At 44.0% G+C, this 57,671-nt stretch carries 51 protein-coding genes and 1 tRNA gene (1 of these 52 cut by a window edge); 30 read left to right on the top strand and 22 right to left on the bottom strand.

The features are described from left to right. The first annotated feature begins 43 nt into the window (after positions 1-43). Positions 44-715, top strand: a complete 672-nt coding sequence (locus tag CUR83_RS03275) for a hypothetical protein (RefSeq protein ID WP_284719070.1) — start codon at positions 44-46, stop codon at positions 713-715. A 35-nt stretch (positions 716-750) separates the two neighbouring features. Here CUR83_RS03275 and glnD read toward each other — a convergent pair whose 3' ends face one another. Together glnD and map are read right to left on the bottom strand one after the other, a co-directional pair. Beyond that, complete coding sequence (gene glnD / locus CUR83_RS03280) at positions 751-3,507, bottom strand: [protein-PII] uridylyltransferase (protein ID WP_284719071.1); 2,757 nt, start codon at positions 3,505-3,507, stop codon at positions 751-753. Positions 3,508-3,870: 363 nt separating this feature from the next. Beyond that, entirely contained in the window at positions 3,871-4,662 is a 792-nt protein-coding gene (gene map / locus CUR83_RS03285; protein ID WP_379542917.1) for a type I methionyl aminopeptidase, read from the bottom strand. 299 nt (positions 4,663-4,961) lie between these two features. Between map and CUR83_RS03290 the strand changes: the two genes are divergently transcribed. The 8 genes from CUR83_RS03290 to CUR83_RS03325 all read left to right on the top strand — a co-directional run bounded on the left by CUR83_RS03290 (position 4,962) and on the right by CUR83_RS03325 (position 13,419). Next, positions 4,962-6,038 carry a lipase family alpha/beta hydrolase gene (locus CUR83_RS03290; RefSeq protein WP_284719072.1) on the top strand — a complete coding sequence of 359 codons (1,077 nt, stop codon included), beginning with the start codon at positions 4,962-4,964 and terminating at the stop codon, positions 6,036-6,038. A gap of 27 nt (positions 6,039-6,065) precedes the next feature. After that, on the top strand, positions 6,066-7,169 hold the full coding sequence (locus CUR83_RS03295) for a lipase secretion chaperone (protein ID WP_284719073.1): 1,104 nt from the start codon (positions 6,066-6,068) through the stop codon (positions 7,167-7,169). Positions 7,170-7,342: 173 nt separating this feature from the next. After that, positions 7,343-7,474: a hypothetical protein gene (locus CUR83_RS03300; RefSeq protein WP_257785223.1), complete on the top strand. Its 132-nt coding sequence runs from the start codon at positions 7,343-7,345 to the stop codon at positions 7,472-7,474. A 451-nt stretch (positions 7,475-7,925) separates the two neighbouring features. Continuing rightward, the gene (locus CUR83_RS03305; protein ID WP_284719074.1) at positions 7,926-8,414 is read left to right on the top strand and encodes an META domain-containing protein; all 489 of its coding nucleotides are present in this window, start codon (positions 7,926-7,928) and stop codon (positions 8,412-8,414) included. A gap of 158 nt (positions 8,415-8,572) precedes the next feature. After that, positions 8,573-9,592 carry a PD40 domain-containing protein gene (locus tag CUR83_RS03310; RefSeq protein ID WP_071002242.1) on the top strand — a complete coding sequence of 340 codons (1,020 nt, stop codon included), beginning with the start codon at positions 8,573-8,575 and terminating at the stop codon, positions 9,590-9,592. A gap of 137 nt (positions 9,593-9,729) precedes the next feature. Next, a complete protein-coding gene (locus CUR83_RS03315; RefSeq protein ID WP_277077488.1) occupies positions 9,730-9,972 on the top strand; it encodes a hypothetical protein in 243 nt (80 codons plus the stop codon). A gap of 300 nt (positions 9,973-10,272) precedes the next feature. Continuing rightward, entirely contained in the window at positions 10,273-10,413 is a 141-nt protein-coding gene (locus CUR83_RS03320) for a DUF2256 domain-containing protein (RefSeq protein ID WP_284719075.1), read from the top strand. 339 nt (positions 10,414-10,752) lie between these two features. Beyond that, positions 10,753-13,419, top strand: coding sequence for a TrlF family AAA-like ATPase (locus CUR83_RS03325; protein WP_284719076.1), 2,667 nt, complete (start codon positions 10,753-10,755; stop codon positions 13,417-13,419). Positions 13,420-13,699: 280 nt separating this feature from the next. Here the strand turns inward: CUR83_RS03325 and metH are convergent, their stop codons facing one another. Then, positions 13,700-17,503 carry a methionine synthase gene (metH, locus tag CUR83_RS03330; RefSeq protein WP_284719077.1) on the bottom strand — a complete coding sequence of 1,268 codons (3,804 nt, stop codon included), beginning with the start codon at positions 17,501-17,503 and terminating at the stop codon, positions 13,700-13,702. 570 nt (positions 17,504-18,073) lie between these two features. Between metH and CUR83_RS03335 the strand changes: the two genes are divergently transcribed. Then, positions 18,074-18,628, top strand: a complete 555-nt coding sequence (locus CUR83_RS03335) for a fasciclin domain-containing protein (protein ID WP_284719078.1) — start codon at positions 18,074-18,076, stop codon at positions 18,626-18,628. A gap of 430 nt (positions 18,629-19,058) precedes the next feature. Next, positions 19,059-19,679, top strand: coding sequence for a fasciclin domain-containing protein (locus CUR83_RS03340; protein WP_284719079.1), 621 nt, complete (start codon positions 19,059-19,061; stop codon positions 19,677-19,679). A gap of 244 nt (positions 19,680-19,923) precedes the next feature. On the opposite strand, the gene CUR83_RS03345 is transcribed toward CUR83_RS03340, so the two are convergent. Beyond that, entirely contained in the window at positions 19,924-21,462 is a 1,539-nt protein-coding gene (locus CUR83_RS03345) for an alanine/glycine:cation symporter family protein (RefSeq protein WP_071002236.1), read from the bottom strand. 1,017 nt (positions 21,463-22,479) lie between these two features. On the opposite strand from CUR83_RS03345, the gene CUR83_RS03350 reads away from it, so the two are divergent. The 4 genes from CUR83_RS03350 to CUR83_RS03365 all read left to right on the top strand — a co-directional run bounded on the left by CUR83_RS03350 (position 22,480) and on the right by CUR83_RS03365 (position 26,240). Next, positions 22,480-23,106: a LemA family protein gene (locus CUR83_RS03350; protein WP_284719080.1), complete on the top strand. Its 627-nt coding sequence runs from the start codon at positions 22,480-22,482 to the stop codon at positions 23,104-23,106. Between the two features lie 117 nt (positions 23,107-23,223). Then, positions 23,224-24,411: a TPM domain-containing protein gene (locus tag CUR83_RS03355; RefSeq protein WP_071002234.1), complete on the top strand. Its 1,188-nt coding sequence runs from the start codon at positions 23,224-23,226 to the stop codon at positions 24,409-24,411. Between the two features lie 138 nt (positions 24,412-24,549). Continuing rightward, positions 24,550-25,074 (top strand): TPM domain-containing protein, encoded by a 525-nt coding sequence (locus tag CUR83_RS03360; RefSeq protein WP_212563850.1) that lies wholly within the window; start codon positions 24,550-24,552, stop codon positions 25,072-25,074. 167 nt (positions 25,075-25,241) lie between these two features. After that, positions 25,242-26,240 carry an adenosine deaminase gene (locus CUR83_RS03365; protein ID WP_212563849.1) on the top strand — a complete coding sequence of 333 codons (999 nt, stop codon included), beginning with the start codon at positions 25,242-25,244 and terminating at the stop codon, positions 26,238-26,240. A gap of 136 nt (positions 26,241-26,376) precedes the next feature. Here the strand turns inward: CUR83_RS03365 and CUR83_RS03370 are convergent, their stop codons facing one another. After that, complete coding sequence (locus CUR83_RS03370; RefSeq protein ID WP_284719081.1) at positions 26,377-27,177, bottom strand: NAD-dependent deacylase; 801 nt, start codon at positions 27,175-27,177, stop codon at positions 26,377-26,379. Between the two features lie 35 nt (positions 27,178-27,212). Between CUR83_RS03370 and CUR83_RS03375 the strand changes: the two genes are divergently transcribed. Then, positions 27,213-27,575 (top strand): hypothetical protein, encoded by a 363-nt coding sequence (locus CUR83_RS03375; protein ID WP_284719082.1) that lies wholly within the window; start codon positions 27,213-27,215, stop codon positions 27,573-27,575. A 269-nt stretch (positions 27,576-27,844) separates the two neighbouring features. On the opposite strand, the gene CUR83_RS03380 is transcribed toward CUR83_RS03375, so the two are convergent. Beyond that, positions 27,845-27,921: transfer RNA gene (locus tag CUR83_RS03380), tRNA-Arg, on the bottom strand. 352 nt (positions 27,922-28,273) lie between these two features. Here CUR83_RS03380 and CUR83_RS03385 point away from each other — a divergent pair. The 4 genes from CUR83_RS03385 to queF all read left to right on the top strand — a co-directional run bounded on the left by CUR83_RS03385 (position 28,274) and on the right by queF (position 31,949). Next, complete coding sequence (locus tag CUR83_RS03385; RefSeq protein WP_186475051.1) at positions 28,274-28,930, top strand: c-type cytochrome; 657 nt, start codon at positions 28,274-28,276, stop codon at positions 28,928-28,930. A gap of 299 nt (positions 28,931-29,229) precedes the next feature. Then, positions 29,230-30,192 carry an ABC transporter ATP-binding protein gene (locus tag CUR83_RS03390; RefSeq protein WP_071002228.1) on the top strand — a complete coding sequence of 321 codons (963 nt, stop codon included), beginning with the start codon at positions 29,230-29,232 and terminating at the stop codon, positions 30,190-30,192. 29 nt (positions 30,193-30,221) lie between these two features. Continuing rightward, on the top strand, positions 30,222-30,995 hold the full coding sequence (locus CUR83_RS03395; protein WP_071003675.1) for an ABC transporter permease: 774 nt from the start codon (positions 30,222-30,224) through the stop codon (positions 30,993-30,995). 84 nt (positions 30,996-31,079) lie between these two features. After that, positions 31,080-31,949 carry an NADPH-dependent 7-cyano-7-deazaguanine reductase QueF gene (gene queF / locus CUR83_RS03400; RefSeq protein WP_071002227.1) on the top strand — a complete coding sequence of 290 codons (870 nt, stop codon included), beginning with the start codon at positions 31,080-31,082 and terminating at the stop codon, positions 31,947-31,949. A gap of 117 nt (positions 31,950-32,066) precedes the next feature. Here queF and CUR83_RS03405 read toward each other — a convergent pair whose 3' ends face one another. Next, positions 32,067-33,785, bottom strand: a complete 1,719-nt coding sequence (locus CUR83_RS03405; protein WP_186475049.1) for a proline--tRNA ligase — start codon at positions 33,783-33,785, stop codon at positions 32,067-32,069. Positions 33,786-34,500: 715 nt separating this feature from the next. Between CUR83_RS03405 and CUR83_RS03410 the strand changes: the two genes are divergently transcribed. Then, positions 34,501-35,244 carry a DUF4230 domain-containing protein gene (locus CUR83_RS03410; protein WP_083328867.1) on the top strand — a complete coding sequence of 248 codons (744 nt, stop codon included), beginning with the start codon at positions 34,501-34,503 and terminating at the stop codon, positions 35,242-35,244. 1 nt (position 35,245) lies between these two features. Here the strand turns inward: CUR83_RS03410 and CUR83_RS03415 are convergent, their stop codons facing one another. After that, the gene (locus tag CUR83_RS03415) at positions 35,246-36,865 is read right to left on the bottom strand and encodes a cryptochrome/photolyase family protein (RefSeq protein WP_284719083.1); all 1,620 of its coding nucleotides are present in this window, start codon (positions 36,863-36,865) and stop codon (positions 35,246-35,248) included. Between the two features lie 201 nt (positions 36,866-37,066). Here CUR83_RS03415 and CUR83_RS03420 point away from each other — a divergent pair, with 201 nt between their 5' ends. The 8 genes from CUR83_RS03420 to CUR83_RS03455 all read left to right on the top strand — a co-directional run bounded on the left by CUR83_RS03420 (position 37,067) and on the right by CUR83_RS03455 (position 46,146). Beyond that, positions 37,067-37,738, top strand: a complete 672-nt coding sequence (locus CUR83_RS03420) for a phosphoribosylanthranilate isomerase (RefSeq protein ID WP_284719084.1) — start codon at positions 37,067-37,069, stop codon at positions 37,736-37,738. A 135-nt stretch (positions 37,739-37,873) separates the two neighbouring features. Beyond that, entirely contained in the window at positions 37,874-39,148 is a 1,275-nt protein-coding gene (trpB, locus tag CUR83_RS03425; RefSeq protein ID WP_240365956.1) for a tryptophan synthase subunit beta, read from the top strand. A 164-nt stretch (positions 39,149-39,312) separates the two neighbouring features. Next, positions 39,313-40,074 carry a hypothetical protein gene (locus CUR83_RS03430; protein ID WP_284719085.1) on the top strand — a complete coding sequence of 254 codons (762 nt, stop codon included), beginning with the start codon at positions 39,313-39,315 and terminating at the stop codon, positions 40,072-40,074. Positions 40,075-40,127: 53 nt separating this feature from the next. Beyond that, the gene (gene trpA, locus CUR83_RS03435) at positions 40,128-40,952 is read left to right on the top strand and encodes a tryptophan synthase subunit alpha (RefSeq protein WP_284719086.1); all 825 of its coding nucleotides are present in this window, start codon (positions 40,128-40,130) and stop codon (positions 40,950-40,952) included. A gap of 484 nt (positions 40,953-41,436) precedes the next feature. Beyond that, a complete protein-coding gene (accD, locus tag CUR83_RS03440) occupies positions 41,437-42,381 on the top strand; it encodes an acetyl-CoA carboxylase, carboxyltransferase subunit beta (protein WP_284719805.1) in 945 nt (314 codons plus the stop codon). Between the two features lie 186 nt (positions 42,382-42,567). Next, complete coding sequence (locus CUR83_RS03445; protein ID WP_284719087.1) at positions 42,568-43,926, top strand: bifunctional folylpolyglutamate synthase/dihydrofolate synthase; 1,359 nt, start codon at positions 42,568-42,570, stop codon at positions 43,924-43,926. A gap of 248 nt (positions 43,927-44,174) precedes the next feature. Beyond that, the gene (locus CUR83_RS03450) at positions 44,175-45,317 is read left to right on the top strand and encodes a LysM peptidoglycan-binding domain-containing protein (protein ID WP_284719088.1); all 1,143 of its coding nucleotides are present in this window, start codon (positions 44,175-44,177) and stop codon (positions 45,315-45,317) included. Between the two features lie 298 nt (positions 45,318-45,615). Then, complete coding sequence (locus CUR83_RS03455) at positions 45,616-46,146, top strand: DUF2726 domain-containing protein (protein ID WP_093069541.1); 531 nt, start codon at positions 45,616-45,618, stop codon at positions 46,144-46,146. Between the two features lie 62 nt (positions 46,147-46,208). Here CUR83_RS03455 and CUR83_RS03460 read toward each other — a convergent pair whose 3' ends face one another. After that, a complete protein-coding gene (locus CUR83_RS03460) occupies positions 46,209-47,174 on the bottom strand; it encodes a DUF1853 family protein (RefSeq protein WP_284719089.1) in 966 nt (321 codons plus the stop codon). Between the two features lie 485 nt (positions 47,175-47,659). On the opposite strand from CUR83_RS03460, the gene CUR83_RS03465 reads away from it, so the two are divergent. Beyond that, positions 47,660-48,316, top strand: a complete 657-nt coding sequence (locus tag CUR83_RS03465; RefSeq protein WP_284719090.1) for an IS1595 family transposase — start codon at positions 47,660-47,662, stop codon at positions 48,314-48,316. A gap of 321 nt (positions 48,317-48,637) precedes the next feature. Here CUR83_RS03465 and CUR83_RS03470 read toward each other — a convergent pair whose 3' ends face one another. From CUR83_RS03470 to CUR83_RS03530, 13 genes are all read right to left on the bottom strand, one after another. Beyond that, positions 48,638-49,090, bottom strand: a complete 453-nt coding sequence (locus CUR83_RS03470; RefSeq protein WP_284719091.1) for a hypothetical protein — start codon at positions 49,088-49,090, stop codon at positions 48,638-48,640. Between the two features lie 127 nt (positions 49,091-49,217). After that, positions 49,218-49,529 (bottom strand): addiction module antidote protein, encoded by a 312-nt coding sequence (locus tag CUR83_RS03475; protein WP_284719092.1) that lies wholly within the window; start codon positions 49,527-49,529, stop codon positions 49,218-49,220. Beyond that, on the bottom strand, positions 49,516-49,848 hold the full coding sequence (locus tag CUR83_RS03480) for a type II toxin-antitoxin system RelE/ParE family toxin (protein WP_284719093.1): 333 nt from the start codon (positions 49,846-49,848) through the stop codon (positions 49,516-49,518). The genes CUR83_RS03475 and CUR83_RS03480 overlap by 14 nt, the downstream gene beginning before the upstream one ends. Positions 49,849-50,098: 250 nt before the next feature. Further along, on the bottom strand, positions 50,099-52,639 hold the full coding sequence (locus CUR83_RS03485; RefSeq protein WP_284719094.1) for a DUF927 domain-containing protein: 2,541 nt from the start codon (positions 52,637-52,639) through the stop codon (positions 50,099-50,101). 78 nt (positions 52,640-52,717) lie between these two features. Then, positions 52,718-53,350, bottom strand: coding sequence for a hypothetical protein (locus tag CUR83_RS03490; protein ID WP_284719095.1), 633 nt, complete (start codon positions 53,348-53,350; stop codon positions 52,718-52,720). Beyond that, a complete protein-coding gene (locus CUR83_RS03495; protein WP_284719096.1) occupies positions 53,343-53,873 on the bottom strand; it encodes a hypothetical protein in 531 nt (176 codons plus the stop codon). Before CUR83_RS03495 ends, CUR83_RS03490 begins: the two co-directional genes overlap by 8 nt. Beyond that, the gene (locus CUR83_RS03500; protein WP_284719097.1) at positions 53,863-54,153 is read right to left on the bottom strand and encodes a hypothetical protein; all 291 of its coding nucleotides are present in this window, start codon (positions 54,151-54,153) and stop codon (positions 53,863-53,865) included. Before CUR83_RS03500 ends, CUR83_RS03495 begins: the two co-directional genes overlap by 11 nt. Beyond that, on the bottom strand, positions 54,154-54,435 hold the full coding sequence (locus CUR83_RS03505) for a helix-turn-helix domain-containing protein (RefSeq protein ID WP_284719098.1): 282 nt from the start codon (positions 54,433-54,435) through the stop codon (positions 54,154-54,156). 2 nt (positions 54,436-54,437) lie between these two features. Continuing rightward, positions 54,438-54,734 carry a helix-turn-helix transcriptional regulator gene (locus CUR83_RS03510; RefSeq protein ID WP_284719099.1) on the bottom strand — a complete coding sequence of 99 codons (297 nt, stop codon included), beginning with the start codon at positions 54,732-54,734 and terminating at the stop codon, positions 54,438-54,440. A gap of 153 nt (positions 54,735-54,887) precedes the next feature. Next, on the bottom strand, positions 54,888-55,688 hold the full coding sequence (locus tag CUR83_RS03515) for a hypothetical protein (protein ID WP_284719100.1): 801 nt from the start codon (positions 55,686-55,688) through the stop codon (positions 54,888-54,890). A 109-nt stretch (positions 55,689-55,797) separates the two neighbouring features. Then, positions 55,798-56,145: a type II toxin-antitoxin system HicB family antitoxin gene (locus tag CUR83_RS03520; RefSeq protein ID WP_071003129.1), complete on the bottom strand. Its 348-nt coding sequence runs from the start codon at positions 56,143-56,145 to the stop codon at positions 55,798-55,800. A 2-nt stretch (positions 56,146-56,147) separates the two neighbouring features. Beyond that, the gene (locus tag CUR83_RS03525) at positions 56,148-56,447 is read right to left on the bottom strand and encodes a type II toxin-antitoxin system HicA family toxin (protein WP_071003130.1); all 300 of its coding nucleotides are present in this window, start codon (positions 56,445-56,447) and stop codon (positions 56,148-56,150) included. Positions 56,448-56,506: 59 nt separating this feature from the next. Continuing rightward, a protein-coding gene (locus CUR83_RS03530; protein ID WP_252962844.1) for a tyrosine-type recombinase/integrase crosses the window boundary here: on the bottom strand, positions 56,507-57,671 show its 3' portion. It continues 74 nt past the right edge of the window; only the last 1,165 of its 1,239 coding nucleotides appear in the window; its start codon lies off the right edge, out of view — the gene reads right to left on this strand; it ends in the stop codon at positions 56,507-56,509.

Consider the following 57,671-nt stretch of genomic DNA (forward strand, 5'->3'; position numbering starts at 1 on the left):
GACTGTCGGTGCCAGAGACAGATCATTTTAAGGACAGTTTGATATGCCTAGTGCACTAAATCATAATAACTTCATCGCTAAAAATATCAATAATGACATTCCTGATGCAGGTGTGCATCCTATTAACGTATATGCGCTGCTAAGAGAACGTGAAGCGTGCTGGTGGCAGGCGAGGCGGCAATTGATTGAGCATCAAGAGAAGAAAATCTTTTGGTATGGCGAAAATAGTTTAATCATGTGGTTATTATGGCAGTTGGTTGGTTACGTGGTTGTCGCCATGGCGCTGATGCTGCTAAATAATATGTTGAATCTATCGTTATCTTTGTGGCAATACATTGCTTTATTTATCTTACAGACTATATTTTTTGTTGGTATTCTTGCAGCGAAAGGCCGTCTGGCGAATAAGTTGCAGGATGAGATAGACAATGATGAACTGATGCGTGAAGAGACGTTCAATGAAATGATTATTTTGGCAGAGGATAGTCTGTATCCTGACGTGCATGCCAAGTCGCCTATTTCTTTGAGGCAGCTGGGTGACTATCTTAATGGCGAGTTTCATTTATCAAGCTTGCATTGCTTATTACAAAAAGAAATCAAGGCTGGACGATTAATCATGGAGCAGCAGCTACTTGAAGTAGGTGTTTTGCCACCAGAGCTTGCTGATGTAGAGCTGATAGAACATGCGGACAATATAATATACAAGAGCACGCTGTAAAGCGCGCCCTTGTCATCAAAGATGTTGTCATTCAATTAATAGCTATAAACCACGTTGTTTTCTCTTTTGGTCGCTAGGCTGGCGAGCAGTGCTGATTTTAACGCATCAAGTCGTTCAGCAGATAAGGGCTTATCATTTTGGTCACTGATATAAAACATATCTTCTGCGCGCTCGCCTAAGGTCGTAATACGAGCCGCATGAACCTCAATTTGCTCCTGCAAAAATATCTGTCCAACCCGGGCCAATAGTCCTGGCTGATCCAGTGTCTCTAAGCTCATGATATGCTGGTCAGATGCCTCATTAAACTCAAAGTTAATCACCGTAGCCACTTCAAAATGCCTGAGCTGACGTGGCATACGTTTGTTGGTGAGCTTTAGTACTGTTGGATCTTTAAAGGCATTAATCAGGCGCTGTTTGAGCTCTTGCTGACTGTCTTCATCGACCAACAGCGTACCACTAGGATCTAGCAGCACATAAGAATCCAGAGCAAAGTCGCGAGTCGCCGTAATGATCCGCGCATCTAATACGTCAAGATTCATCTGATCGAACACCGCCATCGTAACGGCAAACAGATTCATCTGATCTTGGGTATAGACAAAAACCTGTACCGCATCCAGTGCCAGTTCACGATGCTCACGCAAAACCACCAGTGGTGGACTATCCGCATTAGAAGCAAGCCCAATCGGTGGATGGTTTAAGATGGCTTCGGTGTGCCACAAGATGTCTTCTGCAATCTCTCGCAAAAAGTACTCATCGCCCAAATCGTCCCATAGTCGCAATACTTCATCGCGATTCATGTGCTGATTATTGACATTGTCTAGCATCGCGAGCGCCTGCGCACGAGTGGCGCTGATCATATCTTGGCGATTGGTCGGCGCATCAATATCGGCGCGCAAAATGCGCCGTGTCTGCGAGTAGAGTTGTTTCATCAGCGTTGCCCGCCAGCTGTTCCAAAGCTGCGGGTTGGTTGCATTCATATCAGCAACGGTGAGTACGTACAAGTGATTCAAATGCGTCACATTACCGATAAGGTCTGCAAAGACAGTCACCACCTCAGGGTCTGAGATGTCTTTTTTCTGTGCGGTAATCGACATTAATAGATGGTAGCGAGTCAGCCAGCCAACCAAATTGGCGTCGGCTAAGCTCATGCCATGTGACAGACAAAACTCAATGGACTCTGTCTGACCAAGCTCACTATGGTCGCCGCCACGACCTTTGGCGATATCATGGAACATCGCGGCCAGTACCAAAATCTCTTTGCGCTCGATGCGCTGAAAAATAGTGCTGACCAGTGGAAACTCTTCAGAAAACATAGGATCGGTAAAGCGGTGCAAAATTCGAATCAAAAATAACGTATGCGCGTCCACCGTATAGCGATGGAACAAATCATATTGCATCAGACCCGTGACTTGCGCAAAAGCAGGAATATAGTTGCCCAATACCCCATAGCGATTCATGGTGCGCAAACGATGGAACAGATAGTTTTGCTCTTTTAGATTAGATAAAAATAAAGCTTTGTGAACAGGGTTGTCTCTATAGGTCTGGTCAATGCCGCGTGCCGCAATTTTGAGTGCACGCAAGGTATGGGTGCGAACCTTGTCGATACCGTGCTGACCCATTAATAAGAACATCTCTAAAATAGATTCAGGATGCTGAGCAAAAACCCGATGGTGCGCTATAGCAATATGATCACCAACACGGTTGAATCTTGCATTGATCGGCTGCTTTTTGGGGCGCTCATCATCAGGCAGGCTGGGCTCTATGATGGTCTCATAATAGTGGTTGGTCAGCATCTCAGACAGCGTTGATATTTGCATGGCACAGCGGTAGTAATCACGCATAAAGCGTTCAACAGCCGCATTGGGCTGGTCATCTGGCTGGGTCTCGTAACCCATTAATTGAGCAATCTCACGCTGATAATCAAACAACAGCTTGTTTTCGTTACGTCCGGTCAGCACATGCAGATAATGCCGTATCTGCCATAGATAGCCTTCTGCAAAGCTTAACTCATCAAACTCTTTTTCGGTCAAAAAGTTTTGTTGTACCAAGTCATAGAGCTTGCCCACACGAAAATAGCGTTTGGTCACCCAGCCAATGATATGAATATCACGTAATCCCCCAGGCGCCGTTTTGATATTGGGCTCCAGATTATACTCGGTGGCATTATGTTGTAGATAACGGGCCTTGGACTCTTCCATTTTTACATCAAAAAAGGCACGAGGAGACCACTGCTTGTTAACGATTTGGATGGGCATATCTCGCAGTGCTTCGTTGCCGATTAACAATCGAGCTTCGAGCTGGGCACTGGCTATCGTATGGTCAAGTGCAGCTTCTAACGCATCGTTGACGCTCCGCACAGACAGCGCAGGCTCCAGCCCGATATCCCACAGCAATGCGACCAATTTATCAATCTTACCACTGGCATCAGCGCCGACTTCGTCAGGAGATAACAGCAGGATATCAATATCTGAATAAAGCGACAGCTCACCGCGTCCATAGCCACCCGTTGCAAACAATGCCAAATCCGTCTTATCTAGCTCAAACCATTTAAATAGCGCAATGAGTAAGCTATCAATCGCGCAGGCACGTGCTTCGACCAATTGACGAATATTGGTACCGCGCTCTAGGGCACGGCTGATATCCTCATTGATTTGTGCCAACCATTCAGGAATGCCAAGCAGCGCTTTATCAGTCGTATTTTGCTCTGACAACAGCGAGTTATCTGTCGCCGTATCATTTGATAGTAGCGGTAGGGGCGTTAGATCAATAGAAGCGACATCACAAGTAAACATGAGTGTTATCCAATTAAGAGTTTAAAAATAGAGCGTTTGAGCTGCTGATAGCTGATAAAAGTCACCAATAGAATGTACTATAGTCAATCCTAAATAAAACAAATACATTATATATCAAGGTGGAACTGGTCTAAATTTTCCTTGCGTGCTGTGCCTACGCTGCTCGATGCTGCGAAAAATTTATCCCAATCCCACTGTATCGTTTTTATACTGAATTCACTATAATAAATGTATCAATATAAATTTTTAACTCATCAGAGTATAAAGACAAAAAGCCAGTAAGCACAATACTCAATCTGTCCTAACTCGATACACGCTAACCATCGGCCAAAAAAAAGACCGCCTAGGCGATCTTTTATGGTCTTACTGTGTCAAAAAACTCAAATCTTCTTCAGGGCGCGTGGTAAATACTTCACAGCCATTGTCGGTTACGACCATCGTATGCTCCCACTGAGCGGACAGTTTGCGGTCTTTGGTAATCGCTGTCCACTCATCAGGTAAAATCTTGGTCTGCCACGTGCCTTGGTTGATCATCGGCTCAATGGTAAAGGTCATGCCCGTTTTTAGCTCAAAGCCTGTGCCTTTTTTGCCGTAGTGCATGACTTGTGGCTCATGGTGGAATTCATCACTGATGCCATGACCACAAAACTCACGGACGATACTAAAGCGCTCAGGCTCGACCACTGCTTGAATCGCTGCACCAATATCACCAAGACGCGCGCCGTTTTTTACCACACTCATGCCAGCATATAGCGCGTCTTGTGCGACTTTGCAGATACGCTGCGCCATGATAGAGCCGTTACCGACGATCCACATTTTTGAGGTGTCGCCGTAGTAGCCGTCTTTGATCACGGTCACATCAATATTGATGATATCACCATCTTTGAGTAGCTTGCTTTCGGTTGGGATGCCGTGACAGACCACGTGGTTGACTGAGGTACAAATAGATTTAGGAAAGCCATTGTAGTTCAGCGGAGCAGGGATGGCTTTTTGCACGTTGACGATATAGTCATGAGCGATTTGGTTGAGGGCTTCGGTACTGACGCCAACTTTGACATGTTCGTCGAGCATGACAAGGACGTCGCTGGCAAGTTTGCCGGCCACACGCATTTTTTCTATGGCCTCTGGGGACTGGATAAGGGATTTTTTAGTCATCATCTTGTGTCTTATAATTATGGGTTTAATGTGGGGAGATTATACCATAAATGGATGAATGGCAGTTTTATGATAAGTGATATTAAATCTATCATTATTATTGACAATAGTTGCTTTACAGCCCCATTTGAGCCGTTATGACCCTCCAGTCACGATAATGTATTCATATTTTGACAATTTAGTTGAATCTTGTAAAAGATAGAAGTAATGTAATTTTGCATGCTAAAGGGATTAGCAGCAGTCTTTGCCGACGTTATGAGGTAAAGGCACTCACCATTAATGATGACAAGGATGTTGTTATGAAGCTCTCCTCGTACGTTCGTGCTGCGCTTACGCCGCGCACTTTTTTACCAATACTGGGCTCTATCAGTACTGGCGTTTTATTAATGACCATGCAAACCACCTCAGCGCAAGCGGCAGGGCAGTACTATAATTGTGCCAACGCCAATGGCTGCACGCTAGTCGATAGCAAATACTTTACCTCCAGTTATACCAAGACTCAGTATCCAGTGGTCCTGGCGCATGGGCTTGGCGGCTTTACCAAGATGTTTGGGGTCTTAGATTATTTCAACGAGATTCCTAGTGAGCTGATGAAAGGTGGATCAGAGGTGTACACCACCAAAACATCAGCGGTGAATAATAGTGAAGTCCGCGGCGAGCAGCTATTACAGCAAGTCAAAACCATCACTGCCATTTCAGGCGATCCAAAAGTCAATTTGTTTGGGCACAGTCAAGGCGGTATAGACATCCGCTATGTCGCTGGCGTTGCACCAAAATACGTCGCCTCGGTCACCGCCGTATCAAGCCCAGAGCAAGGTTCAAAAACAGCCGATTTTGTCAAAAACGTCCTTGAACCAAACAATGACACAGGTGAGCCATCAAACGTCACGACACAGCTGGTATCAGGGGTGTTTAATTTGATTGGCGGCTTTACAGATGTGGGATCAGGCATCAGCTTTAAAGAGATACAAGCGCAAGATGGCTGGCAAGCACTCATGGCGCTATCAACCGATGGTGCGGCCAAATTCAATGCCAAATTCCCCGCAGCAATGCCAACAAGTTACTGTGGTCAGCCAACCAGTACCTCTGCAAACGGTATCAAATATTACTCATTTAGTGGCGTCGGACAAGTCATGAGATCCCTTGACCCTAGTGATTATCTGCTTGCAGTAACAGGCGTACCGTTTTTATCTGATGCCAATGATGGTCTGGTCTCTGTCTGCTCAAGCCGACTTGGGTATGTGATTCGTGACAACTACATCATGAACCATCTAGATTCAGCCGATCAGTTATTAGGTTTGACCGCATGGGGCGAGTCTAAGCCCAAGTCCATTTATCGTACTCAGGTCAATCGCCTAAAAAACGCCAACCTTTAAGCTGACTTGTAAAAAGAACTCTCATCTATGTCGAATAATCGCCGTCCAGCCTATTTACCAATCGCTATCATCGCCGTGGTCATCATAGTCATCGCGGCGGCGGTGATTGTGTGGTTTAAGCCAGATAATAAACCGATGGCGACTCAGCAGTCGCTATCTGCTTCACCCACTGATACCTATGAGAGTACGTTGTCCACTGCACTAAATAGTGAGCAAACAGAACAAACCGCTTCAGCCCAAAGCCAGTCTGCATTTGTCACTGGGTTAGAGCGTTTGCCGCGCTCATTGAAAGGCACGCAAGTGGACGGCGAAATCATCATCGATGAGCACAAGCAATTGGTCGTCACTGAAGGTCTGCGGCGTTTATTCGATTATTTTTTATCAGCAATAGGAGAGGAGGACGAAGCCGTTATTTTTGCGCGTGTCGAGAGTTATATCCGTCACCATACCCCAGAGCCAGCTGCCAGCCAAGCGGTCGCTATCTTTGGCAAATATGTGGCGTATCTCAAAGCGCTTCCTGAGATAGAAAAGCGTTATGGCAATCTGCAACTGCAAGCGACCAAAAATGGTGAGCTAGATTTGAATGCCATTGCTCAGCAAAAGCAGGATGTGGCGAGTTTACGTCAGCAGTATTTTGACAAAACCACCATCGAAGCCTTCTTTGGTGCTAGCAATAGTTATGATGACTATAGTATGGAGATGGTCAGAATCAATCAAAATGAGCAAATGAGTGAGGCACAAAAACAGGCTGCCAGACAAGATTATGTGAGCCGTCTACCAGATGGTGCGATCAAAACCAATATCATGCAGCAAGCCAATCTTAATGAGCTTATGGCTCGTACTGAACAGATGAAAGCGGCAGGTGCCAGCCCTGAAGCACTATACAATATGCGTCGAGAGCTAGTGGGCGCACCAGCGGCAGAGAGACTGGCACAAGTCGATCAAGAAGATGCCGACTTCGATCAGCGCTTCACTCAGTATCAAACGCAAAAACAGCGCTTACTAAATCAAAGTGCCAATCCAGCAGAGGCGCAAATTCAGATAGACCAACTTGAGCAGCAGTTGTTTGATGATGCTGAGCGCAAGCGTCTGTCTGGCTATGCTGCGTTGCAGGAAACCAAAACTCAGTAAGCATATTTCCTTAACATTAATTAACTTACAGCAATATAAGAGATGGGTATGCTAAAAGTGTGAATAAGCTATGATCATTGGGAGAAGTACGATCCAATGGCTGTGGCTTTAATACAACGATAGTGATACTTTGTTAAAACCAACCGTTTATTAAAATTATTCTAGGAGCTTATATGAAAAACTTAACCAAAGCATTGATGACTGGTATTGTCATGGTAACGGTACTCGTCGGTTGCCAGTCGATGTCAAGTATGACAGCGCCTGCGACTGAAGAGCCAAACATTACTGGTACAGATGTGATCTAAAGCAGTTGCTAATACGTGTACTGAGACCTATATGTATTACTTAAGGTTTCGATAAACGATATCAGTCATCAGATGCGATAGTCGCACGATAAAAACACTTCACTATTTAGTGGAGTGTTTTTGTATCAGCTGACATCTGCCAAGAGAAGGTTTAAATAAAACCTCATCAAGAAAAGTGACATTATCACTGGGAAATAGCGTCAATAGTAAATATCAGTAGTCAGTAGTCAGTAGTCAGTAGTATGTATGAGGCAAAAAATATCCGCTAAATACTTACTCAATTGATAATGACAGTCACTGGTGAGTCAAAACAAAATATCGCTACTGTCTGAAACAGTGAATAAGACAATTACCATAATAAATCAAAATTCTGAATGCGCTTGTTGGGTCTTGTGTCAAGTATGACCTTATGCTCGGCAAGGTTTTTGGATTCAATAAAAAAGGAATGTATATGAAAAATATGACTAAAGTGATGATGGCAGCTACCTTTTCAGTTAGTGCTCTTGCCGCTGGTTGTCAGACAATGGCTACCTTGCCTGCGCCAGTCAGTCAGCCCGTCACTGTAGAGGCATTACAAGCGCACAATTGGCAGTTGGTTGATGCCAAACGTAGCAACGGTGAACAGGTGTCTCAGCTGTTCTTTGATCCAGCCAAGCCGCTCACTTTGAGCTTCATGAACGACAATGGTAGAAACTACATCGCATTTATGAACACATGCAACAATATGAGCGCAGGTTACAGTGTCGTCAATGGTGATGTGCAGATCAAAAATGGCATCAGTACAATGATGGCCTGTCCTGAGCCGCAAGCCAGCTTTGACACAGCGACCCTAGCAACGGTACAAGGCAAATACAGCCTCAGTAAAAATGCCAAAAATGTCCCTGTCTTAACCATCAAAAATGATAACCAAGTGGCTTACTTTAAAGCTGTCTCTAAATAACTTGGTGATTGAGTAAAGCGATATAGACATTCTGGTTAGATTTGATAAGGCCTCACTAATAAGTGGGGTCTTTTTTTTCGTCCAAAGTTTGTCGAATTTTGCGCTACACTAGCGTAAAGCTGCTGTTACACCTTAGCGATTTTATTGGATACTATTTTATGTTTAAAACTATTATGTCAAAACCAACCACGAATAACATCACGATAAAAGGGGCGACGACGATCGCTATATTGGTGGCTCTCACTGGCTGTCAGACACTGCCTAGTGCTGAAATGAAAAAGCCTACCAGCACAGTGGATAGCAATCCACTGACCGCTGCTATGCCTGCCATTGATCGTCAAGGACACATTGCTTATGTGGAAGAGCAAGGGTCAGGGAGCGCAAAAGTATCGACACTCTATAGCATCCGTCCTGATGGCAGTGATCGTCAGCTCATCGATCAGATCACAGGCTATATCTATGCGCCAGCGTGGTCGGCTGATGGTCAATTGCTTGCTTATAGCAAACAAGCCCCGCGCGAGCATCCTAAAATATATATTTATGATAAAAGCAGCAAAACGCGCAATCTGGTCGTCAATGCTGAAGGCAGTAATATGTCAGCGTCATTTTCACCTGATGGTCAATATCTGCTCTATAGCTCTACGGTCGGCGGCAATGCTGATATTTATAAGATGCGCCTAAGTGATGGGAAAACTGAGCAATTAACGACACTACCGAGCACTGAGGTACAGCCCAGCTATGCCGCTGACGGCAAAAGCTTTGTTTATACCAGTGACAAAGTCCGTGCTGGGCGCCCACGTATCTATCGTTATCACTTCGCGACTGGTAAAGCCGTACCTGTACCGACAAATGGCTATGTCGCCAGTCCTCAGCTCAGTGTAGATGGTCAGCGCATGGCTTACCTAAATGGTCGTAAGGCGGCTGTCATGACACTAGCGACTGGACAAGTAGTTAGTCTGGCAGAAACTGGACTCGATGAACCGGCACGTCTATCTCCTTCTGGAAATTATGCGGTCTACCCAACGCGTTTTTCAAAAGTCAGCGGGCAAGTAGGCGGTCAAAGTTTAGGACGTCAAAAAGGTGGCGATTTGGTTATTCATTCGCTCTTAGGGAACACAAGTTACGCCATTAATAGCCAAAATGGTGGCGTCGTACGCTCACCGATATGGGGTCGTTAATAGCCACAGCTATATATTATGTAATGAAATGTATATATAATCATTAATAAACAAACATAAGTCTATTCTAAAAATATAAATATAACGGCATCAAGTCGAGCAATCGTCATCCATGTCATACCAAACTATGTAACTGAGTGATTAAAAACCAAAAACGATCCAGAGCAAATCGCGCGCGTTTACGAGAAGCAGAGCGTAAGGCTCAGTTAGAAACTCAGATGAAGGTGCAGCTCGTCTCACAAAAAATCCTCGCCGATAGCGTGATCAATAATGCCAAAGTCGTCAGCGATAGCATTGATAATGGCTATGAGAAAAGCGTGAGCCAATTGCTACAAATATATAAGCATGACCACAAAGCGAAAGGCGAGTACCTCAAGTAAAACCAAGACGTGCAAAAAGCACTGATGGTGCAGCTGGTCAGTGCGGTTGAACAATTGGCACAAAAGATGGCTCAGAGTCTATCGAGCCGTGCTGACGATTAAGCATCGACCACCGGTGTCAAAGAGCAGGCCGCGCTGATAGCACACGCTCTAAAAGATGCGCTTGCACCGCTAACGATGCGTATGGATGAGAAGCTCGCGATTGATAGTAGTACTGATTAATCTGGTAAGCTGATCGTCAACAGTCTCAATCGCCTCAATAAAATATTTGACGATTATGAGTAATCGGTAAGGGTCATCATGGCACATAAAAAACAAAACCTACCACAAAAAATCTGCCCAGTCTGCAAGCGTCCGTTTACGTGGCGCAAGAAGTGGGAGAAAGACTGGGAGCAAGTCATTTATTGTTCTGAGCGGTGTCGAAGAAATAAAGATAAGTAGGGTGGCGTTAGACTTGTCAAATTCTCGTAGAGAATGCAAACAAGGCGTAACCGACTATTTTTATATTATGCTAAATTTAAATGATGAGTTACCAACTCTAAGTAATATGAGCCGAAATCAAGACAAAAGAAGACCGCCAAATTTCTTATCGATACAGGCTCAAAAAGTAGAGGAGGCGGGACTGTTGGAGATATTTTAGCTTATTTAGCATTTAAAAGTAGATATACTTTGCAAAACAATTGCTTGGATATATTGACTTATACAGTTCTGGGTCTGTTATTAATTAGTATAGCAAATACAGGCAGACTTATAAAACACTAAAAGTTAAGGAAAGACGACATGAGTTTAATTGAAGATACTTACACTAAGGCTAGATTTTTTAAATGTGCATTACAGGTTAATCCAGCTAGCTACATTAAATATCGAGGTCAAGAACATCAGATTTCAGAAAGTGAATATAATAGTCAATTACTAAATGCAGCAATTGAGTTTGGTATAAAGGTAATTGGATTAGCAGACCATGGTTCCGTTTCAGGTATAGATGACATCAGAAATTTATTCAATGATAATGGAATAATAGTATTTCCAGGGTTTGAAATTGCTTCAAGTGAAAAGGTTCATTTTGTATGCTTATTTGATGAAAGAATATCAACACATCAGCTTACCATGCATCTAGGAGCATTACGTATTAATAGTAACAACCCCGCAGCACCAGTTGATTTATCCGCTAGTGATATTATCAAATATGTAAAGGATAATGAGGGTTTCATTTTTGCAGCTCATTGCACTAATGATGACGGTGTTTTGAAAAAGCGTATGAATAATATTTGGCGAAATTCAGATTTATTAGCTGCTCAGATTCCAGGCTCTATTGAAGACCTAAGAGGTGTTGAAGATGATTTTTATCGCAAAGTGTTTCTTAATAAAATTGTAGATTACAGTCGAACTCGTATGATGATAGCAATAAATTCAGCTGATGTCTCTAAACCAGAAGAAATTAAGGCTAATGGGGCTTCTTGTTTAGTTAAGATGACTAAACCGAGTTTTTCAGCATTCAAGCTTGCCTTTTTAGACCCTGAATCAAGAATAAAGTTGCATTCAGATAAATCAGAAAATTATGCATCAGCTATTGAAAATATCAAACTCGTAAGTGGTTATCTAGATGGTGTGAATATTAATTTATCAGAGCATTTAAATGCAGTGATTGGAGGAAGAGGGACTGGCAAATCTACCTTTTTAGAATGCATTCGCTATGCTTTCGAGTTAGAGCCATTTGGTAAAGAAGCAAAAGCACAGCACAAGGCTATTATCGACAATAATCTTGGCAATGAGAAGGGATTAATCGAAATCACAATTCGCTCAGCAGCCATGAATGGACGTAGATTTAAAATTATTAGGAAGTATGGAGATAAATCGGTTGTTCAAGATGAAAACGGAAATATTACACCTTATCATCCTATTGATTTATTTCCAAAACTTGAACTGTATGGTCAAAATGAAATCTATGAAATGACTCGAGATGAACAGAATCGAAATAAATTAGTTAGTAGGTTTTTGGAGGATGGTCATTCAGAATACAATAAATCTGTTGATGAGGTATTGGATAAACTCAAGTTAAATCGAGAGTTAATAGTTTTACAAGTTAGTAAAAAAAATGATATCGAATCAGAAGTTGAGCAACTTCCAAAGCTTCTAGCACAAGTAAAGCAATATCAGGACTTAGGTATAGATGAAAAAATAGAAGTAATTTCTAAGTTAGAGAAGGAAAAACTATTAGATAGGAAGGTTAATAACGGTTTAGAGAAGATTAGGATATTGACTGAAGACTTTAAAGGTAGTTTATTAGATACAGATATTCTGAATGACGAAGCTTTAAAAGATTTACCACATCATAAAATTTTAGAAAGAGAACGCAATTTGTTTGATAAACTTAACTCTTCAATTAGTGGGCACTTGAATGAAATTAATACTTTAATAGAAAAGGCGTATGAAGAACTACAAGAAGCTAGGGAAGAGCATCATCAGGAGATAGGTGTAAAGGAAGAAGAGTTAGATAAAACTTTTAAAAGTATACCTACAAGCCAAGGAAAAACAGGACAACAGATAGGAAGTGAATACCAAAGACTATTGAGAGAAATAGAGTCTATAAAACCAAAAAACGAAGAATTAGAAAACATTATTTCACAACTTAATGCTTTAAATGAAGAGCGTGAGCAACTGCTATTAGAGCTTAGTCAAAAAACAAGTGATAGAGCTAGCCAAATCCAAAAAGCGGTAAAAAAACTAAACAGAAAATTATCAAAAAAAGTTCAATTAAATTTAATTTCTGAAGGTGATAGGCAGGTTTTGGTAGAATTTTTGCTTAACTGTGATATGGAAGGTGTTAGAGAGAGACGGCTTGAATGGGTAGGTAATCAGTCTTTTACACCTAATAATTTAGTGAAAACAATTAGACAAGGTTCAGATGAACTAATAGATAAATTTAGCGTTTCTCCAATAGTAGCGAGTGCATTATGCCGTATTTCAAGTAGTAAACTCCTAGAATTAGAAGAAATAATTATCCCTGATAAAACGACGATAGAACTCAACGTAGCATTTGATAATGAAGGCAAAGATATAGATTTTCGTTCTATTGAAAACCTTTCTACTGGTCAACAATGTACAGCAGTGTTACATCTTTTACTGTTAGATAATCAAGACCCATTAATTCTAGACCAACCGGAGGATAATTTAGATAACGCTTTTATTGCCGATCGAATAGTAACTGAGCTTCGTGAAGCCAAACTAAGTAGACAGTTTTTGTTTGCAACTCACAACGCTAATATTCCAGTATTTGGCGACGCAGAATGGATTGGGGTTCTCAGTGTAGAAGACAATAAGGGGAAAATTTTATTAGAACAACAAGGTGCAATTGATGTACCTCAAGTTAAAGAGCTAGCAGCTAAAATATTAGAAGGGGGTCAAGGAGCATTCGATAAGCGTCGGGAGAAATATGGTTTTGACTAAGGTGGATTTTCGTATTAGGTAGTTATAAACTATAGCATCTTTTATTTGTGGCAAATAGAGTAACCCTACCATAGCGAGGCTTTTTAGCCCCGATTGTCGCGAATATCCTGACGGGCTAGGCGAGTTGCGGTAGCTAGGTTTTGAGGTGGTCTCGAGGCAACAGGAACGACTCAAACTGTGCTACCGCCTCGCCTAGACTGGCAGATAGAAGCAAAAAGCGGGAACGGCTATAAAAACCAATCCCGCCTCAAAAACACGCTAAAAAAATTCAACAACATCCCTACAAATTCGGATTTAACCACTTCTCAGCTGTCTTAATATCCCAATCCTTCCGCGCCGCATAATCCTCTAACTGATCTCGGCCGATTTTTCCGACATTGAAGTACTCACTATCAGGATGCGAGTAATAAAAGCCGCTGACCGATGACGCAGGCCACATTGCATAGCTCTCAGTTAGCGTCGTGCCAATTGCCTCGACCGTACCGAGCCAATCAAACAATTTGCCTTTTTCGGTATGCTCAGGACAGGCAGGGTAGCCAGGCGCAGGGCGGATACCGACGTATTTTTCCTTGATCAGCTCATCGTTGGTGAGCGTCTCATCAGCCTGATAGCCCCAGTAGTCTTTACGGATGCGCTCATGCAGATGCTCGGCAAAGGCTTCGGCTAAGCGGTCAGATAGTGCTTGTACCATGATGGCATTATAATCGTCGCCTGCCGCTTTGTACTGCTCAGCGAGGTCTTCGGTGCCAACGATCGACACCGTAAAGCCGCCGATATAATCGTCAGAGTCCTCTAACGGCGATATAAAGTCGGCGAGGCTAAAGTTTGGTTTGCCGCTCGCTTTATCAGACTGCTGGCGCAGATGCTCAAAGGTATGCGTAGGTCGGCCACCATCTGTAGGCGATTTGTCATAAACGCTAATCGTATCTGCGCCAGTGCGTTTGGCTGGAGCAATTTTAAACACCCCTTTAGCGATGATTAACTTTTCATCAATCATTTTGTGTAGCAGCTCTTGGGCGTTTTTAAACAGATCACGCGCCGCTTCGCCAACCACCTCATCTTGCAAGATTTTAGGGTATTTGCCCGCCAGCCCCCACGAGATAAAGAACGGCGTCCAGTCGATATACGGCAGCAGCTTATCGATAGGGTAGTCGTCCAATATCACCTGACCGAGCTGATTCGGTACAGGCGGTGTATAGTTGTCCCAATCGTATTGAAAACCACCCTCAACTGATTCAGCATAAGTCAGCTTCGCCGCTTTGGGTTGACGCTTCGCGAGACGCTCGCGCACTTTGATATACTCTTCGCGGGTCTCATCGATGAGGGCGGTACGGTGCTCTTTGGATAGCAGCTTGGTTACCACGCCGACTGAGCGCGAGGCATCCGAGACGTAGATGACCGCATCATTTTGATACTGCGGTTCGACTTTTACCGCGGTATGGGCTTTGGAGGTTGTTGCGCCGCCGATCATCAAGGGTAGGGTCATACCGTGCTCTTGCATTTGCTTGGCAACATAGACCATCTCATCGAGACTTGGGGTAATCAGTCCTGACAGACCGATGATATCGACTTTTTCTCTGATAGCGGTATCGAGAATGGTTTCGCACGGTACCATCACGCCCAGATCGACGATATCATAGCCGTTACAGCCGAGTACCACGCCGACGATGTTTTTGCCGATATCATGGACGTCGCCTTTGACGGTTGCCATCAGGACTTTACCTTTGACTTCGCCTTCGACTTTTTCTGCTTCGATGTACGGGTTTAGCCACGCGACCGATTGTTTCATGACGCGCGCCGACTTGACCACTTGCGGCAAAAACATTTTACCCGAGCCAAATAAATCACCGACGATATTCATACCGTCCATGAGAGGTCCTTCGATAACTTCTAGCGGTTTGGGGTATTTCTCCCACGCTTCTTTGGTGTCTTCTTCGATAAAGGTGGTGATACCTTTGACCAGTGCATGGGCAATGCGCTCTTCTACCGTGCCCTCGCGCCAGCTCATATCGACGGTGCTGTCTTTTTTCTTGCCGCCATCTTGGTAGTTTTCAGCAACCGTCATCAGACGCTCAGTCGCATCCTGACCAGTTTCGCCTTGATTGCGGTTGAGCATGACATCTTCGATGGCGTCACGTGCTTCCTTTGGAATATCATCGTACAGCTCAAGCATGGCTGGATTAACGATACCCATGGTCAGGCCATTTTTGATCGCGTGAAATAGGAACACAGAGTTGATCGCTTCACGAATCGGGTTACCACGGAAGCTAAATGAGACATTGGACACGCCGCCTGATACCATCGCATTGGGCAGGTTGTCTGTGATCCATTTCGTCGCATTGATAAAGTCCGCGCCGTAGTTATTGTGCTCGGTGATACCCGTGGCGACCGCAAAGATATTAGGGTCAAAAATAATGTCCTCGCTGGGGAAGCCCACTTCGTTGACCAGTACATCGTAGCTGCGTTTAGATATCTCGATTTTGCGCTCGTAGGTATCGGCTTGACCGTCTTCATCGAAGGCCATGACGATAATGGCAGCGCCGTAGCGCATGCATAATTTGGCGCGCTCAACGAACTCAGCATGACCTTCTTTTAGCGAGATGGAGTTGACGACAGATTTACCTTGCGTACGTTTGAGGCCTTCTTCGATGATGTCCCATTTGGACGAGTCAATCATGAGGGGCACACGGCTGATATCTGGCTCGCCTGAGACGAGGTTGACGAAGTGAATCATGGCCTGCTTGGAGTCGAGCATGCCTTCGTCCATATTGATATCGACGATCTGCGCACCGCCCTCGACTTGATCACGCGCGACATCGAGCGCCTCGGTATAGGCTTCGGTCTTAATTAGGCGCAAAAACTTCTTGGAGCCTGTGACGTTGGTACGCTCACCGACGTTGACGAACAAGCTATCAGGCGTGATATTAAATGGCTCAAGCCCTGAGAGTCGGCAGGCAGGCGCAATCTCTGGGATGGCGCGCGGCGGATAGTTCGCCACCATATCTGCAATGTGGCGGATATGCTCAGGCGTCGTCCCGCAGCAGCCACCAACGATATTTAGGATTCCTGCTTTGGCAAAGCCTTCGAGTAGGGCGGCGGTCTCTTCAGCGGTCTCATCGTATTCACCAAACTCATTGGGCAGCCCCGCATTAGGATGCGCAGAGACATAGGTATCAGCAATGTTCGATAGCGTTTGAATGTGCGGACGCAGCGCATCCGCGCCAAGCGCACAGTTAAAGCCAACGGACAATGGCTTGGCATGGCGGATCGAATTATAAAACGCCTCTGCCGTTTGACCAGATAATGTACGACCTGACGCATCAGTAATCGTACCAGAAATCATAATAGGCAGCTCAAAGCCAATATCATCAAACACACCCGTGATAGCAAATATCGCCGCCTTGGCATTGAGCGTATCAAAGATTGTCTCAATCAAAATAAGATCGACGCCGCCTTCTATCAAGCATAAGGTTGCTTCACGGTAGTTTAGGACCAACTCATCAAAGGTAATGTTACGAAAGGCAGGATCATTGACATCAGGTGATATCGAGCACGTGCGTGAGGTTGGCCCCACCACACCGGCGACAAACCGCGGCTTCTCAGGCGTCTTGGCGGTAAATTCATCGGCCGCCTCGCGCGCAATCTTGGCTGCTGTTTTATTGAGCTCAGGCACCAAGTACTGCATGTCATAGTCAGCCATCGACAGACGCGTACCATTAAAAGTGTTGGTCTCAATAATGTCCGCACCAGCCAACAGATGATCGTGATGAATGTCTTTAATCATGTGCGGCTGTGTCAGTACTAGCAAATCATTATTGCCGCGCACATCTTGGTCGATATCGGCAAAACGCTCACCACGATAATCTGACTCTTCTAGTTTATAGGTCTGAATCTGCGTACCCATTGCACCGTCTAACATCAAGATGCGTGAAGCCATCTGCTCAGTGATACGGGCGCGCGCGGTGAGCTGCTGTTCCTTATAAGGAAAGACAGCAGGTGGCGTCAAAATAAAGTCATCAGCGGATGATGCATCAGAAGTAGTATCAGATTGAGAAGAGGTCGGTGAGGTCATCGTTTGAGTCATAGGTGCGCTGCTTATCTCGTCAATATTATAAAAGGAAGGAATAACAAACCAATAGAGTACAAAGTCTTATAAAGGAAATCATCAAATTTGAATTATTCTAGCATGAAAAATATAGCACACATGGATACTGTTCATTCTACTTTTACCCTAGACAAGCAGATACCTATTCATTGAACTGCTGAGCATAGCATTAAATGCTGTTTCATAAAGAATATGTGCACAAATGAATATCATTTCGTTTATGGATTACATAAAGCTTTGCTTATGCAAATGAAAGCCAACGCTTGTGCTTAAAAGTCCGACAGAGATTACACCGCTACTACAAAAAGTTGCGTAAAGGCAGGTTGATAAAGGTTTTATACATGTTAATTTTATTTCAGGATAATTAGTTCTTTGTAAGTTTTGCTTATAAGTCACTTATGGGCAAAAATTTATTATTGTTCTGTTGGTCTATCTAGATTTTGCTTATTAAGAAATAAGCGTTTGAATAGCACGAGCAACTGATATCAGAAGACAATATAACCTGTAAGACAATAAGCGAATACATACTCAATCATTAAGGATAATGTTATGAAACTGACTAAAATTGCGACTATCGGCACGCTAGCTATTTCTATCGCTGGCCTAAGCGCTTGTAACAATATGATGCCAGCAAAAAGCGCAGATATGAAGCCGCCAATGCATAGCCAAACTATGGCAAAAATGAACGTGGTACAAGTTGCTCAAAGTAATTCTGATTTTTCAGTCTTAGTAGAAGCAGTACAAGCAGCAGGTCTAACGGGTATGCTCGCTGATCCTAACGCTCACTACACCATATTTGCCCCAACCAATGAGGCGTTTATGCAGGCAATGAAAGAGACTGGCATGACCAAAGCGCAATTGTTTGCAAATAAGCCACTGTTGACCAAAATTTTAGGCTATCACGTAGTTAGTGGCGACATGGCCATGTATGCCAAAGATGTCAAACCTGGCAATGTCATGACCGCAAGCAAAGACACGCTAATGGTGACGAATCAAGGTAAGTTGATGGACGAAAACGGCCGCACTGTTAATATCGTAAAAACAGATATCCCAGCGACCAATGGCGTTGTCCATGTCATCGATAGAGTGCTACTACCTAAATAAGCTTCATTAAAAAATAATTATTTTTTGTATTGTGAAGATTTAGTGAGCAGCCATTATTTGATGAATTTTTCACTAGATAACGGCTGTTTTAGTATTTAATTGGCATGATTTAGATATAAATAACGCCTATTTTAATGAGTGAGCATGACCAATAAGCGCGATCTTTCACATATCCTAATAAACCGATATACAAGTGAACAATGGTATATACGTGATTGATACAGTGCTACTACTTAAGTAAGTATCAATTAAAAATTGAATCGTTAGAATTGAAACTATTGATATAGCGAATATCAGTTTAGTTACAGCAAATTGTCTATAGCTAAAAAATGTCAATTATTGATATACGTATTAGCGTCAGCTATTCATGTAGTAAAGACAGTTATTCGCTAGACAAACCAGATATCCAATTATTAAAAAGGAATGACCCATGTTAAAGAAGAATTTATTATCGATCGCAATAGTAACAGCAGCGATGTCATTAGCAGCATGTAACGATACTGAAACAGTCGCAGATCCAGCTGAGCCTGAAGTTACCACTGAAGAAGTGGTGGTTGAGCCAGTAGCAGAGACCGAAGCCGAGCCAATGGTTGAAGCCGAGCCAATGGCAGATGACATGGATATGGAAGCGACTCAAACCATCGCCGAGATAGCAGCTGGCAACGAAAACCTAACCATTTTGACAGCCGCATTAAAAGCTGCTGGTCTTGATACGATGTTGATGGAAGATACTAAGTACACTGTATTTGCACCAACTGATGATGCATTTGTTCCAGTACTAGAGAGGCTAGGCGTAACGAAAGAAGAATTACTAGCTAACACAGATTTGCTGAAAAAAGTATTGCCTTATCACGTTGTGCCAATGGAAGTGAAAGCAGCTGATATCCCTTATGGTACCGATATCGAAACGGCTAATGGCAAAACGATTTCTATTAGCGATGCCAATGTAATCACTGATGCGACTGGTAACACAGCCAACATCATAGGTACTGATATCATGGCAAGCAACGGCGTGATTCATACAATCGACACAGTATTGATGCCTGAGTAAGATTAATATTTAGTTAAGTCACTCTAAGACTTAACAAGAGTAAAAGAGCCTAGCTATAATGCTAGGCTTTTTTGTGTCTATAAAATGGTGGCGCGTAGCAGCGGTATCTTAAAAATCTGCGTTATTGATTTGCAATAAAAAAGCCCGAGACCATTGCCTCGGGCTTTTAGGAAGACTGAATAAGATTGAATAAGATTGAGCAGTAGCTACGTTAGCGCATATTATCTATATTACTTACGTAGTATTACTTACGTAGTGGGTCTACATTCGTTCTTTTTTGGTCTGCTAGATGACGCTCTTCCCAATAAGGTGCGTTTTTGATACCGAATTTTGCAGGATCAAAACTATAGCGTGCCACACCAGCTTTACGTTGTGCTTCGTAGTCTTTAAGCATGGTAAGCGTTGGACGAGCCACGATAAAGATAACAAGGATACCAACAATGTTGAGCCAAGCCATAAGACCAACACCGATATCGCCGATGGCCCAGATATAACCAGCTGAGTTAAGACCACCATAAGCAACCATCGCCATGATCAATACTTTAACGAGGAATAGACCAGTTTTGTTTGCGTTACGACCAAGGAAGCGTGTCAAGTAAGCGACGTTTACTTCAGCGATGTAGTAATACGCTAAGATAGTTGTAAAGGCAAAGAAGAACACAGCAATTGCGATAAACGCGTTACCAAATGTACCGTATACCGATTCCATTGCCATCTGCGTAAACGCAGGCGCATTGATTTCAGTCGTAGCGGCAACGTTCTGAACGATGAACTGACCATCTGGTAGTGTACCTTGGATGTTGTACATGCCAGTAGATAAGATCATGAATGCAGTCGCAGAACAAACCAACAATGTATCAACATATACTGAGAATGCCTGAACAAGACCTTGCTGTGATGGGTGCTCAACTTCAGCAGCTGCGGCAGCGTGAGGACCTGTACCCTGACCGGCTTCGTTAGAGTAAATACCACGCTTAACACCCCAACCGATTGCTGCACCAAAACCTGCTTGTGCAGTGAATGCATCGCCAATGATCATGCCAAATACATCTGGAATCAAGCTGAAGTTGCTGAGCATGATGATTAAGGCGAGGACGATGTAACCAAGTGCCATAAATGGAACGGCAAATTCGGTAAAGGTTGCAATACGCTTAATACCACCGAAAATGATGACACCTAATACGACTAAGATAATGGCCAAGCCAACCAAGCGCATAGAGCCAACTTCTAGGCCTGCAACGTTCATGATCGTACCTTCGCCCATTAACTGTGCGAATGCACTGATAACACCGTTGGCCTGTACGCCAGGTAAGAACATACCGCATGATAAAATAGAAGCGATGGCGAAGAGGATGCCGTACCATTTTTGACCAAGGGCACGCTCAAAGTAATAAGCAGGGCCACCGCGATATTCGCCAGTTACCACATCTTTTTCTTTGTAAATCTGTGCAAGGGTAGACTCGACATAGGCAGTAGATGCGCCTAAGAACGCCACGATCCACATCCAAAATACAGCACCTGGACCACCGAAGCCGATAGCAGCAGCTACCCCAGCGATGTTACCCATACCCACACGTCCTGCGAGGGAAACGGCTAGTGCCTGAAATGACGAAATACCATCAGTACTGGACTTACCAGTGAATAGTAGTTTGATCATTTCACCGAATAGACGTACTTGTACGAAGCGCGTCATGATGGAATAGAACAGACCAGCGCCCAAGCACAGATAGATCAGTGCTGGGCTCCAGATAATTCCGTTTACTAAGTTAACTAAACCTTCCATATGTATATTCCTAGTACTGTCTCAAGGTGGCTCTGTATGCTAGGAGTAAATTAACTGGTTAACTTACTTATTTAAGTTAAGCAGTTAAATTATCTGCATCGACTCATATTTATATTAGTTAAGTCTCATACGTGCTTAGCCACCAAGAATGGACTGTAGTTGTCTGTATTTATCCGCTTGGCTTCATCAGTGACATAGACTATTTTTATAGCGCTTGTCGTTGATAGCATTAATATCAGCTGTGTGTTTGATTGTTCTACAGCCTCAACTACTGCGGTGTCCTATCATCACGTTATGAATGAGATGAGTTATAAGTCCGCGGATAAAACAGGCGGTTATATAATTAAATACTCTTCATGATAAGGGTATTTAATTTGCTATGAGCCGTCCCGATTGACTACACTGTTGGTAGGGCGAATTGATGGTATTAGTGGAGTATTCGTAAGTTGAATAATGTCTTCTTTACACATCGATCAACTCGCTAATACGTATCAAGCTATAAGTCCACTACCAAATGTATTCAAACCATACGGCTACGTAACTGCAATTTGCCATATTTTTGTCCTAATTACTAGAAATTTCTTTGTGTATGGACGGATGAGTTTTATTTTTGGACCATCGATTTATGCATCATTAGCCTTGATAAAGAAGCGAATTTATGAACTGGCAATCCATTTAATAAACTTTCGTCTATCTAAAAAGTAATAGCATCACATAAAGGTATAACCAAAAAAATGACACCCAGTTATTGCGGTTGTGTTTTGGTAACGGTCAATTGTAAAAGCATCATGATAGCGTCATTATGAGCAGTATATCTTGTAGCTTATAAGACTGAGCAATATGCATGAGTGGTTTTTCATGTTGTGTCTGTAGATATAAAAGCTACAAGCACGTACCTTTATATAAAATATAGAACGCATATGACCGTTAGATGATTGTGAAGGCATAAGCGCAAAAAAATTATTAAAAAACGTGTTACCAGATATTTGTTATTTATCATTATTAGGAGAAACAACGATGACGCGTAAATCTATTATGAAGCCGATGTTGCTAGCAGCACTATTGACGACCTCTACTGTCGGTCTGAGCGGCTGTGGTTATAACAATCTTCAGGCGCAAGACGAGCAAGTAACGGCTTCGTGGTCAGAAGTGGTCAACCAATATCAGCGCCGCAGCGATTTGGTACCAAACTTGGTCAAAGTCGTACAGCAGTATGCTGAACAAGAGCAAGAGGTGTTCACCCAAGTGGCGGAAGCGCGCTCGCGTGCGGGCGGCATCACGGTGACGCCTGAAGTGCTCAATGACCCAGAAGCAATGGAGCGTTATGCTGCTGCGCAAGAGCAAATGACAGGCGCATTATCACGCCTGATGGCAGTGTCTGAGCGTTACCCTGAGCTAAAATCAGATGCGCTGTTCCAAGATCTGCAAGCGCAGCTAGAAGGCACCGAAAACCGTATTGCGGTCGCTCGTAATCGTTATATCCAAGAAGTGCAAGGCTACAATACCACCGTGCGCCAGTTCCCAACCAATATCACCGCAAAAGTATTTGGCATGGATGCCAAACCAAACTTTACCGTTGCTAATGAAGATGCCATTTCGACAGCGCCAAGTGTTGATTTTGGCGATTCTGCAAAAGCAGAGTAGGAAGTATTAGAAATATACAAAAATAGAGCGGTGTATGCCGCTCTATTTATTTAGCTGATGACTATTAGTTAATGTCTATTAATTTATAAAGATGTCATTTGAGGTGGTAGAGATTAGATGAATAATTCAAAAGCAATCTTATCAGCATTACTGTTTACACTGAGCGTCAGCGGTGCATCAGTGCTGCATGCTGCGCCTGGTGACGATGTTGGCACGGCTGTAGCGACAGATAGCCCCTCAAATCTGCAAAATCGTAGTGTTGAAGACTTGGTAGCCATTGCCAAAGCTGGTGAATCCAATGAAGCGATCAATGATGCGGTATTAAATAATGATGCCATCAATGGCGCGGTGCTTGGCAACGATGCCATTAACCAAAGCGCAGCAAATGATGAGGCAACCGCTAGTGCGCAAGCGCCAGCTCAGCCACCAGTAACCTCAAGTGCCCAGAGCGTTGATGCTGACAAACTCATACTCAACGAGCCAGTCGTTGATCAAGCCAATATCTTAAATCCGCAAGAAAAACAGCGTCTAGAGGCGCAGCTAAGAAATATTTATCAGCAGGGTTTGGCACAAGCAGCAGTGGTCATCGTACCAACAACCAATGGTTTGCCTATATTTGACTATGCTTTACAGGTTGCAGAAAAATGGCAATTGGGCGACAAAGATATTGACGATGGTCTGCTCATCGTCGTAGCAGTCAATGACCGTGACATGTATATCCTCACAGGCTATGGGTTAGAGGGTGTATTGCCAGATGCTGCGGTCAATCGTATTATCCGTGAGGACATCACACCATTATTTAAGCAAAACAACTATGGTGCTGGAATACTGGCTGGCGTGGATGCACTTAAGACACGCCTAACGGCTGATCCTGAGGTATTGGCACGTGCTGATGCCCAAGCTGCTGAGCGTAGTGCCGTGCAAGGCTCAGATGAGCTACCATCACCTATTTTCTTATTTATTATGGCGATGATATTTGGTAGCTTTATTACCAATATTTTGGGCCGAGTATTTGGTTCTATTATCACGGCAGGCGGCTTTTTCGCCGGTTCATTAGCGCTTGGCGGCGGCTTTTTTATGACATTGATCATGGCGATATTTATATGGATGTTCTTGATTTCCCGTGGCGGCGGTGGTGGCAAAGGCGGCGGCGGTAAAGGTGGGCGTAGAGGCGGCGGCATGATTTTCTTACCCGGTATGGGTGGGGGTAGTGGTGGCGGCTTTGGCGGTGGTGGTTTCGGTGGCGGCGGCTTTGGTGGTGGTGGCGGCGGTTTCGGCGGCGGCGGTGCTGGTGGCTCGTGGTAAGTGTCTATTTATTAAAAGCTCAGCTTAGTTATTAGAAGCTCAGATTAGTAAAGACTCAAATTAATAAAAGCCAAAAATAGAGTCCCAGTACATAGACCCAAATAACCATCAAAAATGACGTAATTGAGGAAAAATATAATGGCAGAAAACCATGCTTCAACTTCTAGCTTTGCTCGATGGTGGCGTCAGGTCTTGTTTGTCCCTTTGCTGCATAGCAAGTGGCTGACAGCAGAAGCCAAAGCACGCCTGACAGATGAGGTGACACGCGCTGAGCGTGGGCATCGCGGTGAGGTGTTTTTGATTGTAGAGAATCATTTACCGATTCAAGACGCTTATCATATGGATTGCCGCGAGCGAGCAATTGATCTGTTTAGTGAATATCGAGTTTGGGATACCGAAGAAAACACAGGCGTTCTCATCTATGTCAATATCTGCGAGCATCAGTTAGAGATTGTGGCGGATCGCGGTATCAGCACTCATGTAAGCCCAACTGTCTGGAGTGCTATGTGCGAAAAAGCCGTATCAGGTATCAGCAACAAGAAGACAGAAGAGAGCTTGGCCCAATTGTTGGATGAAGTGGGACAAGTGCTGCGCCAGTACTATCAGCTTGAGCACAATCCAGCAGGCAATGAGCTGTCTGATACCGTGGTATTTTTAAAATAGTAATACGGCATCTTGAAGCGCATTATTGATAGAGTCGAAGGTGACTGTTCTCGTCTCTAGGGTTTTGATGCTAAAATATCGCACGCAAAATGTTCGTACCGTTTAAAGACGGTACAAATATATAAATTGTCTACAGCTCGTCTCGATGACACCATTATTGGAATACTATGATTGATTTAATACAGAAACTACCAAAAGCGGAACTTCATTTACATATCGAAGGGTCATTAGAGCCTGAGCTGATGTTTAGACTGGCAAGAAAGAACAACGTAGACATTCCTTATAAAGATATAGAAGATGTACGCCGTGCTTATAATTTCACCAATTTGCAGAGCTTTTTAGACATTTATTATGCAGGGGCAAATGTCTTACTTACCCGCGACGATTTTTATGATTTGACGTGGGAATATATTCTTAAGTGTGTTGAAGACAATGTCATCCACACAGAAATATTCTTTGACCCGCAGACGCATACCGAACGCGGCGTGGCTTTTGAAGCGATCATCACAGGTATCAAAGAAGCATTAGCAGATGCCAAAGCAAAATATGGCATCACCTCTTGTATCATCATGTGTTTTTTACGCCATTTATCGCAAGAAGCAGCGTTTGAAACATTAGAGCAAGCAATGGCATTTAAAGATGACATCATCGGTGTCGGTCTGGACTCATCAGAGCTTGGTAACCCACCATCGAAGTTCAAAGAAGTCTTTCAAAAAGCCAAAGAAGCAGGCTTTAAACTGGTCGCTCATGCAGGCGAAGAAGCGGACTTTTCATATATCTACGAAGCGCTAGACTTATTGAATATCAACCGCATCGATCATGGTGTGCAGTCTATAAAAAGCCCAGAGCTGATGCAGAGACTCAAAGACGAGCAAATGCCACTAACCGTTTGCCCGAACTCAAATATCGAACTGCGAGTTTTTGATAATTACAAAGAGCATAATATCAAAGAGCTTTTGGATTATGGGCTTAATATCAGCGTCAATTCAGATGATCCTGCCTATTTCAAGGGCTATGTGAACCAAAATTTTATCAACTTATATGAGAATCTACCGATAACAGAAGAGGATATTATTACGTTAGTAAAAAACTCATTTAGATCGGCATTTATCAGCGACGAGCTAAAAGAAGATTACTTGGCGAAAGTGGACGCGGTATTGCAATAAGCTTTAGCGAGCTTATTTTTAGTAGTAAAGGCTTAACGGTTGATAGCAATCGTTAAGCCTTTTTTACGATGTGAAAGATAGATTTCTCAATGAAACAGTCGAATTACAATCTACTCTATCTGTTATAACATCAAGGCTATAAATCAGTGATCTCTTGTACGAGTAGCGGCAAGACTACGCCAGCTTTCTCTGCTAATGTGATATCAACAATTGTATCGGGTGTTGGGTCAGGGTTTATCTCGATAACTTGCGCACCATTTTGCTTGGCTAGCTGTGAGAGTCCGGCCGCAGGATAGACCAAGCTTGAGGTACCGATACTGATAAACACATCACAGTTAGCCGCAGCCTCTTCGGCAGTCTGCCATGCTTGTACAGGTAGTGCTTCGCCAAACCACACAATATCTGGTCTGATGTAACCGTCGCAATGCGGGCAAGTAATCAGCTTATCATCAAAACGTATCGTATCTTGCTTAATATAGGCGGCTCTTGATTGTTCTGGATAAGGTATCTCACACTGACCACAGCGATCACGCCACAGTTGACCGTGCAAATGAGTCACTGCGCTTCCAGCTTGCTTATGTAGGTCATCGACATTTTGCGTGATGAGTGTCACTGTTTGATCGGAGGTTTGCGCATGATACTGCCACTGAGCCAATGCATGATGGGCTGGATTTGGTGCTTTATCAGCGACCATCTGCCTGCGCCACTGATACCATGACCATACTAGCTTTGGATCGCGAGCGAATGCTTCAGGAGTGGCCAGATCCTCGACGCCGTAGTTTTCCCACAAGCCCGTTTGCTTATCTCGAAACGTTGGGATGCCGCTTTCTGCAGAAATACCAGCCCCTGTCAAAATGCAAATGCGCTCTTTCGATGCCAACAATGTTGCCGCAAGTTTTACTTCTGCTATTACCGCTGGTGATAATTCTGCTAACATGAGCCAACCTTTGTTAGTAATGGATATTTTTACTTATGATAGACGGAATTTGGTGGCTTGTCATATTAATCGCCATCATCGTAATTTTATGGTTGGTAGCGAAATCGCGCGGGGCAAAAGCAGGCGAAAAGCACGGTAGTGCCAAGTCAAAAAATACAGTACCGAATGATGCCCTGCAAAAAACATCCGCATTATTAAAGCAGTATTTTCCTGAATACACCGTTATGCGAAAGACAAATCACTTGCTAGTTATTAAAGATGGACAGAAAGTTGCGATGATTACGATTGATAAGAAGATTGTGGAGGGTCAGCGCCGTCTAGGAGAGGTACCTGTGATTAATTATCACCGTTTGCCCAGCCGTGCTCAATTGACTGCCAACTTACAAGATGCGGAGTAGGCGGTGCTTGTATCAGTGGATAAAGAGCAAGTGGGTATTTTAAGAGAAAGTTTTTTTAGAGCTGGTCATTTAACAAGCTGGCCGTTTAAAAGAAGCGGCTCAATTAAATAGTCACGTGACGAATAACAAGTCAGAGGCTGCGAGTAAATTTAACAACACTTGATAGAGGCTACTAGGTCATGATAAACAATATCAAAAGACTTGAAGTTTTAATATTAAAGGGCTTTAGAGGTTTTAGGTAATGCTGAGGAAGGGTGAAATACGATGATTGGTGCGCTCGGCGGGAATCGAACCCACGACCCTCGGCTTCGGAAACCGATACTCTATCCAACTGAGCTACGAGCGCATATGATAACGATATGTCTGACTGTCACGCTTAGATGCGCATGATAACCAGCATAAGATGCCTAGAAATAAAGACCGCTTAGTCTAACAAATAAAACGCATAAAGCCAATAAATGACAGTCGTGATTGAGGTTTTTTAAGAAAAAACAGCCAAGTCATTAAACAAGCATGGCAATTTACCTGCCTTTTCCCTTATAATGTTGGGGAGAATTCATATTTATAATCACCGATTGCAAGTGCGCTGGCACGCGGGATGGCTGTCTGCTATTGAGGACTTAGAGGTCGTCAAAGGAGGACAGACAGAATGTCCGCGCCGTGCTAGTCCTTGTATACGTAATAAGAGAACGTGACGAATGAGAAAAGTAGTTATGTTATCGGCAGCTGCCATTCTAGGAATCGCTAGTATCGCGGTGAGCCAAGCTGAAGATATTGTCGACACGCCTGTAACTGTGACTGACGTCGCAGAAGGCCAAGAAGTCGTAGAAGAGGCACCTCAAACGCTAGGTGGTGAGCCCCAAGCTGCTGCAGACACAACAGATGGCGCTGCACCTGCTGATGGTGCCGCTCCAGCAGAAGGTGAAGAGACCGCCGCTGCAGCGCCTGCCGCTGACGAAGAGCCGATTCCGCAAGATACGCCGCAAGTACAAAAGCTGATTGCTTTGTATCCTAATCTGATTGCCCGTATTCAACCTGTTGCAACTGTATGTTTTGAAGACGATGAAGTGTGTGATGTAACAGCACGCTCATCTGGCCCATCTGCTGGTGACGGTCCTCGTGATGGTAAAGCAGTATACAATGCGGTATGCCATACTTGTCACGCCTCTGGTTTGTTAGGTTCACCTATCTTTGGTGATGCTGGCGCTTGGGGACCACGTATCGCGAAAGGTAAAGATACGCTATATACCCATGCTATCAATGGTTTCAATGCGATGCCTGCCAAAGGCGGCGCGGACATTCCTGATGAAGAAGTCCAAAACGCTGTAGACTATATGGTTGCAGAAGCCAGCTAATTTTTGCTAGCGGCTTTGCTGGCTCTTACAACAGTTATCGATAAAGCGCCTATTTCAGTAATGAGATAGGCGCTTTTTTATAATAAGTATTATTAATACGGTACTTCAAATATAAAGCAGTTGAAATTTGCGATTAGCAGCCTCATTTTATGAGATTACACCGTGTCTTCTAGATAGTAGAGCGTGTTGAACATTTTTATATGGCCTCGGTCAGTATGATAATGACAGTCGAATGTTCAACACGGCCTATTATTCTAAAATCGTGTTTTATACAAATTGATAAAAAATAAGAGGTCTTCATGTCTGATGTACCAGCACTTTCTATCCAAGGCTTATCCAAAACCTATGACAATGGGTTTTCGGCGTTAAAAGGGGTTGATTTAACCGTACCACAAGGTGGGTTCTTTGCACTGCTTGGCCCAAACGGAGCAGGCAAGTCCACCATGATTGGCATTATCAGTTCACTATTTAAGCCAACAACGGGTAGTGTCCATATTTTTGGGACAGATTTATTAGAGAACCCTTCGATTGCCAAACAGTACCTTGGCGTAGTACCGCAAGAATTTAATTTCAATATGTTTGAGAAAGTCGAAGATATCTTGATTACGCAAGCAGGTTACTTTGGTATTCCAGCAAAAGAAGCCAGACCTCGCGCAAAAAGCCTGCTGACAGCACTGGGGCTATGGGACAAGCGTGACAGCAAATCGCGTGATTTATCTGGCGGTATGAAACGCCGTCTGATGATCGCGCGCGCCTTGATTCATAAACCAAAATTACTGATTCTCGATGAGCCCACAGCAGGGGTGGATATTGAGCTGCGCCGCTCGATGTGGGAGTTTATGCAGCAGATCAATATCGAAGAAAACACCACGATTATATTGACCACCCATTATCTCGAAGAAGCCGAGCAGTTGTGTAAACGTATTGCGATCTTGGATCACGGTGAGATTCGTATCAATACAGAAATGAAAGATTTATTGGCGCAGTTATCTGTAGAGACGTTTGTCTTTGATTTAGAGACGCCGCTCAATGAGCAATTGGCTCTGACTGGAGTGACAGACATCTCCCAGCCAGATAAGCAGACGCTAGAAGTCACCCTGACAGAAGGCGAGTCATTAAATGGTGTCTTTGATCAGTTATCCGATAAAGGCATCAAAGTCGGCAGTATGCGTAATAAAGCCAACCGTCTAGAAGAGTTGTTTATGCGCTTGGTTGACAAAAATATTGAAAGTGCAAACAGCATGAAGGAGGCGGGATTATGAGTCAGGAACTAATCGATCATAATAAAACGATGTCACTGAGTAAAAAGTGGATTGCGTTTCGTACTATTTGGTTCAAAGAAGTGCGCCGTATTCTGCGTATTTGGCCGCAGACGCTATTACCGCCAGTGATTACGATGAGCTTGTACTTTGTCATTTTTGGTAAGATGATTGGCTCGCGCGTAGGTGAGATGGGCGGCGTGCCCTACATGCAATTCATCGTACCAGGTTTGATCATGATGTCGATCATTACCAACAGTTACTCGAACGTGGTTTCGAGCTTTTTTAGTGCCAAATTCACGTCTAGTATCGAGGAGCTGCTCGTTTCACCCGTCTCCAAGCATGCAATTTTGATGGGTTATGTCAGCGGTGGTATCTTCCGTGGACTGGCCATCGGTGTCATTGTTTCGATTGTCGCGTTATTCTTTACTGACCTTGGTATTGAGCATTTATTTGTCACTGTATTTACGGTACTTGGCACGTCTACCTTGTTTTCATTAGGCGGTTTTATCAATGCGGTGTTTGCGCGATCATTTGATGATATCTCTATCATTCCAAGCTTTGTATTGACGCCGCTGACCTATCTTGGCGGCGTGTTCTATTCGATGGAAAATTTATCACCATTTTGGCAAAACATCTCGCTATTAAATCCTATCGTGTATATGGTCAACTCATTCCGTTACGGTATTCTTGGCTACTCTGATGTCAACGTTTGGTATTCGATGGCAGCGATTTTTGTGTTCTGTGCAATATTTTATACCATTGCTTATCGCTTGCTCAGTAACGGTTCGCGCGTGCGCTTGTGATGGTCAGCGTGTGAAGCGATAGCGATGCCCAAAGCGCTGTCGGTTGAGCAGTTAGGGTTTAACGATTAAATAGTAGGAAAGTAAATGAGTATTCATGGTATTTTAGGAGAACAAACCACCGATTATCCGACTGAGTATAGCCCAGAGACGCTATATCCTATTGCACGTAGTATGGGACGTGATGTGATTGGCTGGCACGCTGACAAATTAACGGTCGGCGTAGATTGGTGGCAGGCATTCGAGATCTCTTGGTTAAATCTACAAGGTATTTCGCAAGTGGCGATGGCGCGGTTTAGTATTCCTGCCAGCTCGCCCTTTATTGTCGAGTCAAAATCGCTCAAGCTATATTTGAACAGTATCAATTTTACTGAGTTCGCCAGTTGGAATGACGTTCAAGCGTTGATCGCTAAAGACCTGTCAGCCTGTTTGCAAGCGGAAGTACAGGTGGAGTTATTTACGCTGAATGATGCAGCAAGCCTGCTGGTTGCCCAGCCAACAGGTATTTGTATTGATGACACATTGGCAGGTAGCACGGGAAAAATCGCGTTAACTGAGCATCCTGATGCATCACTGTTGAGTAATGATGTAACAGAAGCGAGCAGTGAACGTGTGGCAAATAACAGCAATCAGCCTTATGTTTTTTATTCTAATCTGCTGCGTAGTAATTGCCCTGTGACCAATCAGCCAGATTGGGGTACACTAGCCGTGTCGATAACGACTGACAAGACTTTTAACAACGCAAATATGCTACGTTATATATTAAGTTTTCGTCAGCATAACGGCTTTCATGAGCAGTGTGTTGAGCAGATATTTGCAGATTTGAGCGAGCATTATCAGCCAAGTGAGTTGATGGTACGCGCATGGTACACGCGCCGCGGCGGTATCGATATCAATCCTTGCCGTGTTAGCGATATGGCACTATTGCCTGCGCCGAGTCGCCTGATTCGCCAATAATTTATAAGTCGTACAAAAAAGCGCCTATCTCATTTAATGGGATAGGCGCTTTTCTTGTGTCTCAAATCAAACATATCTGACGTTCAATTTACTGACGCTGTATGCTTGGACTACGATTTATTCACAGCCCAATTTTGCCAGTAGCTCGTCACGGCTAAGCAACTCTTTTTCACCGTCACGACGATTGACATATTCGTATTTGTCTTCAGCGATGTTACGATCAGACACGACGATACGGTGTGGAATACCAATCAATTCTAAATCAGCAAACTTCACCCCTGGGCGTTCGTTACGATCGTCCAGTAGGATGTTGACACCTTTGGCCTTTAGCATCTCATAAAGCTCAGTGGCAGTCTGCATGACCGTCTCTTCTTTTGACTTCATCGGTACGATAGCCACTTCAAAAGGCGCAAGTGAGTCTTTTACATCAGGCGTTTGTGGCCATATGATACCGTTATCATCGTGGTTTTGCTCGATGGCAGCAGCGATGATACGGCTGACGCCGATACCATAGCAGCCCATCATCAAGGTTACCGGCTTGCCAGCTTCGCCTGAGACGCTGCAGCCAAGTGCTTGTGAGTACTTATCACCCAACTGGAAGATATGACCAACTTCGATACCGCGTTTGATTTGTAGGGTTCCCTGACCATCAGGTGAGGCGTCGCCTTCGAGTACGTTGCGGATATCAACGATGCGTGTTATGTGCGCGTCACGATCCCAATTGACTCCGGTTGCGTGTTTGTTGACTTCGTTGGCACCAGCGACAAAGTCAGAGAGAATAGCCGCTGCGCGATCGACGAACACAGGAATATCTAGATCGACACCGATATAGCCTTTGAGCAGTCCTGCGGCTTTTAGCTCCTCTTCACTCGCCATAGTCAGCGGCGTGTTTACTTCTTCGATTTTTTCCGCTTTGATGTCGTTGAGCGTATGATCGCCGCGCAGTACCAGCGCAACCAACTGCTCTTCGCCTTCTGGCGTATGACCTTTGACAATCAAGGTTTTCACGGTGGTGGCAAGTGGAATGTCTAAATGCTCAGCAACTGCTTCGCAGGTTGGCATATTAACGGTATCAACGTTGGTCAGTTCTTGGGTCGCAGGCTGACGCTCGCCTGTGCTAATGGCTTCAGCAAGCTCAATATTGGCCGCATAGTCAGAGATGGTGGAGAAGGCAATGTCATCTTCGCCGCTGTCTGCCAAAACATGAAACTCATGTGAGGCAAAGCCGCCGATAGAGCCTGAATCCGCTTGTACCGCGCGAAAGTCAAAACCCAGACGGCTAAAGATACGAGTATAGGCGTCGTACATATCTCGATAAGTCTCAGCAAGTGAGGCTTGATCGATATGAAACGAGTAAGCATCTTTCATGGTAAATTCGCGTGCGCGCATCACACCAAAGCGTGGACGAATCTCGTCACGGAATTTGCTTTGAATCTGAAAGAAAGTAATCGGTAGTTGCTTATAACTACGTAGCTCGCCTTTTGCCAGATTGGTGATGACTTCTTCATGCGTTGGACCCAGCACAAAGTCACGATCATGACGGTCTTTGAAACGCAGTAGCTCAGGGCCGTAGTCTTCAAAGCGTCCGCTGGTCTGCCATAGCTCAGCAGGCTGCGTCATCGGCATCAATAACTCTTGTGCGCCGATGTTTTGCATCTCTTCACGAACGATGCGCTCAACCTTTTGCAAAATACGCAGACCCATGGGCAACCAAATATACAATCCAGAAGCGATCTTGCGGATAAGACCAGCACGCACCATCAATTGGCTTGAGGCGATGTCGGCATCACTTGGGGTTTCTTTTAGTGTGGCAAATAAAAATTGACTGGCTTTCATAAATAAAGCGTAACCTTATCTTTGATAAAAAAATAAGAAATAGTAGGATGTTGAGCGTATGGCTAATCGTTTCATTGCCGCCGCAAGCTTACCTTTATCACTTAGCAATATTCTAGGGTATTTCCTAGTTACTCACATGCTGGTATAAAAAAGCACATCAGTAAGAACCCCTCTTATAAGAGTAAACAAGAGAGGCAAATTTGATTTAAGGTATGAATATGCCGAAATGCAATATATTCAGGGCAAAAGCCTGATAATGCTAAAAGACTGACATTTTATACATACAATCTGACTATGTTAGGTAAAGTTCGCCTAAGACGCAATGACTTTTTATCTTTTCAGACCGAACGTTATACAAAGGCTGAGATGAGGCTCGAATAATTGAGTTATAGTCAATCCTAAATAAAACAGATACATTATATAACAAGGTGGCACTGGTCTAAATTTTCCTTGCGTGCTGTGCCTACGCCGCTCGATGCTGCGAAAAATTTATCCCAGTCCCACTGTATCGTTTTTATACTGAATTCACTATATTTATAAGATTTTAAGATAAGCACAATTTACGTATTATGTAGAAGATTGGTAGCCACTACTTGAATTTACTGCACAATAGTCACATTTACAGGTTAAGTATTTGTTTTAATTATATAAAACCGTTGGTCATCTGAAAAACGATGCACTCTTATAACGATGCACCTTTATAAAGGTAACTTCTATGAGTAGTCCTGATATGAACAATACCAATGGCACCCACAAGCCAGCGAAGCAGCCTATTGCCATGATGTCTTGGGTAATATTACTCATTGGCTTAGCAGCCATCGTTTTTGCTATTTATAGCGCGCAAAAAATCACAGAAGAAGAACCGATAGAAACCATCACTCGAGAAGGCGTGGTCACGCAAATCCAGCAATTAAACAGACTCCATACCGTCGCGTTTAGTGTTGATACGGTGATTACGAGTGAGCGTCCGGGGAGTTGGATGAAGTTGTGGCAAGATGAACAAAAAGCGCTGTTCATCGCTCATGGCCGCGTCGAAGCAGGGGTTGATCTGAGTGCTTTGACGCCTGAGATGGTGCAGGTCATTCAGCCTACTCAGACTATAACTGATGCAGAGGATGAGCAAGCAGCGAATAATGCACCTGCCTCAGCCATGCCACAAATCAATATTACCTTACCACCTACAGAGATATTTTCAGTATATTTAGATGATATCGAGATTTATGACTGGCAGACAGGCGCTTTTGGCATGATGCAAGTTGATCCTAAGATATTGGCGCAAGCACAAACCATGGCAAAAAAAGAAGTGCTAGAGCGTGCCTGCCGAGGAGATGTCATGAATATGGCGCTGCAAAATGCTCAAACGCAATTGCAGCAGCTGTTTGCTTTAACGGGTGCTGTCGTGACGGTCAACACGCAGGGTGCAGGCGCATGTCAGTTGCCAGCAGTCACTAATAGCTAGTTTACTCTTTTTTAAATTCAGCAATGGCGAGCTTACGTGCTGATTTATGTTCGACCATCGGCGCAGGGTAGTCCGCATTTGCAAAGTCTCCACCCTTCGCCAGTGCTTTACGCATTTTATCCTCACTATGCAAAGTGCTCGCGGGGATATCTTTTAGTTCTGGTAGCCACGTTTTGATAAATATCGCTTTTTTATCATGAGTGCTGCCTTGGCTAAAGGGGTTCATAATACGGAAGTAGGGCGCTGAGTCAGTACCTGTTGATGCGCTCCATTGCCAGCCGCCATTATTGGAGGCAAAATCCCCATCGATGAGCTGCTGCCTAAAGTAGCGCTCACCCAAGCGCCAATCAATCAACAAGTCTTTGGTCAAAAACATCGCTGTGACCATGCGCAGTCGATTGTGCATAAATCCAGTAGCGTTCAGACAGCGCATCGCCGCATCAACGAGTGGTACGCCTGTTTTGCCCGTGCACCATGCTTGAAAATCATCGTCATCGTATGACCAGCTGACTTTGGTGTCAGTGTCCTCTTTATACGCTTTATGGCGAATCAGGTTTGGCTTATCGACCAGCACATGACGATAAAAATCTCGCCAAGCAAGCTCGCTTATCCAGCGGTCGATATCTTCATTATCGCCATCATTACCGTGTAGCTTTTCTTGTACTTTGCTGGCTTGTAAATAGCAGAGCCGCGGGCTGATGGTGCCTATAGTGAGATAAGCGGATAGCTGACTGGTGGCATGCAGGTGTGGCACATCACGGCTGACATCATAGTCATTGATATCATCAGCGACAAACTCATCTAAGCGCTGGCAAGCAGCAGACTCCCCTGCAGGATAGGCGTCCCTTGCGGCAGTGAGTTGGGCTTTTATATCGATATGCTGTAACGAGTCCTCTTTTTGCAGCGTCTTTTGATAATCACCAAGCATTTCTTCACTGAGGGCTTTGATATCGTCAGCTGTATGGGCACTATTTTTCGATGATTTTAGCTCGATTTTATCATCGCAGTCGACTGCTGGTGCGTCATGCATTTGAATGGTGCTAACGTCTAGCGTATGTCGCCATTTCTTATAAAACGGCGTGAAGACTTTATACATACTATCGCCGTCATTTGTCGTGATACTCAGCGGTGGCAAGATACATTGGTCATGCCAGCGGACAAACTCGATGTCGTCTTTTGCAAGCTGCTCACACAATTGCTCATCACGACCAATCTCATTGCCTTCGTATTCATGGTTAGCCATGACGCAGCTGATGTCGTTGTCCTTACATAAGCTCGTCAGAGACTCTATACAGTCAGAAAAGCTTGGACAGAGCTGTACTGTTAAAGTGATATTCAGTTGTGATTTCAAATCCTTTGCTAGTATAGGTAACGTACGGGCAATATGGTCGACTTGCACCAGAGAGGTGTCATGCTGTTGCCACTGCTCGGGCGTCAAAAAGAATATGGCGGATACCGATGCATTGTCTTCATTAGCCCGCTCGCACAGTGCTGCCAATGCAGTATTGTCATGAATACGCAAATCTCGACGAAACCACATCAAGTAATGCAACGGACTGTCGCTATCGCTACTGTCATTGTTTTTATTATTGCTACCATTGTTGTTAGTAGTCTTTGACATCAAAGTATCCCTATATGAATCAATCGCAATCATAAACAAAACTCGGCATAAAAGTATGCTAGGATAAGTTTTTGGATGCAATGGCTTTGCCGTTTGCGTAACAAACTCTCATCATATCTCTCGATTTATCTTTAGTCTGACGCTATCTGATGCCGCTATAATCGATGTCAGATTTATGAATATAAAATCCAAGGTCACAAAATGCACGTTAAGTTTTGCGGATTTACTCAGCTTAGTGATATACAGACTGCGGCACAGTTAGGTGCAGACGCAGTCGGTTTGGTGTTTTATCCGCTAAGTCCGCGTGCGGTCACGATAGAGCAAGCACAGACATTGAGTGCTGCCGTTCCTGCTTTTGTGAGCGTGGTGGCGTTAGTGGTCAATATGCCTAAAGAAGAGCTGGTCAAATTAGCAAACGATGTACCTTTTGATATCCTTCAGTTTCACGGTGATGAAACGCCTGAACAATGCGAGCAGCTGGCAAGCCGTGTCAATAAACGCTGGATCAAAGCATTGCGTATCAATGCAGAGCAAGACACGCCAGATAGCGTTCGTGCTCAGATTGCACAGTTTGCTGACGCAGGTGCCAGTAGTATTTTGCTGGATGCGTATCATCAAGCGGCATATGGCGGGACAGGGCAGCGCTTTGACTGGAGTCTCATTCCCCATGACAGCGCGCTACCAATTGTATTGGCTGGTGGTCTTGATGCGCAAAATGTCGCAGAGACATCAAATCTGCCCATCTACGGCGTCGATGTCAGTGGTGGTATCGAGGTTGATAAAGGCAAAAAAGATGCTGCCAAGATGCGTGCCTTTATGAAAGCGGTCAAGCGCGACCGATGGCAAAACGCTACGGTCACTGACGCCATTTAAGTTTGTTATCGTAGGTTATTTTCTATATATAATAGGCTTATTTGGTCGTTATTCCGATTTTTCCGTTCCAATCTTATTTCATTTTTCTCTTTATATTTATTCTAAAAAATACCACTTATTACAGTAGGAATTACCATGAGTCATGTCGCGAACAAAGATTTATCTACTACAGCACAATCTGTAAACACCTTTACCAATCCTGAAAACGTGCAAGATTTTAACCAATACCCTGATGCACGTGGCCATTTCGGTGTACATGGTGGACGCTTTGTCTCTGAGACGCTGATGGCCGCATTAGAAGAGCTTGAGACGCTTTATACCAAAGTCAAAGCAGATCCAGCGTTTTGGGAAGAGTATCATAACGATTTGGTCAATTATGTCGGTCGTCCAACGCCGCTGTATCATGCCAAACGCTTGAGCGATGAGATCGGCGGCGCGCAAATTTACTTTAAGCGTGAAGACCTGAACCATACTGGCGCGCACAAAGTAAACAACACCATTGGTCAGGCATTGCTTGCCAAGATGTGTGGCAAAAAACGTATCATCGCCGAAACTGGCGCAGGACAGCATGGTGTCGCGACCGCCACCATTGCTGCGCGCCTGGGGCTAGAATGTATCGTCTATATGGGCGCTGACGATGTTGAGCGTCAAAAAATGAACGTTTATCGTATGCGCTTGCTTGGTGCCACTGTCGTGCCGGTTACTTCTGGCTCACGCACGCTCAAAGACGCGATGAACGAGGCCATGCGTGATTGGGTGACCAATGTTGATAGCACGTATTATATTATTGGTACTGTTGCAGGGCCGCATCCTTATCCGCTATTGGTTCGTGATTTCCAAGCCATTATTGGTAAAGAAGCGCGCATTCAGCATTTAGAAAAAACAGGCAAAATGCCAGATGCGTTGGTTGCTTGTGTTGGTGGTGGCTCAAATGCTATCGGTTTGTTCTTTGATTTCCTAAACGATACCGATGTTAAAATGTATGGTGTTGAAGCCACGGGTGACGGTATCGAGTCAGGTCGTCATTCTGCACCACTAGCTGCTGGTCGTATCGGTGTATTGCATGGTAACCGTACTTACCTCATGGCAGATGATGATGGTCAGATTCAAGAGACGCATTCTATTTCAGCGGGTCTTGATTACCCAGGTGTTGGTCCGGAGCATAGCTTCTTAAAAGACATGAAACGCGTTGAGTATGTCGGCTGTACTGACAAAGAGGCGCTAGAAGGTTTCCATGAAGCCACGCGCAAAGAAGGTATCATCCCTGCGCTTGAGACTTCTCATGCTATCGCTTATGCCTTAAAACTGGCGAAAACCATGACGCCTGATCAGACAATCATCGTTAATATGTCCGGTCGCGGTGACAAAGATCTGCATTCAGTAATGAAGGCAGAAGGGATTGAGATGTAGTAAGAGTAGAGTAGTTTAGATGGTTGTATAAGAAAGTTTAGCAGCGTATTAACTTGATTAGGTATCATAAATCTCAATACGCTAATTGATAATTACTTCACTCTATAGAGTAGAGTAGTTATCAATATTGCTAGCTATTTTTTTATTATCGATAGTATACCTCCATGAATTTGAACCGCTTAATACCGAGTAAGCCTAGCCAGTTGGGCAAGTATCCAGACCAAGCAGTGCTAACAGCGCCAGTCACAATAAGTGTGGGTGTGCCTACTGAAAGCGTCAGTTTTTGGCAGAGTTATGGTTTCTTTGTAGTTGTCATTGTATGGTCAGTGATGTATGTCTTTACGGCCGTTTGGGAGTTTTCGACAGGTTATACGGTTACGACAATTGATGAAATTTTAAGAAGTATTATTGGGCTTTGGTCTTTTTTAACTATTCCCATGTTGTTTTTATTCCTGATGATACATTGGTTGCATCGTACCTACAGAGGTTTTGTCGTTCCAAATCCATGGGTTGCAAAGCGGTTGACTTGGAAACATGTGCCAATCATGGTTATTAAAGAAGATAGCATTAGCTTTCTATCTAGCTTCTTTATATTCATTGATAAGCTACATCATGATCAGATAATAAGCTTTGATGATGTTGAAAAGTTTTATCTAAATCAAAGTAGTCATTCTGGTATTGGTTTTTCGATAATATATAAAAAACAGCATGTTGCAGCTATGAAAAATAAAGGTAAAAGACTTGAAGGCTTGTTAGCTCACAAAAAATTTACGCTATATGAGCATTACAATGTTTTGAATGGTCGGTATTATATTGATTTGCGTGAAATTCTAAATATTATGAATACTTTTCACAAGCAAAGAACTGATCGTATTAAATATTTGTCGCAAGATAACCATGATAATTTAATGGATATTGGCTGGTAAGAATACACTTATATAAGCTAACAATTTATTTAACAAAATTATAAGAGAACATTATGACCAGAATTGAAAGCACATTTAAAACCCTGAAATCACAAAACAAAAAAGCTCTGATCCCTTATGTCATGGCAGGCGATCCTAATCCTGCAACGACCGTCGGTCTATTGCATGACTTAGTCAAGCACGGCGCCGATATGATCGAAGTCGGCTTACCGTTCTCTGACCCGATGGCAGATGGTCCTGTGGTTGCGTTGGCTGGCGAGCGTGCATTAGCAGCAGGTACGAGCACACGCGACACGCTAAAGATGGTTGCAGAGTTCCGTCAAACAGATACGCAGACGCCAATTATCTTGATGGGCTATCTCAATCCCGTTGAAATCATCGGCTACGACAACTTTGTGGCGCTATGTGAGCAGTCAGGCGTTGATGGTTTATTGATGGTAGATTTGCCACCAGCAGAGGCGGGCAGCTTCACTCAGCATTTGACCGACCATTCAATGAATGAGATTTTCTTGCTGTCGCCGACCACTTTGCCTGAGCGCCGCGAGCAAGTATTGACCCATTGCGGTGGTTATATTTACTATGTATCGCTAAAAGGCGTGACGGGCTCAGCCACGCTCGATACCGATGATGTGGCGACGCAAGTGCAAGCAATCAAAGCAGAGACAGACCTGCCTGTGTGTGTAGGCTTCGGAATTCGTGATGGCGCCTCTGCAAAAGCAATTGGTACTCATGCGGATGGCGTTATCGTGGGTAGTGCATTGGTACAGAATTTTGCGGATATTGATACCAATGATGCCGCGGCTATTGCCAAAGCTCAGCAAAAAATCATGGCAAAAATGGATGAGCTGCGTGCAGCATTAGACAGTCTGAGTGCTTAATATTCATTATCCTAGCATCGCTTTTATTAATCTAACAGCGGCAAGATGTTTTAAGTATCTCATTGAGGCAATTTGATAAAGGCGATAGCTGGTTTGAAGGGGTTATTTTGAGTAGTTGGCCTTGAATCTCGAAGTTAAATAATGGCAATCAATGACTCAAAAACGTTACTGAAAGATGACGTTAAATGACTTTGCTAAATTTAGTTTACGAGTGTAAACTAACATAACTATTATATGGCGTCTGATAGCCGTGGTTTATCAGTGACTAGTTTCAAAAAGCATTTGCCAAAAAGCATTTGCCAAAAAGTCTCAACAAGCACATCATCTATCAACAAGCACCTAACCAAATGATCGACACGTAAGATTGATACATCAGCGTGTCGCATAATTGCTCATGTTATGGCTGGGTTTGACGCTTTGTTTAGACAACCATTAAACTCTCAATGACAAGCGAATGAGCCAACTTGTCAATAAGCCTTTTATGATGGCAAATAATATGACTGATACAGCAACAAAACTCGATAATAATACTGCTAAAGCCGAGCCAAACAGCAACGCGGATAGGCAGTCATGGTTTAACCGTCCTATACCAGGTATCAAGCAGCAATTAACTGCGCAATTGACCGCGGTAGAGACTGAACCGTCGACCAAATGCAGCAATTGTCATTCTGTGATTACCAACACCGCACTGATTTTTAACTGCTATGTGTGTCCGCACTGTGATCATCATTTACCAATGAGTGCTCGTGAGCGTTTGAATTGGTTGCTTGATCAAGTAGACGGTGAGACAGGGCAAGAATTCACTGCCAAAGATCCGCTGAGCTTTATGGATAGCAAGCCATATCCTGCACGTATGAGCGAAGCACAAGAAAAAACGGGCGAGAGTGAAGCGCTGGTTGCCATGTACGGCAAGCTGCGTAACCTTGATATTGTCGCTTGTGCCTTTGATTTCCGTTTTATGGGCGGCTCGATGGGTTCAGTGGTTGGCGATCGTTTTGTACAAGCCGCTGAAAGAGCGCTTGAGCAAAAAGTACCGTTAGTCTGCTTTGCTGCTTCTGGCGGTGCGCGTATGCAAGAAGGTCTGTTATCATTGATGCAAATGGCACGTACAGCTGCCGCGATTGAACGTCTAAAAATCGCTGGTATTCCTTACATTGTCGTATTGACCAATCCTGTTTATGGCGGCGTAACTGCGTCATTGGCGATGCTGGGTGATATCCATCTGGCAGAACCAAAAGCGATGATTGGCTTCGCGGGCAAGCGTGTAATCGAGCAGACCGTGCGTGAGACGTTAGAAGAGCCGTTCCAGCGTGCAGAGTTCTTATTAGAGCATGGCGTCGTAGATGAAGTGGTGCATCGTCATCAACTGATTGATACGATCTATCGTTTGCTCGCAAAACTGTGCCATGTACCTAATGTAGATGCTTAATAAGATGTATGGCTCAGTATCATGAGTCAATTATTGAGTGCATAAACGCCTAGCCACGTGCTAACATCTATTGCATATGCAAGACCCTCTAATAGCATTTATCGTCATTGCACGGTAAATGCTATTTTTGGTTTTAGCCAACACATATATTTTTATTTCTTATTAAATTTACTATAGGTTTTATCCATGTCTGATCTTGTAGCGTCCAACTCTAGTAGCCCTAACGACAACGTTGGTTTGGTCAGCTTGACCGAATGGCTAAATTATATGCAGCAAATACATGTGTCTGCGATAGATATGGGACTATCGCGTGTATTGCCTGTTGCCGAAGCGCTAGGAATAGTAAAGTCAGCTAAAGATGACGCTTATGTCTTCACTGTGGCAGGCACCAATGGTAAAGGCTCTACGACCGCTGTTATCGCCGAAATGTGTAAAGCCGCAGGTTATAAGACGGCACTATATCAATCGCCACACTTGAGCGTATTTAATGAGCGCGTGCGTATCAATGGCGAAATGGTCAGCGATGAGACGCTGATTGATGCTTTTAGCAAAGTCGAAGCAGCACGTTTAGAGTGCGATTTGACCTTGTCATTCTTTGAGATGACAACGCTGGCAGCATTACTCATATTTGCTGAGGCAGACTGTGATGTATGGGTGTTAGAAGTTGGATTAGGCGGACGGTTAGATGTGGTCAATATTATTGATCCTGATATGGCAGTGATTACCAATATCGGTATCGATCATGTCGACTGGCTCGGTGACAATGTTGAGGACATCGGTCGCGAGAAAGCAGGTATATTGCGCCAAGGTATTTCTTTAGTTTATGGTGCTATTGAAATGCCATCTAGCGTGCAGCACGCTATCGATAATAAGCAAGCGACTTGTTATCAAATTGGGCAAGATTTTAGCTACCGCGATATTGACTCAATGATTTGGCAATACAGTAATGCGGCAGTTACCTTGCAACTACCACGCCCTGCGCTATCCTTGACCAATACTGCTAATGCACTATCGGCGGTACTTGCAAGCCCGTTGAAAGTCGATATAAGTGCCATCGAGCAGGCATTGCAAACTGTCAAACTGGCAGGGCGCTTTGATTATCGTGAAAGCCATCATCGCCATTGGTTGTTTGATGTGGCGCACAACGAGCAAGGTGTGGAATTTTTATTAGCGCAGTTATTGCCATTTTGGCATCAACATTTGAGTAAACACGGCAGCCAAGCTGATAGAGACCTTCCAAAAATCAAAATGTTGTTCTCTATGTTGGGTGATAAAGATATCGACAAAGTAGTACAGCGTCTGACTCAAGCAGGCTTGCCGATTAGTGATTGGTTCATTGCTGAGATTGATTATCCTCGTGCCGCGAGTAACGAGCAGCTACAAGGCGTCTTAACTCAATATGTGGATAGCGCCAACATATATCAATTCGATGGCTTGCATGCAGCGACGTATGCGGTAATAGCTGATAGTCAGCCACAAGATCTAATCGTCGTATGTGGTTCGTTTCATACGATTGGCGAAACGCTTGCTGCACTCGCCGTATGATCATTTAAGTTAAAGTGGCGCCTGTTTAGTGTTAATCTTAGTACTTGCCTGATAGCAGACAGCAAGAAAAATATGCTTTATAATCAAAATGATTTGCAAGACTGGCATAAATGGGTCGGCATAGATTTTGAACACTGATGGCAGTAACTGGCGGTACGAGGTATTTATTAGCGCAATTATCTATATTGCTGTAAGACAGTCCCTGCGCCGCTCAATCAACCTTATCACCAACTAAGAGACGTAAACGGATGAACTTTTCGAGACAAGCCTTATTGGGCATTGGGATGATTCTAGGCGGTAGCGTGATGTTATACGCCATGGTGCAGCAGATTGGCGAGAGCAACCAGCCACAGCCAACATCAGCGATGATAGAGAAACCAACGACCGAGCAAGAATCTCCGCAACCGCTAACGACTGACATTGAGACAGAAAAACGTATCCTTGCGCAAAAGCAAAAAGAACGTGCGGCTCGTGTTGCCGAGCAGGAGAGACGCGCACAGGAGTTTTTGACAGAACAAGAAGTGGCTGAAGCAGAAGCGTTGGCCAAAGCCCGTGCTGAAAGCCAGCAGTATGTCAAAAATATCGCGGCGACAAATGAACAGAGTGAGAGTTCAGAAGACGTAAAAGACACAGACAAAATTGTCAAAAGTAAGGAAGTGCAAGATGCTGAAAAATTGGTTAAGGCAGCCGATGATGCAGTGAATGAAGCCAAAGCAAAAAAGCAGGCGGAAGATGAGCAGCAACAAGCCAAAGCAAAACAAGAAAAAGCCGCTGCTGAAAAACTAGCAGAAAGTAAAAAAGAAGCAGAAGCGAAAAGACAAGCGGACGCTCAAGCTGCGGCCGAAAAAAAGAGAGAGGCAGCTGAAGCGGCTAAAAATGAACCACCAAAATCGCCCTCTGATTATCAAGTCAAAAAAGGCGATGGGCTGATTAAGCTTGCAAGACAGTACAATATGCCTGTCGAAGTCTTGGCTCAAGCAAATAACATCTCACCATCGACCTCATTACAGCTGGGTCAAAACATTACCATACCTTCGCGCAGTCAAGTGCAACGTCTGGAGCGAGAAGCCGCTGCTGCCGAAAAAGCGGCTGAGGCTAAGCGAGAGGCTCAGCAAAAGCTTCGTGAGGCTCGTCAAGAAGTCAAAGAAACCGATGCGAAAGGCAGCTTTGGGGTGCAAGTAGCGCTCGCAGATAATCAGGCCAAAGCGGATCAACTAGCGAAAAAATTCAAAGAGGCTGGATATCAAGTGAAGACCAGTCCGACCAGTCGCGGTGTACGCGTCATTGTTGGTCCTGAACGTGGAAAGGTCGCCGCATTGGCACTAAAAGATAAGATCAATAGTGATTCTAACGTCAATACGACCGGTGCTTGGGTGCTTTACTGGCGTTAAGCTATAACTATAGACTCAGCGACTGTCTTCAGAGATTGATGAGTAGATAAGTGAGATATTTTCTTTAGTACTGACTTGAATTATTATTTAATGATCAAAACACGACATTCGCTGTCGTGTTTTTTGTTTTATCGTTTGCCGATTGGCGCAAGCTTGGTTACGATGAGCACCATTTTTATTACTCATTTTTGTATAACCTGTCAGCCTATATAGGTTGCCCTGTGGTGATCAGCCGATCATTGACTCTTCAGAGTCTTGAACGCTAGCCGGTCACTGTTATATTGTATAAGGTAAAACCATGTCATTTGGCGCTATATTTTTAATCTTGGCCGTTGGGTTTTTAGGGCTGATTACGTTACCAAAGCTATTGGCCAGACGTCCAGTCGCAGAGCCAGACCCAAAGCCTGTGCGCGGTGATGATCTCGCTATCTGGCCATTTGCCCCAATGCCAATCATGACCGACACTGAAGTGATATTTTTTAATAAATTAAAAAATGCGCTGCCAGAGTATCATATCTTCGTGCAAGTTCAGCTGTCACGAATCATTGAAGCCAATAGTGACGAGACATCCGAGCGCAGCTTTTGGTTCAATCGTATTTGCCGTCAGAGCGTTGATTATGTAATCGTGGATGTTGACGCTCAGACCACGCTAGTTGCCATCGAGCTTGATGACTGGACACATAGCAGCAAAGCGCGGCAAAAGGCTGATGATAAAAAAGACAAAGCCCTGGCGAGTGCAGGCATCGCCATCGTTCGTTTTCACGCTGAGCGTATGCCTAGTGCCGATATGCTGAGATATGAGCTAATGCAGGTGATAGAGAGTTATTAAATGGCTCACTAAGCTTCTTTGGTTGTTAAAATGAGACAGTTATTCAAACTATCTAGCTTAGACTATTCTTTTATTTGGCTTAACTGCCTTGGATAAATGACAATCAGTCGCTCACCTTCGAAGTACAATCCTGTTCTGAGGTTTGGCGTGTCAGGGTAGGTAAGGGGCGGCTGAAACCGACCATAGCGGTCATAAAAGTCGCGCTTAGTGAACCATTCAATATAATGCGCGGCTCGCAATGAAGTGGTGTCAATCGTCGCAAGAGCGGTTTTATCTCTCTTGTCACACCATTCATGTATCGGAAAGCTGGGTGTTAGCCAATGAGGCCAATCATAATCGCCAAGGTTGGTTGTGTTAATCGGTAAAAAGAATCGCCCTTTGATTACACCATAGCGCTTGTCTATTTTGACCTGCCCGTGATCTTCTGTATCTACCCAGACGGCTCGAAACTGCTTGGTTTGCATGTGCGTCATCTTACGCTGTAGATTATCATTGGAGTTAATCCCTACCCAGTTCACAGGCTCAAAAGGTGCTGACCCCATAAAAAATTTAATGGCTAGTTCCCAATGCTCCACCAGCCTCTCTTCATGATTATACAAAATCAAATCAAGCTCACCGACAGTCTGCTTACCATTGTACAGCTGTACATTATTAGCTAGTGTCTCATACGGATGCAGATTACGCGCAAACCCATCCTCTAACCAAAACGATAGCAGTCCCTCAAAGTGAAACCCCAATCGATTGGGACTAGGGCGCTTAAGTAAATAGCGGGTCAGCTTCTGATAGGCGGCAGTGGTGTCTAGCTCTGTTAATCGTTGCTCATACGCTTCAAACTGTGTCTGCCAAAATTGTGCACTATGCACAGCAACGGTATGTGTGCTCTGATGCGGTGCAAAGTCTAGCCACGTGGTCAAGACATTAGGACATGCCAGTACATAAGCCAAATCGCGCACGTAAGGCCGGCGTAAACGCTCCCAAGGTGCATCATCTATGAGGCTATGTGTGGGTTTATTGATAGGCTCGGGCATAGGATACACCAGTGTGAAGAGGTAGCATTTACCCTAACGGCTCGCTCTATAAAAGTCTATAGGACACGAGTATCGGCGATGGCAGTGCTAAGCTTTTTGGCTTCAAAACATGGTATTAATGTGATGGATATGAATACTGATATCAGTAAAATTTAGCACAAAAAAAAGCCAACCATTGAAAACAATGATTGGCTTTTCTCTTTACTGCTATGTTTGGTCGGAACGGCAGGAAGTAAAGTGTTCGCTGTGTTCCTTGATATGTATAGCTTTAAGTTTTTTAAATAAAAAATATACCGCAAAATATACCGCATTATGCAAAAGTCACTTAGGTTTTAATGTCTATTTACCTATCAAAAAGCTAATAAGGCTAGTTACAAAATAATAAGGGCTGGCTTGTTGGGTTCGTCATTATTATCAACATGCCAGTAATTTAGGAATACTTTTTTAGGGGCTGTAGTAGATAAGCACTATGCTAGACTACTTTTATGAAGATAACCCATTGTAAACTCAGTAAAAAACTACAGCGAAGGCTGTTAGAGTTTTTCACAGCTGAAGTGACTGCTAGAACAGCCGCAGATTTGCTTAATATCCAGCCTAACAGTGCTGCACTTTTTTATCATAAAATAAGACTTGTGATAGATCATCATCTCTCATTACAAGCTGATGAGCTTTTTGATGGCGAAGTCGAATTAGATGAAAGTTACTTTGGCGGCGTACGCAAAGGCAAAAGAGGTCGCGGAGCTGCTGGTAAAACAGCCGTGTTTGGTATCCTAAAACGAAATGGTAAGGTTTATACCATTGTCGTAGCAGACACCAAACAAACCACCCTAATGCCTGTCATCAAGCGTAAAATCAAGCCTGACAGCTTTGTTTATACTGATAGCTATCGAAGTTATAATGCATTAGATGTGAGCGAATTCAAACATTTCAGAGTCAATCACTCTAAAGAGTTTACTTGTGGTAAAAACAATCACATCAATGGCATTGAGAACTTTTGGAATCAGTCTAAACGAACGCTCAGAAAATATAATGGAATTGATAAGAAGCATTTCCATTTATTTTTAAAAGAGTGCGAGTTTAGGTTTAACTATGGCTCACCATCTAATCAGCTGAAAACCTTGAGAAAATGGTGTGATATTTAATCCTTATCTACTACAGCCCCCTTTTTTATACTTGCAACTTTCTTTCATGGGGTTAAATTGCTAAACACTATGCAAGCGCAATTATGGGCAAATTCACTTAAGCGTTTTTCGTGCGCTTACTCTCTGAGTTTTCTCGCATCAATTCGCACTTACTCACAAAATTAGATAGAACCAATTTTGGGTTTATATCAAGCCAGACTTTGAAATATACTACTGTGATTTTATGATACTAAAATCTACTTGCAACTTCTTTGCATGGGGTTGAATTGCTAATAGGTAGATGCGTGTTAGTGGCGGCTTATTAATCAAGACTTCTATAAGCTATGACAGCACCAAAACAGCCTCATAAATGTGTCGTTCAGCATTGCCTAGATGCTCCCTTACCTTGCGTACATGGCTGCGCTTAGTTGTGCCTTCCCCGTGTTCATATTCACTCACTACCGATTTACTTAGTTTTGTATAAGACATGCCATATAAATAATAGTGCCTTATAATCTTAGCCCACATCATAAGTTCTTTATCCCCTGATTGCCTCATGCCAGCTAATTCACGGTCTATCAGCGTGTAATAAGCTTCGTCATTCATATCCCACAGCACTGGACGACTTCTTTCGCGACTTTGCTGAACATTGTTATTTAAAACCTTTGCCATAGGTGACTGATACCCTAAGTGACCGCCAACCGTGCCACGATTGCAGTAGTCACCCCAACCAGTTAGCCAGCTTTGCACCTCTAATAGATCAGTCGCTTCAATTTTTCCAATATCATTGCTCATGTGCCACCTCGAAATAATGCGTAATGTTTTTTTGATAATATAGCTCTGTTACTTGCCAGCCATAAAAAAGGCAGACGATAAACGGCTGCCCCTTGTTTTAATCGCGCCTTTGCTGTTTTATTGCCGTTTACGCTTCTGCCAGTGGCTCATGGCTGGCTTTAGGGGTCAAGGTCACTTGCAAGCCCATACCGTCAATAATTTTCAGCATAGTGTCAAAACGTGGCTTCTCTGATCGCAGTGTCTTATAAAGACTTTCACGTCTTATGCCTGTCTTTTCTGCCAGCTCGTTCATGCCCTTTGCTTTTGCTACATCGTTTAGTGCTTCGATAAACTCACTAGGTGCGCCATCGGTCAATACTTCGTTCAGGTAAGCATTGATAAGGGTTTCATCTGTTAGATATTCCGCTACATCAAATCGGCTAGTTTTAATATTGGTCATTGGGGTGTTCCTTTTCTTGATCCTTAACTTGCTGCCACAAGGTGCAAGCCTTAGAAATATCGTTTGTTTGGCTGTCTTTACTGCCACCTATCAACAATAGATAGAGTGTATCGCCTTGCTGGGCATAATAAACACGGTAACCATTGCCTTTGAATATTCGCATCTCATAGATACCGTTTGTATTGGCTAGTGGTTTATGGTCACCAAAGTTACCGCCTTGCGCTCGCTTAATACGTGCCAATATGCCAACTTTGCCTAACGGGTCTTTTAGCTTGTGCAACCAACGCTCAAACTGTTCTGTTTGGTCAATATTAATCATAGGGTTAGATTATTAGAATACTTATAACTCATTGTAAACTTTTGGATAATATATAACAAGCTATGACTGTGCTTGCTGTGTTGTTTATTGTTGATCCATAAAAAAAGCAGACGCTAAACGCCTGCCTTTGATTATTTTTGCTGTACCTTAGTTTTTTGCTTGGGACACTTGGGACAACGGGACAACGCCCGTACTTACTGGCTTTCAGCTGTCCCAGCCCTTTTTTAGCCTTTGGGACACTTGGGACAGATTAACAGATTGAGCTATTTTGTCCCAGCTGTCCCAGTGGTGTTTTAACGCTTGGGACAGGCTCTAGCCCTTGCTGTGTATGGGTTGTCCCAGTTGTCCCAGCTGTCCCAGTGCTTTTTGTAGTTTCACAACTTAATATCTCACCTTTGACCGCATAAACACGCTGGCGGTTCTTTTTGAATGGTAAAGGCACTTTGCACGTTTTACGGTCACTCTCAGTCACATTTAAAAATCCTGCTTCATCTAACACTTGTAATACTTTGCTTTTGTTAAAGGGCGAACAGACTTCATCAAAGGTACTGGTAGAGAAATAATATTCCCCTGTGTCGTAATTGTGATAGCCAGCGCGGTTATTGGTTTTAGGTTCAAAGTCTTGATATGTGTGAATGTGGCAAGGCTGAAAACGGCTTGATCCGTGCTGTTCAATAAATGCCTTGATATGCTCTATGATTTGGCGCTGCTCATGCTCACCATCACGCCCATAGTTATCGAGCCAGTTATCTAAGCAAATCATTACAGCTGTAGTTGCTTGTCCTGCTTGCCAGCCCGTTATACCTGCCTGTGTTGCCAGTTCTCCAGCTGCGCTCACGATAGCAAACCGTTTAGCCACTCTATGCGCCTGTGCTGTCAGGTCGCTGTACTGACTCATAAAGTCACTTACAAGCTGCCTAGCGTTGGCAGTGGTCGCTGCTTTGTCACTGGTGATATGTTCTAGCCATGCAATGCCAGCTGATCCATAGTAAGCCTGTGATAGCTCTTTGATCCTATCGGCTTGTGCTTCGCTTGTTTCTGCCAGTACCAAACTATCAAAGGTTTTTAACCTTTTGCCAGCATCAGCATCAATATGCGCGACTCGAACCTCAATACCTGCATTGGTTTTCTGTCCTGCTTGCGCCATGAAGTTTTGTAGCGACTCCTCACCATTGGACAAAAAGATAATGCGCCATGTTTTAGCAATGCGATTGTGTCCCGTGGTGGTACTACGTCCTTTACCTTGACCATTAGCCAGCATATAGACGGTTTTGCCTACTATCTTGGGGTCACATTCGCTGATCTCATCAAGTGGTAAAAAACTGTCGTTGTGCTCGCTTGCTGTGCCTTCTAGGGCGTTGTCAGTGCTGCGCCATGTCTTAACGTACCTGTCAGGGTTGCCCCATACACTAGACGCTACTTTAAGCGATAATGACTTGCCCATGCTTGATGAACCTAAGAGATGAAAACCGCCCCCGTCATACTCTAATAGCTCCAGTAATTGCCCTGTAAACGCGCAAGCAATAGAGAAAGCAAAACGGCTTTGTTCTGCTAGTGGTTTGCATAAGTTATCGCGCCACTGTGCTAGCTCTCCTTGCTGGGTTAAGGTGCTGTTGATACTGTTTGCAGACTGATAGACGATAAGCTGCTTACCATCGCTGCCTATGGCTCTGTCAGGTAATATATATTGCTTATCGTGCCAGCCTAACTTATCCACGCATAACGCCCGTTTGTGGATAGGGTAGTTTTGAATATAGGTATCTAAGTAGCTGCGCTGTTTGGGGTTGGTAGTAATGTTCAAGCCTTGACTGGCAAGCTCTTTGCGATATTCCCTTGCATCACCTTGTAATAGTGATAACGGCATTGACCACGTATGCAATACACCATCATCATCACGCCATTGCAATAACCGCCCCCATGTACCGCTGCTTGTGTCCCGTGTTTTAGCGATAACCTCAATCGGTGAACAAACAAACGACTTAGACTTGAACGTAATGTTTGCTGGGTCATCATCGTTATACTTCACGAAAAACAGCCCATCATGGTATAGCTCAAAACGCCCATCACTGTAGATCATCGGTTCATTCAGCTGTGGATCATCGCGCCATTCAGGATAGTAGGCAGTATCTTGCAAGTTGATTAGCTGGGTGTCATTGTCTGCCAGTATCGCTTCATAGCTGTCATGCTGTAGCATAGTGACGATATGAGCGACTGTAACCAATGCTTGAGCCTTTACACCTGCCAATAGGTTTATTAAGCCCTTGTCATCAAGCGTCATCGGTACGGTAACAAGTGATCCGCTGCTCCAGTGCTGCACCATCTTTTTAAGGCATTGCTTGGTTTTTTTAGGGCTAACAATGATTGTTTTATCACTGCTCATTAGATAGCTGTAAACATCAATACCATCATCTAAATCATTAAAGGCTATCACCTCATTGGCTTTGTTTGGCTCACCAATGACGATAGCACCATACCCTGTAGGATCAATAACAATGGGCTTTGCTTTGCTGTTTGGTGTGGAGAATACCGCGCCTACTATATCGCCTTGTTTATCGGTCAATCGTAGGGCTATCGTGCCAGCTGTCGGTACTATTTGCGCGTCATCTGTAGTAAGATTGTCGGTAATACTTAGCAAGCTGTCAGGCGGTAATAGCGCGATTAGCTTTGTCAAAGTAGGATCATCTGCCAGCCCTTGCCGTGTGGCTGCATCAAAACTATTTATTACCACTGTAAAGCCTGTGCTAGATGCACGGGCTTTTTCATGGGTGTTTGTTTGTAGTGTGGTGGTCATCTGTTCCCCCTTGCGTGTGACTGTTTAGGCTGGCGCGTGGCTCTGTACTTCTTGTAGTAGCTTTTGCGCTTGGCATACTTACGGCTTTGTTTTGGTGGGTAGCGTTTCATTGGCTGCCTCCTTGCCGTAACGGGTCATTGCTAGGGTTTCTTTGATTTCCTTTGCCTTACTAAGTAGCAACTCTGTCCATGCGCTTGTTGAGTCATGAGTGATACGCGCCATAGATACAGCAGTGCTTGCCTCGATTTTTCCAGTGTAAATAAGCCATAGCAGTTGACCAATATCATCTAGAGCAGTAGCGGCACCTTCAATGTCACAGACAATACCTGATAAATCAAAAGCTGATATTAAAACCGCTTCTTTATCGTCTGCCTCTGTGGTGTCTATGACTTTGCACTGGCTGGTGTGGCTGCCACTGTATAGCGTGGCTATTGCTTGGCGATTGGCTGGCGTGTCAGCAAATAGGCTTGGCTGAAAGTCGTCTGTTTCGTTTTGATTGGCACGAACAAAATAGCCATTTCTATCATAGTAGAAGTAGCTGCTTTCATATTCTAATGCCAAAACATCACGCTTGCCGTATGGGTCATTGGTAAGTACAAACGGGTTAAGGCTCAATGATGGGCATAGAACGCTATCACCTGCCTTGAATGTGGCTGGTGTGGTGTTGGTAGTGGTTTGGGTGTTTGAGGTCGTACGGATTGAATTAGGCATGATAGCCTCCTAACGTTTTTTGAGTGAATGCCACGCTATACGATGAAAGTATAGGGTGACGGGTCTTACTCTCGGTAACGTTAGTAACCGCCCTGCATATTCGCCTTACGGCTGTTTTATTTTGCAGCGTCAACCCGTCATAGTCGGTTAGCAAGTGACTTGCTATAGATATGAGGGAGTGCCCCCTTGATGCGCTTAAATGCGCTCTTAGGGCGGTGTCTGTCTGTTTGATTGAGGATTGAGAGTCCATACCAATGACAGGCACAAAAAAAGCCAATGAGTAACGGCTGGCTTGTCCGCTAACGTTTTTTGAGAGGTCTATATAGTAACCATTGTTGGTATTGGTTGCAATCGGTTTTACCGTGGCTTGGCTGCAAGCTACCAATGAGAGTAGCAAGCCAATGCCTGCCACCCATGCCATAAAGATGATAAATCTAAGTAGTAAGCCTCGTTTATGTGGCTCGTTGCGATTGTGTGCCCCGTCACGGGCTTTTAGATTGGTTTTGGTATGATTATGCGTCATGATCGGTTGCCTCCGCTTGGTACGGTAATGCGTGTTCACAAAACATGTCGCTAACAATACCTGCCAGCTCGCTATTGGCATAAAGTGCGGCTTTGACTGCCACAAGTACGCCTTGACTAGCATCGTCTTTTGTCTTGATAGCATCTAGCGCAGTGGCTAGGTGGTCAGTATCGCGGTAAATGTCCTGTATGCGGTCATACATAAGCCGTAAGTACAAACTATCTACGGTCACTAGGCGGCTGGCTGGGGTGTCGATTGATACGCTAGGGTGGTTATTCATTTAGTTCACCTCACTGTTAGTTAGTTCGCTTTCAAGCAATGTTGCTTCATCAAGCCAATAGAGAGCAAAACGCTTGTCATTGTGTGTGACCATCTCACTTTGAATAACTAGCCCTGTTAGGCGCAAGTCATGTATGCGCTGTGCTAGGCATGTGATTTGATAAAGGCGGTATGCGTCCCATGTGCTGATAGTTGCCCCTGTCATCAGGTGCGCCCGTATGGTGTCAATTTGGGTCTTAGGTGCTTGCTCATTGGTCACTGGGGCGGTTGCTGTAGTAGTCATGGTTACACCTCCTCGCTAGTGGTTGAGGTGTGACTTTCCAGCCACTCGATAACATCAGCATTGCGCCATGCCGTCATAGTAGGGGATAGTTTTATTGGTGCTGGGAAGCGTCCATCGCGTGACCACGCCCATAAGGTACTGCTACCAAACGGTAAGAATGGTATTAGTTGGCTGGCACGGCTCATGCCTTGCGGTGGTAAATATTTGATGTGTGGGCTTTCGACTACTTGCTCAATGCTGTTTGATGTGTCATCAGTGAAAGCAATAACGGGATTATCTGTGGTGGTGTGCTGTGTCATGTTAATGACTCCATACTATGTGCCACTACGGTATGTCGTGGCTTGTATGAGTCATCTTATGGGGTAGGTTTGTATAGCTAAATGCTTATGCCTGTATAGCGTACAGTATGCTTGCATAGCGTATCGTATGCTTGCATACAGTAATAGATTGTTTTATGAAAAATCACCTCTACTTGCTTGGCTCAACCATAACTCAATAGTGCGATAAGATGGTGTTTTGCCTGTTTCAATGTATTGCTTAATATAAGTGGCTGTTTCTGCAAAGGTAGTAAAGTTCTGCTTATCCATTATTTCTAGGTATTGCTTCTTTTTTTTAGGTCTTAATTGATTGTGTTTTGACCATCGCTTATTAGCCTTATCTTTATTTCTAGCGGATAGCTCACTTTCAATATATTCAGATGGGTCAAATTGCTCATTGGTTATTGCACCTCCATACATTAAAACTGTAGCTTCATGATGCCAGCAAGAAACATCATAGAGTCCACGCTCAAAAGCTAAATATGCTAACTCTTTATATAACATTAGCCTCAATATTTCTCTTAAGTCACAGCTTAAGAGCCTATCTTTTTCCTCTGTCGTATATTCTTCTAAGATATGATTTACTAAAGAGCCATTGTTGATATAAGGTTCAAAACTGAGAGCTAGATTTTTGAAGGCTGGCATAATAAATTTATTAAAGTAGCACTCACAGTCATAATCACATTCACATTTATAGTTATCCTCAAGATCATTATGTTGTTTGTACTCTAGTTTATTTTGCTGTAGAAAGGTACATATAGCGCCTCTTACTCTGCTCACAAAAGAGAGGTTATTTTCAGACTGGATTTCATTACACTCATTATCGAGTAGTATAGTTTTTGCAACCTGACTATTTGTAGGTCTTGATAAGCTAAGCTCAAAAGATTTATACATTAGCTTATAGGCTCGCTCATCTTCTCTGACACGATTATACATATTTCACACCTTTACACACCCTTAAATCAAAGTAGGTGCAAGGCAGTGCCAGCCTAAAGGTGTGTGAACGGCTGGCTTTCGGGTAATTAGTCCTAGCCTTGCATAGTCGTTATGCCATGCCTTCGGTTTTGATGGCATTGGCAAGTGTATTAGTGACCCATTGGTTAAGGCTCATACCGTGGCTGGTGGCAATAGTTGTTACTTGCTCGTGTAGCTCACTTGGCACACGGGTTACAAACTTACCTGAAAAGGATTTGTAAGGCTCAATGCCTTGTTCTTGGCAAACGTCCAAAAAGGTTTGCAATGACTGCTTACCCTCATTTTCTAAATCGGCAATGCTGTCACCATAAAAGTCTGCCCCACCATTTAGCCCTACAAATTCTCCACGGAATAACCCTAGTTCAGGGTCATATTGAATAAGTGCTTTATGGTCATTAATCATCATAATGTTTTGCATGATTATTCCTCATTATTAGTTACGGGGGCGGTGTCTTTGGCTTCATCAATAGGGCTATACCCTAAACTATCTAGCCATTTACGAACGCTAGCGACTGCGCCCTTATCTGTTGTCGGTTGGGGGTGTGGTCGGTGATAAACTTGTACCTCACCATCTAACACTACAGCTATTCTTGATCCTGCCCGTTCGTTGACCTCTGCACCTAATGCTATAAATAAGGCTTCAATGTCTGCCCACTTTATATTTGCTGATATAGGCTTAGTAAAGATGATATTAAGTGTTTTTAGGTGCTTGCGCTGCATGTTATGTCCTTAGCTCTACGGTCATTATAGTATCATATAGTGATACTAACAACGGTTATTTAGCCTAGCTTTTGTTTCTGTCCTTTAAAGTCTGCACGGATCACATTATCTAGTTTGCCAGCATAGGCATCATCAATGAAGTTTGCCCACTGGTTCATCATGTCTATTCTGTACGGTAGGTGCTGTGCTCCGTTGTATGCCTTGCTGATCTTGTTTTCTTTTTCATGTGCTAGCTGTAGCTCTATTGCTTCGTGCATGTATTCCTGTTCATGTAGGGTAGTGCTGGCAAGTCCACGGAAGCCGTGCCCAGTCATGCGCCCTTTATAACCCATACGCCATAGGGCAGTGATAAAAGCGTTTGTACTGTATGGCTTACGGGTTGATGGATTAAAGAAAACGTACTGATCCGAAAAACCTAGCGCCTTGATCTGCTCTAAGATAGCCATTGTTTGTGGTGCTAACGGTACTAGGTGCGGTCTGTCCATTTTCATTTTTTCGGCTGGTATGCGCCATACCTTAGCTTTATAGTCGATCTCGCTCCACTCCATAAAGCGCAATTCTTGCGTTCTTACAAACGTATAGCACATAAACCATAAACCTAGCTTCACCAGTAGATCACCCTCGTAGGCGTTAATATCTTGTAGTAGCTTTGGTAATTGCTGGCTGGTCACACGGCTATGGTGCTTCACCTTATGCGGTTTTAATGCTTCGGTTAGGTCGTTGGCTGGGTTATGGGTTACTAGCCCTTCACGTATTGCTTGCTTGAATATCTGCCCCGTTTGACGCATTGCACGCCTTGCCATATCACTAGCGCCCCGTGCTTCGATAGCTTTACCAATAGCCAAAATATCAGGCGCGGTTATGTCATCTATATTCATGTGACCAATGACGGGCTTAATATCGCGCTGGTACTGTGAGTAATCACGGCTGTAGGTAGTAGGGGCTATATGTGCCTTGCGGTCATCATGCCAACGCTGGGCTATGTTATCGAACGCCTTTGATCCGTCATTGTCTGCCTGTTGTCGCTTCTTATCATGCTTAGGATTGATGCCTTGCGCTATCAAGTCTTTTATCTGTTGGTTACGCTGGCGTGCATCGGCAAGGCTCATTGCTGGGTATTTGCCAATAGTCAGGCTTTGGCGCTTATCGGCATATTTATAGTCACATACCCATACCTTACTGCCTGTACTACGCACCCATAAGCGTAGGTTATTACCATCACTA

Source organism: Psychrobacter pocilloporae, assembly GCF_029872915.1.
Lineage (GTDB): Bacteria > Pseudomonadota > Gammaproteobacteria > Pseudomonadales > Moraxellaceae > Psychrobacter > Psychrobacter pacificensis.

Bases quoted from the DNA above. Each gene is read 5' to 3' on its own strand.
- CUR83_RS03465 (WP_284719090.1), top strand. From the start codon at position 47,660: ATGAAGATAACCCATTGTAAACTCAGTAAAAAACTACAGCGAAGGCTG.
- CUR83_RS03455 (WP_093069541.1), top strand. From the start codon at position 45,616: ATGTCATTTGGCGCTATATTTTTAATCTTGGCCGTTGGGTTTTTAGGG.
- CUR83_RS03470 (WP_284719091.1), bottom strand. From the start codon at position 49,090: ATGAGCAATGATATTGGAAAAATTGAAGCGACTGATCTATTAGAGGTG.
- metH (WP_284719077.1), bottom strand. From the start codon at position 17,503: ATGACTCAAACGATGACCTCACCGACCTCTTCTCAATCTGATACTACT.
- trpB (WP_240365956.1), top strand. From the start codon at position 37,874: ATGAGTCATGTCGCGAACAAAGATTTATCTACTACAGCACAATCTGTA.
- queF (WP_071002227.1), top strand. From the start codon at position 31,080: ATGAGTATTCATGGTATTTTAGGAGAACAAACCACCGATTATCCGACT.
- CUR83_RS03395 (WP_071003675.1), top strand. From the start codon at position 30,222: ATGTCACTGAGTAAAAAGTGGATTGCGTTTCGTACTATTTGGTTCAAA.
- map (WP_379542917.1), bottom strand. From the start codon at position 4,662: ATGACTAAAAAATCCCTTATCCAGTCCCCAGAGGCCATAGAAAAAATG.
- CUR83_RS03305 (WP_284719074.1), top strand. From the start codon at position 7,926: ATGAAAAATATGACTAAAGTGATGATGGCAGCTACCTTTTCAGTTAGT.
- CUR83_RS03475 (WP_284719092.1), bottom strand. From the start codon at position 49,529: ATGACCAATATTAAAACTAGCCGATTTGATGTAGCGGAATATCTAACA.
- CUR83_RS03485 (WP_284719094.1), bottom strand. From the start codon at position 52,639: ATGACCACCACACTACAAACAAACACCCATGAAAAAGCCCGTGCATCT.
- CUR83_RS03385 (WP_186475051.1), top strand. From the start codon at position 28,274: ATGAGAAAAGTAGTTATGTTATCGGCAGCTGCCATTCTAGGAATCGCT.
- CUR83_RS03375 (WP_284719082.1), top strand. From the start codon at position 27,213: ATGATAGACGGAATTTGGTGGCTTGTCATATTAATCGCCATCATCGTA.
- CUR83_RS03510 (WP_284719099.1), bottom strand. From the start codon at position 54,734: ATGACACAGCACACCACCACAGATAATCCCGTTATTGCTTTCACTGAT.
- CUR83_RS03415 (WP_284719083.1), bottom strand. From the start codon at position 36,865: ATGTCAAAGACTACTAACAACAATGGTAGCAATAATAAAAACAATGAC.
- CUR83_RS03275 (WP_284719070.1), top strand. From the start codon at position 44: ATGCCTAGTGCACTAAATCATAATAACTTCATCGCTAAAAATATCAAT.
- CUR83_RS03405 (WP_186475049.1), bottom strand. From the start codon at position 33,785: ATGAAAGCCAGTCAATTTTTATTTGCCACACTAAAAGAAACCCCAAGT.
- CUR83_RS03520 (WP_071003129.1), bottom strand. From the start codon at position 56,145: ATGCAAAACATTATGATGATTAATGACCATAAAGCACTTATTCAATAT.
- CUR83_RS03290 (WP_284719072.1), top strand. From the start codon at position 4,962: ATGAAGCTCTCCTCGTACGTTCGTGCTGCGCTTACGCCGCGCACTTTT.
- CUR83_RS03420 (WP_284719084.1), top strand. From the start codon at position 37,067: ATGCACGTTAAGTTTTGCGGATTTACTCAGCTTAGTGATATACAGACT.
- CUR83_RS03410 (WP_083328867.1), top strand. From the start codon at position 34,501: ATGAGTAGTCCTGATATGAACAATACCAATGGCACCCACAAGCCAGCG.
- CUR83_RS03340 (WP_284719079.1), top strand. From the start codon at position 19,059: ATGTTAAAGAAGAATTTATTATCGATCGCAATAGTAACAGCAGCGATG.
- CUR83_RS03310 (WP_071002242.1), top strand. From the start codon at position 8,573: ATGTTTAAAACTATTATGTCAAAACCAACCACGAATAACATCACGATA.
- CUR83_RS03365 (WP_212563849.1), top strand. From the start codon at position 25,242: ATGATTGATTTAATACAGAAACTACCAAAAGCGGAACTTCATTTACAT.
- CUR83_RS03360 (WP_212563850.1), top strand. From the start codon at position 24,550: ATGGCAGAAAACCATGCTTCAACTTCTAGCTTTGCTCGATGGTGGCGT.
- CUR83_RS03370 (WP_284719081.1), bottom strand. From the start codon at position 27,177: ATGTTAGCAGAATTATCACCAGCGGTAATAGCAGAAGTAAAACTTGCG.
- CUR83_RS03325 (WP_284719076.1), top strand. From the start codon at position 10,753: ATGAGTTTAATTGAAGATACTTACACTAAGGCTAGATTTTTTAAATGT.
- CUR83_RS03525 (WP_071003130.1), bottom strand. From the start codon at position 56,447: ATGCAGCGCAAGCACCTAAAAACACTTAATATCATCTTTACTAAGCCT.
- CUR83_RS03355 (WP_071002234.1), top strand. From the start codon at position 23,224: ATGAATAATTCAAAAGCAATCTTATCAGCATTACTGTTTACACTGAGC.
- CUR83_RS03390 (WP_071002228.1), top strand. From the start codon at position 29,230: ATGTCTGATGTACCAGCACTTTCTATCCAAGGCTTATCCAAAACCTAT.
- CUR83_RS03490 (WP_284719095.1), bottom strand. From the start codon at position 53,350: ATGCCTAATTCAATCCGTACGACCTCAAACACCCAAACCACTACCAAC.
- CUR83_RS03335 (WP_284719078.1), top strand. From the start codon at position 18,074: ATGAAACTGACTAAAATTGCGACTATCGGCACGCTAGCTATTTCTATC.
- trpA (WP_284719086.1), top strand. From the start codon at position 40,128: ATGACCAGAATTGAAAGCACATTTAAAACCCTGAAATCACAAAACAAA.
- CUR83_RS03450 (WP_284719088.1), top strand. From the start codon at position 44,175: ATGAACTTTTCGAGACAAGCCTTATTGGGCATTGGGATGATTCTAGGC.
- CUR83_RS03430 (WP_284719085.1), top strand. From the start codon at position 39,313: ATGAATTTGAACCGCTTAATACCGAGTAAGCCTAGCCAGTTGGGCAAG.
- CUR83_RS03480 (WP_284719093.1), bottom strand. From the start codon at position 49,848: ATGATTAATATTGACCAAACAGAACAGTTTGAGCGTTGGTTGCACAAG.
- CUR83_RS03320 (WP_284719075.1), top strand. From the start codon at position 10,273: ATGGCACATAAAAAACAAAACCTACCACAAAAAATCTGCCCAGTCTGC.
- glnD (WP_284719071.1), bottom strand. From the start codon at position 3,507: ATGTTTACTTGTGATGTCGCTTCTATTGATCTAACGCCCCTACCGCTA.
- CUR83_RS03505 (WP_284719098.1), bottom strand. From the start codon at position 54,435: ATGACTACTACAGCAACCGCCCCAGTGACCAATGAGCAAGCACCTAAG.
- CUR83_RS03445 (WP_284719087.1), top strand. From the start codon at position 42,568: ATGTCTGATCTTGTAGCGTCCAACTCTAGTAGCCCTAACGACAACGTT.
- accD (WP_284719805.1), top strand. From the start codon at position 41,437: ATGGCAAATAATATGACTGATACAGCAACAAAACTCGATAATAATACT.
- CUR83_RS03300 (WP_257785223.1), top strand. From the start codon at position 7,343: ATGAAAAACTTAACCAAAGCATTGATGACTGGTATTGTCATGGTAACG.
- CUR83_RS03345 (WP_071002236.1), bottom strand. From the start codon at position 21,462: ATGGAAGGTTTAGTTAACTTAGTAAACGGAATTATCTGGAGCCCAGCA.
- CUR83_RS03295 (WP_284719073.1), top strand. From the start codon at position 6,066: ATGTCGAATAATCGCCGTCCAGCCTATTTACCAATCGCTATCATCGCC.
- CUR83_RS03350 (WP_284719080.1), top strand. From the start codon at position 22,480: ATGACGCGTAAATCTATTATGAAGCCGATGTTGCTAGCAGCACTATTG.
- CUR83_RS03515 (WP_284719100.1), bottom strand. From the start codon at position 55,688: ATGTATAATCGTGTCAGAGAAGATGAGCGAGCCTATAAGCTAATGTAT.
- CUR83_RS03495 (WP_284719096.1), bottom strand. From the start codon at position 53,873: ATGACGCATAATCATACCAAAACCAATCTAAAAGCCCGTGACGGGGCA.
- CUR83_RS03460 (WP_284719089.1), bottom strand. From the start codon at position 47,174: ATGCCCGAGCCTATCAATAAACCCACACATAGCCTCATAGATGATGCA.
- CUR83_RS03500 (WP_284719097.1), bottom strand. From the start codon at position 54,153: ATGAATAACCACCCTAGCGTATCAATCGACACCCCAGCCAGCCGCCTA.